Consider the following 57,671-nt stretch of genomic DNA (forward strand, 5'->3'; position numbering starts at 1 on the left):
GGCCACTTCCAGCCGCTGCGCCAGGGAATGGCTCCAGCCAAAGCCCAACCCGCTATCCACCTCCACGGCACTGGTGCGATACAGCCGCGTCCAGGCAAACGGCAGCACGCCCTGCAACTCGCCATCGGTCAGGGTCAGCAGTTCTTCGCCAGTGACCATGGACACCGGGCAGCCATGGGTCGCGGTTTTATCGGCGCTGGCGCTGGCCGCGCCGTTGGGGTTTTTCGCGGAGGAGGGCGCGTCGTCCACCGCCTCATGTTTGATCAAGGCCGTCTTGGGCGCGGATTTTTCCCGTACCAGTGGTACCGGATTGGCGACTTCAATCGCGCCGGCCTTGAGTGGCACGCTGGGCACCGTTTTGATCTGTGTTGCGGGGCTGCCTAGCAATAACGGCTTGAGCGCCTCGGCATGGGGCCCCAACCCGGTTTGTGCAAACGGTCGGGCCAGTTGCTCTAGCCACTGGCGGACGCGCCCCGACTTGACCTTGCCCAGCACCTGAGCGCCCAGGCGCACTGTCACGCCCATGCCGGCGGTGACCCACACCAGCAACAGGTTGATCAGCACTTCGGCGCTGATTTGCCCCAGCAGTTCGTTCAAGTACGGCGGCGGCAGCATGCGCAGCCAACTGACCATCGCCGACAGGTAGATGAACAGCAGCGGCTCGTCGCTGAGCACCAGCAGGCCATTGGCGATGGCCTCCTGGCTCAGTTCCAGCAGGGCATCCAGTTCGGCCTGGGTGAGGTATTGCAGGAGTTTCTCGCTGTTGGGCCCAAGGTCCGCCAGCCATTCATACAATTGCTCGATGTTGTCCCAGAGCTCATGCAGTGCGTCGCCAAATCCACGGGCATAGGCGTGGTCCAGCAGGCGGTAGCGCTGCACAAAGTTGGCTTCGGAGTAGTCCTGCCACAGTGGCTCAAATGTGCTGGTCCAGTCGTTGCGCAACTGGCTTTCCAGCGGTGCAATGAGCGACTGATAAGAGGCATACAACGCCTTGACGTGGTCCGCGCAAACATTGGGGTAGAAGGTGATCCGATACGACTGGTCGCGGGTACAGTCGGTGACTTCAAGAATGCCGCTGGGGCCGATGGTTTTGTAAATGGGTTCGCCCAGCGGGCCACCGTCCTTGGGGACGGTTTGCAGCATCACCGGGGTGTTGCCGATGGGCACAAAGCGTGTGCTTTGGAACAGGTGCACCAGGGTCAACGAGCCACTGGCCTTGCACATCGCGACCGTGCTGCTGGGGGCTTTGGACGAAATGGGCGCCACCAGCGCCACCTCATCGCCCACCTTGAAGACCTGCTCGACCTCCAGCGCCGAGAAGCTCCAGAAACTCTCGGCCCACTGCTCATAGGTATTGATGCATTGCCGGAAGTCGCTGAGGACCGCTTCGACGTCCCGTGTTTTGAAGTCCATGGCCGCCAGGACCATAAAGCCAATGGCGGCATTCAAGAGGTGGTCCCCAGGACGGGGGCATCAATTGGAAAGTACATCGGCGGTCCCTTGCGCTGTGTGATCAGGCGAGGGACTTTGCAGAGGTTTTCAGCGGGTATAAGTAGAGTTTATCTGGCCGCAGGGTGGGATATTTCGGTGGATGGCGTTGGCCAAGCGTTGACCTCGTTGTAGGAGTGGGCTTGCCCGCGATGGCGGCGTGTCAGTCACTGTAGATATTGACTGATCCACCGCTATCGCGGGCAAGCCCGCTCCTACAGGGGGATGGTGGTTTTTAGGGGCGGGTTTGGGGGATTGCTGCCTGCTGCTTGTCCCGGCCCAACACCAAGCTGCACAACGCTGGCAAGAACAGCAGCGTCAACACCGTCCCCACCAAAACCCCACCAATCAGCACATAGGCCAGCGACGACCAGAATACTGACAAGGTCAGCGGAATAAACGCCAACGCCGCGGCCAGTGCGGTCAATATCACCGGCCGTGCGCGGCGTACGGTGGCTTCGACAATCGCTTCGCTGGTCGCCATGCCGTGTTCCTGGTTCTGGCGGATCTGATCGGTGAAGATCAGCGTGTTACGCATCAGGATCCCGCCAATCCCGATCAGCCCCAGGATCGCATTGAAGCCGAACGGCTGGTTGAACAGCAGCAGGGTCGGCACCGCGCCGATCAAGCCCAGCGGCGCGGTGGCGAAGACCATGAACATCACGCCGAACGAGCGCACCTGGAACATGATCACCGTCAGGGTCAGCAGGATCATGATGGGGAATAGCGCCGCGAGGGCCACGTTGGCCTTGGCGCTTTCTTCGACGGGGCCGCCGATGTCCAGGTGATAGCCGGTCGGCAATCGTGCGATCAGCGGTTGCAGGTCTTTGTAGACGGCCATTTCCACATCGGGCGGCTGCACGCCGTCGACGATATCGGCGCGTACTTCGACGGTGCTCGCGCGGTTGCGGCGCTTGAGGATCGGTTCTTCCATCACCGCTTGAAAATGCCCTACCTGAGCCAGGGGCACCGATACCCCGGCGCTGTTGGTCAGGGTCATATTGGCGAGGTTGCCGAGGTCCTCGCGCTGGCTGCCCTGGGCACGGGCTACCACCGATACCGTACGGTTGCCTTCACGCACTTCGGTGATGGGGTTGCCGCTGAGCAGGGCATTGAGTTGGGATTTCACCTCGTCGGGGGTGAAGCCCAGCAGGCGCAGGCGATCCTGGTCCAGCACCAGGCGGTAACCGCTGCTGCGCTCGCCCCAATCGAGGAACGCATCCTTGGTCAGGCGGTTGGCGGCGACCACCTGGCGCACTTCCTCAGACAGGCTGCGCAGCACATTCACGTCCGGGCCAGACACGCGAAACACCACCGGGAAGGGTACCGGCGGGCCGAACAGCAATTGCGTCACCCGTACCCGCGCGGCGGGGAATTCACCGTCGGCGATACGTTCGCGCATGCGCAGTTTCAAGGCGTCCCGGGCATGGGCATCGGCGGTTTGCACGATCAGTTTGGCGAACGCCGGGTCGGGCAATTCGGGGTTGAGCGACAGGAAAAAGCGTGGCGCGCCGCCGCCCACGTAGGTGTCGACCATGCGGGTCTGCGGTTCCTGCAGCAGGGCCTTTTCCAGTTGCGCCGCCACCGCCTCGGTGCTTTTGAAGGCACTGCCCGGCGGCATATACACCTCCAGGATCAGTTCGGAGCGGTCGGAGTTAGGGAAGAACTGCTTCTTCACCACGGCCATGCCCAAGCCGCACAGCACAAACGCCGACACGACCAGGCCGGTCACCAGCCAGCGTCGGCGCACGCAGGTTTGCACCAGGTCGCGCAGTTTCTGGTACCAGCGGCCGGCATAGATTGCGTCGTGGCCGCCGGGCACCGGCTGGATGTGCGGCAGCAGCTTGACCCCCAGGTACGGGGTAAATACCACCGCCACCAACCAGGAGGCGATCAGGGCAAAGCCAACGATCCAGAAAATATTGCCGGCATACTCGCCCGCACCCGAACGGGCAAAACCCACCGGCAGAAAGCCGATGATCGTCACCAGGGTGCCGGTCAGCATGGGGGCGGCGGTGGAACTCCAGGCAAAGGTGGCGGCGTGGATGCGGTCGAAACCTTCTTCGAGCTTCACCACCATCATTTCAATGGCGATGATCGCGTCGTCCACCAAAAGCCCCAGGGAAATAATCAGCGCGCCGAGGGTGATGCGGTCAAATTCGCGGCCGGTCAGCAGCATGATCACAAACACGATGGACAGGGTCAGCGGCACCGCGGCCGCCACCACCAAACCGACGCGAAAGCCCAGGGCCAACAGGCTGATGAGCATCACCACCGCCAGGGCGACGAAGAATTTGAGCATGAATTCATTGACTGCCAGGCTGATGTTTTTCGCCTGGTCGGAGACTTTCGCGAAGTTGACGCCCAGGGGCAGGTCTGCCTGGATCCTGGCTTCCTCGGCCTTGAGGCTCTTGTCCAGGTCCAAGCCGTTCCAGTGTTTTTCCATGATGATGCCGAGCATCAACGCGGGGTCGCCCTGGTGGCGGATGCGGTAGCTGGGCGGGTCTTCATAGCCACGGCTGACGGTGGCGACGTCAGCGATGCGCAGCACTTTGCCGTCCACCGGCAGCGGCACGTTTTCGATCAGCGCCAGGCTGTCGAAGGCGCCGTCGATACGGATATAGGCGCGGGCACCGGCGGTTTCGACAAACCCCGACGGGGCCACGGAGTTTTGCGCAGCGAGGGCGGCGAAGATCTGTTCGGGTTTGATCCCCAGGGTGGCCAGGCGCTCGTAGGAGAACTCGACAAACACCCGCTGCGCTTGTTCGCCGAGGATATTGACCTTCTTCACCCCCGGTAGCCTGAGGAAGTCCTGGCGCATGGCTTCGGCCATCTGCACCTGTTGGCGATGGGGCAGGTGTTCGGCTTCCAGGGCGTACAGGGCGAAGTACACATCGGAATATTCATCGTTGAAGAAGGGCCCGATCACGCCCTTGGGCAGCCTGGCCGCTTCGTCGCTGAGTTTTTTGCGGGTCTGGTAGAACAGGTCCTGGATTTCATGGGGGCGCGTGGACTCGAGAAAGGTCATGCGCATCGACACAAACCCCGGTTGGGCGATGGTTTCCACACGATCGTAGTAGTCCAGTTCCTGCAGGCGCTTTTCCAGGCGGTCGGCCACTTGCTCCTGCATCTCCTGGGCTGTGGCGCCGGGCCAGGCGGCGGTGATGGTCATGACCTTGACCGTGAACAACGGGTCTTCGGCGCGCCCCAGTTTGCCAAAGGAAAAAATCCCGGCGGCGAGTATCGCGAGAATCAGGAACAGCGTGACGGCGCGGTGTTTGACCGCCAGTGCGGAGAGGTTCAGGCCATGCATGCTCAAGGTTCCTGCCGGCGATTGAGGGTCAGTGCCTGGGCGGGCAACAGGCGCACGCTGTCACCCTGGTGCAGCAGATGTGCGCCGAGGGCGACGATCAGTTGGCCGGGGCTGACGCCGCCAGAAAGCAAGGCTTCTTCCTGGCCCAGGCTGGCCACGGTGACCGGGGCGAAGCTGACCTTGTCATCTGCTCCAATCAGCCACACCCCGGTGCCGCTGCCGGCATCCTGCAGGGCGCCGATCGGCACGCGGGTCTGTGGCGGCTGGCCGTTGCCTTGCAGGCGCAAGGTGATGGTGGAACCGAGGGCGAAACGCTCACCCGCACCGTGCAACACATAGCGCGCGCGATAGGTGCGGGTGACGGGATCGGCACTGGCGGACAGTTCACGCAAGGTCGCGTTGACGGCTTGGTCCGGTGCACCGAAGGGCAAGGCCAGGGCTTTTTGCGAGGCGCGGTCGCGCTGGTTTTCCGGCAGGTTGATGACCGCTTCCCGCGCTCCGTCGTGGGCCAGGCGGGCGACGATCTGCCCTTCGGCCACCACCTGCCCGCGCTCTACCCGCACATCGGTGATCACTCCGTCGCCATCGGCCCTGAGCACCGAGTAGGTACGACGGTTTTCGATCTGGCTGGCATCCGACTGGGCGGCGGCAAGCTCCGCTTCGGCGACCCGCAGGTTAGTCGCGGACTGGTCGAAAATCTGCCGTGACACCGCGCCGGTACTGGCCAGGCGCTGGTAGCGGTTTGCGTCATCGCGGCGCTGGCGTAACTGGGCCTGGGCGGCGTTGACGCGGTTTTTCGCCGAACGCAGCGCCAGTTCGAAGTCGCCGATATCCAGCACCAACAAGGTATCGCCCCGGGACACATGCTGGCCGGGATCGACCTTGCGTTCGATCACCTTGCCGCTGACCCGGAAGCCCAGGTCACTTTCAGTACGGGCCGCCACCACGCCGGTATAGGCGTTCTGCTGGCTGGCGGCGGCTTCGACCTTGGCCGCCAGCACCGGGCGCGGCGAGGCGGCGTTGGCGCTGGGGTCGGCCTGGCTGTTGCAGCCGCTGAGCAGGAGCAACAGCATCAGGGGCGGGAAAAGGCTGTGAAGGGGAGGGCGTAGGCTCATTTCAGGCTCCTGGCGGCGCTGGGTCGGTAAAATTACAAGCGTAATATTTTGCCGAATATTACGACCGAAATATAATTTAAGCCAGCCCTTGTTCAGGTTTTGTAGGCGTCGGCTCGCCGGTGATGGTCGTTCAGGATGAGGTCAGATACCTGGCGCTCTGGGGTGTTCTTGCTGGCGTCATCGCTGGCAAGCCAGCTCCTACAAAAGCAAGCGGTCAGGGACGTGGGTGGAGTTGTCACACTTTGTCCAAGTTATTGGGGTGTAGATGATTACGATTCTCTTTTGAGAATAATCCTGAAGGTCTACGCCCATGCTTCCTGCTTTTCGTCTTGCGCCGCTGGCCCTGCTGGTGGCCGGCAGTCTCAACGCTCACGCCAACGAGCCTGCGTCACTGGAACTCAATGAAGTGGTGGTCACCGCTTCCGGCTTTGAACAGAACGTCGAAGACGCACCCGCTTCGGTCACCGTGATCGACGGCGAGGCCTTGCGCCGCAAGTCGTACCGCGACCTGGGCGATGCCGTGCGGGATGTGGAGGGCGTTACGGTCAATGGCGGGGCCAATGAAACCGACATCTCGATCCGTGGCATGCCCGCCGACTACACGCTGATCATGGTGGATGGCAAACGCCAGAGCGCCCGTGAATCGCGGGTCAATGGCAACAGTGGTTATGAGCAGAGTTTTGTACCGCCAGCCGCCGCCATCGAGCGCATTGAAGTGGTGCGCGGGCCAATGTCGTCGCTGTACGGTTCCGACGCCATCGGCGGCGTGATCAACGTGATTACGCGCAAGGTCTCGCCACAATGGGGCGGTTCGATTGGCTATGACTACTCGGCCCGCCAGCACAGCGACCAGGGCAATGCGCGCCAGACCCAGTTCTACCTCAGCGGCCCGCTCAAGGAAGACCTGCTGGGCCTGCAGGTGTGGGGCCGTTACCTCGATCGCCAGGCCGATGATGATATCGAGCAGACCAATGGCTTCAGCAAGGCGGATCACCGCGATCTCACCGCACGACTGGCCTTCACCCCAAGCATCGACCACGACATCCTCCTCGAAGCCGGGGCCACGCGCCTGAAAAACGGTGATGGGATCAGCGCCAACTGGGCCACCCGCGAGCAGGAGAACAACCGCGATCACTGGTCGCTGTCGCACCAGGGTCGCTGGGGCTGGGCCACCTCGGACATCGCCTTTTCCCAGGAAACCTCCACCCGTGAAGGCCGTGCCACGCCAGCCCAAACCGATATTTTCGGACGCAAGCCCGAGGTCAAGAACAGCGTGTTCGACGCCAAGTTGGTAGTGCCCACCACCCATAACGTCAGCACCGTGGGCATGCAGTGGAACGAAAGCCAACTGACCGACTGGAACCAGGGCCTGGGCGATCGCGTGGATTACGAGTTTTCGGTGGTGCAAAAAGCCCTGTTTGCCGAGAACGAATGGTCGGTCACCGACAGCTTCGCCCTGACCACCGGCCTGCGCCTGGATCATCACGAAGAGTACGGTGCCCACGTCAGCCCACGGCTCTACGGAGTGTGGCGCGCCACCGAGCAGTGGACACTCAAGGGTGGTATCGCCCGTGGCTTCAAGGCCCCGGAGATCCGTGCAGTCGTGGCGGACTACGCCTACCTGCGGCGCAACCGTTTTGTGATGTTCGGCAACCCCGACCTCAAGCCAGAGACCAGCACCAACTATGAAGTCTCGGCGCTGTGGAGCAACCGTGATGATCTGTCGGCGGGCGTGACCCTGTTCTACAACGACTTCCAGGACAAGCTGTCCACCGTGACCACCGACCAGCGCTGGAATGGCTACACCATCATGGAGCGGGTCAACGTCGACAAGGCAATCATCCAGGGCGTGGAGCTCAACGGCCAATGGGATATCAACCCCAGCGTGCTGCTCAAGGCCAACTACACCTACACCGATTCCGAACAGAAAACCGGCGCCAACGCCGGCGCGCCCCTGGCCCTGACCCCCAAGCAAAAGGCCAATGTGCGCACCGAATGGAGCATCAACGACCGCGCCCAGGCCTGGGCGTCGCTGAGCTACTACGGCGAGGAAACCGGCAACACCCTCACCAGCGAAAAACCGGCGCCGGGCTACGCCACGGCCGACCTGGGCGGCTCGTTCGATGTGACCGACTCGCTGGTACTGAATGCCTCACTCAACAACCTGGCCAACAAGCGCCTGGATGACGAGACCTACGGCACGGTGAACTACGGCCGCACCTTGTGGATGGGCGCAACGCTCAACTTCTAGGTCAGTTGCAGACGGCCTTTGTGATGGCTAGAGGTCTTGTTGTGGCTATGTGACTTGCTGTGGCGAGGGGGCTTGTCCCCGCTGGGCTGCGTAGCAGCCCCAATAAGCCTCACCCCGGTTTATCTGATAGACCGAGATAGCAGGTTTTGGGGCTGCTACGCAGCCCAGCGGGGGACAAACCCCCTCGCCACATCAAGCCCTACGGCCACATCAATCTAAGCCGCCTGGGGCAGGCGCACCACCGCGCACAGCCCGGCCGGTGGGCGGTTTTCCAGGAGCAGTTCGCCGCCATGGGCCTGGATGCACGAGCGTGCAATCGCCAGGCCCAACCCCAGGCCACCGTCGCTGGCACCCAACTGCACAAACGGCTCGAAGACCTTGTTCAGCCAGTTCTGGGGCAGGCCGCTGCCATGATCGAGAATCTCCACGCACAGCACACCGCTGTCCTCGCGCTTGAGGCTGATACAGGCATCGCCACCGTGTTTGACGGCGTTGTCGATCAGGTTGGTCAGGGCACGCTTGAGGGCCAGCGGGCGGCAATCGAGCAGCAGCGGTGGGGCGCCTTGCCAGGTGACCGGTTGCTGCATGCGCCGGTAGCGTTTGGCCAAGTCATCCAGCAAAGCGCTCAGCGAGGTGCGGCGGGTGGCTTCCTGCACGGCATCGTCGCGCACGAAGTTCAGGGTTTCGCGCACCATGGCGCTCAGTTCGCCGAGGCTGTCGAGCATGTCGTCGCGTTCAGGGCCAGGTTCCAGCAACTCCACCTGCAAGCGCAGTTCGGTGATCGGGGTGTTGAGGTCGTGACTGACCGCCGCCAACATCCGCGTGCGCCCTTCGACATGCCGCGCCAGGTTGGCCTGCATGGTATTGAAGGCGGTGGTCAGGTCGCGGGCTTCCTGGGGGCCGCTCAAGGGCAGCGGCGCGATCCATTCGCCCCGGCTGACCCGTTCGGTGGCCTGGGCCAGGGTCTTGACCGGGCGCACCACCCGCGCGATGAAAAACATCACGATCAGCAGCACTGGCACCGTGGTCACCGGCAGGCTGTAGGCCAGGACGCGGCCCCATTCATAAGCCCCCGCGGGATGCTGCAGCGCGTTCAGGTACTGGCCGTCCGGCAGGGCGATGCTGCTGCGCAAACGCAACGGCGCCCAGCCGGCGGGGCTGAACACGTGGGTGCGGGCATTGGCGCCGCTCACCCGCTCCAACTGCATGCCGATGCTCACGTCTGGCGGCAGTTGCAGTTGCTGGCGCAATTCGTTGGCCAGGCGGCGCTCTTCGGGGCGCAGTTCAAACGGCTCGACTTCGGCGGTGGGGGCGACCCAGAAACGGGCGCCTTCGTTGCTCATGGCGGCCATCAAGTGCGCGGGTTCTTCGCCGCGCAGGTCGACGGCCGCGTGGTGCGCGATCACCAGGCGTTCCAGGCTGAAACTGCGCGATAGCGGGTGGATCAGGCTGCCGGTGCGTTGCAGGAACAGCATCGCGATGGCGTTGGAGGCCAGCAGCGCCAACAGCAGCAACAGGCTCAATTGCTGCACCAGCGTGCGCGGCCATAGGCGGCGCAAACGGTTCAAGAGACGCACGGGGTCACATCAGCCGCCAGCAGGTAGCCGCCACCCCAGATGGTGCGCAACAGGTCCACGGCTTCGGTGTCGTGGGCCAGTTTGCGGCGCAGGCGGCTGACCTGGCGGTCGATGGCGCGGTCGCTGACATCGCTGTCGGCGGCGGCGGTCAGGTCGATCAGGCGCTCGCGGGGCAACAGGGTATTGGGGTGGTTGAGGAACACTTGCAGCAACCGACTTTCGGCGGTGCTCAGTTGGACGGGGGGGCAGCCTTCGCGGGTCAGCACTGCGCTGATGGTGCTGAAGTTCCAGCCGGCGAAGCCATAGGTGCGGCTGGTCGGTGCCAGGGGGGCATGGGTGCGGCCCTGGCGGCGCAGCACGCTGTTGAGGCGTGCCACCAGTTCCCGGGGTTCGAAGGGCTTGGTGATGTAGTCATCGGCACCCAGGTCCAGGCCCCGGATGCGGTCGGCGGCGGCATCGCGGGCGGTCAACAGGATCACCGGGGTGTTGCTGCGCCGATGCAATTGGTTGCACAACTCGAAACCGTCGCCATCGGGCAGCAGCACATCCAGCACGATCACGTCGAAGGCCTGGGTCTTGAGCAATTGCCACATGCCCGCTGCATCTTCAGCGGTGCGCACTTCGAAGCTGTGGCGACGCAAATAGATGGCCAGCGGCTCGCGGATCTTGCGGTGGTCGTCCACCACCAGGACGCGCGGCGCTGCCGGCGCAGGAGCAAATGGCATGGTGGCCCTCGGGGAGTTGAGCGGGAGAGCGGGGATATTACTACGAGTCATTATCATTCACTCGCTTTATGCGCCACAGCTCCAGAGTCGTCCCATGTATGGAACGATGCGAGCCAAATCCGCGATCTACCGCCTTATTGGTATTGGATTTAAGGTGTATGCACATTGGAGGACCATCATGAAAAACATCATCGGTATCTACACCAGCCCACGTGGCCATTGGGTTGGCGACGGTTTCCCGGTTCGCACGCTGTTTTCCTACGACACCATGGGCAAGCACATCAGCCCGTTCCTGCTGCTGGACCACGCCGGCCCGGCCGATTTCACCCCCACCACCCAGCGACGTGGCGTGGGCCAGCATCCCCATCGCGGCTTTGAAACCGTGACGATCGTTTACGAAGGTGAAGTCGAGCACCGCGATTCAACCGGTGCAGGCGGCACCATCGGCCCCGGCGACGTGCAGTGGATGACGGCAGCCAAGGGCATCCTGCATGAGGAGTTCCATTCCCAAGCCTTCGCCAAACGAGGTGGGGCCCTGGAAATGGTGCAGCTGTGGGTCAACCTGCCGGCCAAGGACAAAATGAGCGACGCCGGCTACCAGACCATCCTCGACGGCGATATCCCCGCGTTGCCCCTGGCCAACGGCGCCGGCAGCCTGCGCCTGATCGCCGGTGAGTTCGACGGCCACACAGGCCCGGCGCGCACCTTTACGCCGATCGATGTGTGGGATCTGCGCCTCAATGGCGGCAAGGCCGTGACCTTTGACCTGCACGCCGGGCGCAATACCGCGCTGGTGGTGCTCAAAGGCACCGTGCAAGTCAACGGCGGTGAACTGGCACGCGAAGGGCAACTGGTGCTGTTCGAGCGTGATGGCGAGCAGATCAGCCTGGAGTCCAATGCTGACGCCATGGTGCTGTTGCTCAGTGGTGAACCCATCGACGAGCCCATCGTCGGTCACGGCCCGTTCGTGATGAACACCGAGCAAGAGATCCACCAGGCCTTTGCCGACTTCCAGTCCGGCCAATTCGGCCAACTGCACGGCGCCGCCAGCTGATTGGCGGCGCCCTATACCCGCCAACTGCATTTCGTGCGATCTTCAGGGCATTCGCCCTGGAGTCGCCTGGATGCTGTCTTTTATCTCCGATCACCCGATGCTGTGCGCCCTGGCGCTGATCATTATCGATATCTTCGTCTGGCGTATGTTTTCGGCCAGCCCCGGCAACTGGAAACTGATCGCACGCCTGGGGATTTTCGCTGTGTTCAGCGCCGTGCTGTTCAACGACGGCATGAACCCCATGCAACTGGCACCCTATGCCGACAACACCCCGCTGCACCTGGCCGCCACGGCATTGCAGATCGGCTGGTGGTTGTTCGCCGCGCGCACCCTGACGGTCTTGCTCGGGGCCTTGATGATGCAACGGGTCGGCCATACCGGGCGGTTGCTGCAAGACCTGATGGGCGCAGTGATCTTCCTGATCGCGATCATCGCGGCCATGGCCTACGTGCTCGACCTGCCAGTCAAGGGCGTGCTGGCGACGTCCGGCGCGGTGGCGATCATCGTCGGCCTGGCCTTGCAAAGCACCTTGAGCGACGTGTTCTCCGGGATCGTGCTCAACACCACCAAGCCCTACCAGCTGGATGACTGGATCTCCATCGACGGCACCGAAGGCCGGGTGACGGATATCGACTGGCGCGCCACGCGCCTGCAAACCTCCCAGGGCAGCATGGCGGTGATCCCCAATTCGTTGGCGGCCAAGGCCAAGATCATCAACTTCTCGCGCCCGGCCGATATGTTCGGCCTGGCGGTGAGCCTGCAAGTCAGCCCCCATGCGCGCCCACAAACAGTGCTCGAAGCCTTGGAGCGTGCCATGCAGGGCTGCCGGCAATTGCTGGCCAAGCCGGCGCCAAGCGTGGCGTTCAAGACCTCCACGGGCGGCGGCGTGGAATATGAAATCAGCGGTTTTGTGCCTGCCATGGGCCTTAAACGCGAGGTGCGCAATCAGCTTTATGACCTGGCCTACCGGCATTTGCAGGCGGCTGGCGTCAGCCTGCTGTCGAGCGCCGAAAGCCCCACCTCGCCGACCACCTCGCCGGCGCGGGCGCTGCTGGAAAGCTCCAACATTTTCTCGACCCTGCGCCAGGAAGAGAAGGAAACGTTCAGCCAGAACATGACCCTGCACACCTTCCGCGCCGGCGAGATGATCCTGCCGACGGGGGAGGTCAGCGATCATCTGTTTATCATCGAGTCCGGGGTGGTTTCGGTGATGCTGGCCAAGGCCGGGCACACGTTCGAAGGCGGGCGCATGGGCCCCGGTGAAGTGATCGGCGAAGCCGGGATCCTCGGTGAGCAAGGCGTGCCGGCGGACTTTGTGGCGAAGACCTACTGCACCCTCTACCGCATCGAAAAGGAATACCTCAAACCGTGCCTGGATGCGCGCCACGATATCAGCGAAGCGATGCAAAACCTCCTGGATTTCCGCCTGCATGCCGCCCAGCACCTGACCCAGGATGCGCCCATCGTGCCGGTGAAAAAGGGCTTCCTGCATTGGCTGCGCAGCCGGGCCTGACTTGCCTGGCATTGGCTACCTGTTCTTCGCCCGGATTGGCTATTTGTGCAGGGCAGTGGGGTGATTAAGCTGGGCACCAATCCCCACTGTCCTGGAGTAACACCATGTCTGCCCGTATCGATTTCTACACCGCTTCCCCTGACGCGATGAAAGCCATGCTTGCCCTGGAAGCGGCCGTCGGCAAATTGTCCATCGAACTGCCCCTGCTGGAGCTGGTGCGCCTGCGCGTATCGCAGATCAACGGCTGCGCCTTTTGCCTGGACATGCACACCGCCGATGCACGCAAGGGCGGCGAGACCGAGCGCCGCCTGTACACCGTCTCGGCCTGGCGTGAAACACCATTCTTCACCCCGCGCGAACGTGCCGCCCTGGCCTGGGCCGAAAGCCTCACGCTGATCAGCCAGACCCACGCCTCGGACGAAGATTACGCGTTGCTCAATGACCAATTCAGCCCGGCCGAACAGGTTGACCTGAGCGTGGCCATCGCCACCATCAACAGCTGGAACCGGCTGGCGGTGGGCTTTCGCAAGATGCCTAAGTAACGCCATATAGCGGGACTTGCCATTGTGGCGAGCGGGCTTGCCCCGCGCTGGGCTGCGAAGCAGCCCCAAAACCAGCGGTTACGGAGTATCTGATACACCGCATTCGGCTTACTGGGGCTGCTTCGCAGCCCAGCGCGGCGATGCGGCGTTCCGACAAGCCCGCTCGCCACGACAGCCCGTTACTTGGGGCGGGGTCAGAAGTTGACGGAGGCGCTCAAGCGCGCCGTCAATGGCGCGCCCAGGAACAGATAGTCATCGCCCATGTATTCGCCCGCGTCACGCCAGTAGCGCTTGTCGAACAGGTTGTCGACGCTCAGGCGCAACACCGTTTCATACCCCTCGACCTTGGTGGTGTAGCGGCTGCCAATGTTGACCAGCGCATAATCCCCCACCTCTACATTGCCGGTGCGGCTGGCGTTTTTGCTGGCGCTGTATTGCACGCCGCCGAGTACCGCCAGGCCGTTGACCCAAGGCAGGGCGTAGTCGGCGTATACGCTGGCGCGCAGCTTGGGCACGTTGATCGTCTGGTGACCTTCATACTGCGGCGTGCCGCTGCCGTTCACCCGTGCGCGAATCGCTGCCACGCTGGTGGCGATCTGCAGACGCTCGGTGGCCCAGCCATTGGCCGACAGCTCCAGGCCGGTGTTTTTCTGCTGGCCCTGCTGCACGTAGGTGAAATCACCGGCGCTATCAGGTTTGGCGTACTGGTAGGCCTGGCGTGTCTGGAACACGGCGGCGGCGAAGCTGATGCGGCGCCAGTCGTATTTCACCCCGGCTTCGATCTGCCGGGAGACGGTCGGCGCGAGGATTTCCCCATCATTGCTCGCGTACCACGGTGCCTCGCCGCCCAGCGACAAGCCTTTGCTGTAGCTGGTGTACAGCGACAGATTGGCCATCGGCTTGTAGATCAGCGCAGCGTTGGGCAGGAACTCGTACTGCTGGGTGTGACGCTCTTGCACGCCATTTTGATCGAAAGACTTTTCATCCAGGCGCACTTCACGGCCACCGAGCACGGTTTGCCATTGCTCGTTGAAACTGATGCGGTCGGTGACGAACAGCCCGTACTGGCGGCTGTCGAGGCGCCGGTGACTGTCCTTCAGGGGCTCGTCGGTGGGCTTGAAGGTTTCCGGGTCCTGATCGATATTGCCGCTGCCGATGTACTCGTTGACTGACTTGCGCTTGTCGATCACCCGGCGGAACGCGCTGGTGCCGAAGGTCAGTTCATGGCCTATCCCCGCAGTGTCGAACAGCCCGGTCATTGCCGCCTGGATTTCATCATTGCGTCGGGTGTCGTCGGGGCTGCGATAGTCAGCAATATCGTAGTTGCCTTCCGGGCTGAAGTAGTTCGGCACTTTGACGCCAGCGCAACTCGGGGAGCCGTAGCAACCCCACGCAAACGAACTGTAGTCATCAATCACCACCTTGCTGCGGGCCGCGCTGACGCTACCTTTCCACTGGTCGCTGAAGCGGTACTCGAACTTGCCGTTAAGGTTCAGCGAGTCGATGCCCACCTGTTTGGAGCCGCTCTGATGGCCGAGCAGTTTTTTCGGCGAGGCGTCATGGGGCACTTCGGTGCCGCCAAGCAGTTGGTAGCCGGGCACCGAGCGCTGCTGCTTGTCCTGGTATTCGGCATCCAGTTGCAGCACGGCGTCGGGGCTGATGTTCCAGTCGAAGGCCAGGGACACAAAATCCCGCTGGCCATTGGCGTGTTCGACATAAGAGTTGAGGTCTTCATGGGCGACGTTGGCGCGCAAGCCAAATTGCTGCTCGCTGCCAAACCAGCCGCCGACATCGGTAGCGATGTAGCCGCTGCCGCGATCATCGGTGGACACCGTGACCGAACGCACGTCTTCCGGGCGCTTGGTCACGTAGTTGATCACGCCGCTGGGTTCGGCAATCCCGCTTTGCAGGCCCGCCAGGCCTTTGAGCAATTCCACCCGCTGTTTGTTTTCCAGGGCGACGTTCTGCTCGCCGGTGACGGTGCGGCCGTTGATCTTGTAGCTGCTGGCGGCATTCAGGGAAAAACCCCGGACCACGAAGTTTTCGTAGTAGCCGATCGGCGCGTAGCTTTCGCCCACCGAGGCGTCGTTGCGCAGCACTTCACTGAGCAGGCGTGCCTGCTGGTCCTTGATCAACGCGGCATTGATCACGGTGATCGAGGCCGGGGTGTCGAGCAGCGGCGCTTCATCGAAGCCGCCGACCGACGCGCTTTGTGCGCGATAACCGGACTCATCCTGGCCCTGAATGTTCAGCGCTGGCAGTTCAAGCTCAGCCGCCAGGCTGTTGCCGATACCGCCGCTGAGCAGCAGGCCGAGGGCCAAATGTGAAGTGACTTCGGGGCGAAAACGCAAAACCATGGGGGCAAGGCCTTAAAGCGCGGGGCGGGGGCGCATAAGCTAGGCATAACTGCGCGCCTTTACAAGTACTGGCCGTGGCGCGTCGGCTTGAGACGTTGCGTCTCAAGCCCCACGCCAGTTCATCCGGGCCTCGACAGCGCGACCCCGCACCTGCGATAGACAAGGCTTCGCTTATCGTTGCAGGAGATCGTCATGGGTATCGCTGGAAAAGTTGCACTGGTGACCGGCGCCGGGCAGGGCATTGGCCGGGCCATCGCCCTGCGCCTGGCGCGGGACGGGGCGGATATCGCCCTGGTCGACATCAATAGCGCCAAGCTCGAAGCCGTGGCAGCCGAGGTCGTGGCACTTGGACGCAAAGCCTCGGTGTTTACCGCCGACGTGTCCAAGCGTGAACAGGTCGGCGCGGCGGTCGACCATGCGCACCAGACCCTCGGTGGCTTCGACATCATCGTCAACAACGCTGGAGTGGCGCAGATCGATTCGCTGCTGGATGTGACCCCGGAACAGGTTGAACGCACCCTGGGCATCAACGTGCAGGGCGTGTTGTGGGGCATCCAGGCCGCCGGCAATAAGTTCAAGGCGCTCAAACAGAAGGGCAAGATCATCAATGCCTGCTCGATCGCCGGGCATGAAGGCTTTGCACTGCTGGGCGTGTACTCGGCGACCAAGTTTGCCGTGCGCGCCCTGACCCAGGCGGCGGCCAAGGAACTGGCCAGCGCCGGGGTGACGGTCAATGCCTATTGCCCGGGTGTGGTGGGCACCGATATGTGGGTCGAGATCGACAAGCGCATGGCCGAGATTACCGGTGCGCCAGTGGGAGAAACGTACAAGAAGTACGTGGATGGCATCGCGCTGGGCCGTGCAGAAACGCCGGAGGACGTGGCAGGCCTGGTGGCATACCTGGCCGGCCCGGATTCGGACTACATGACCGGCCAGGCACCGTTGATCGACGGCGGCCTTGTATACCGCTAAACCCAAGCCCGACCCGGTAAAAATGTGGGAGCGGGCTTGCCCGCGATAGCGGCGGGTCAGTCAAAGATGCATTTACTGTCACTCCGCCATCGCGGGCAAGCCCGCTCCCACATTTGGATTGCAGGGTTTCAGGGGTGTTTACCGGGCATATCGATGCCCAGTTGCTTGACCCGGCGGTACAGGGTCGCGCGGGAAATCCCCAGCGCCTGCGCCGCCGGCAACGGCTTCCAGCGATGGCGCACCAGCGCATCGAGCAGCACCTGCCGCTCTGGGCTCGCACTGTGCTCGACCTCGGCCTCCACCCGCTCGCCGCGCACTTCGACCGGCAAATCCGCCAGTTGGATCGTCCCGCCTTCGCACACCGCACAGGCATACGCCAGCACATGGTGCAGTTGCCGCACGTTGCCTGGCCATGCATAGCCCAGCAGTGCTTCAAGCGCCGCCTGGCCGATTCCCACCGTGATCCCGCTGTTGCGTGCTTCCTGCTCCAACAACCGGTTGATCAAGCCCAGTTTGTCGGTGCGCTCGCGCAGCGGCGGCAGGGTGACGCGGGCGCAGCCCAGGCGAAAGTACAGGTCTTCACGAAAACGCCCGTCATTGACCAGGGTCGCGAGGTCGCGGTGGCTGGCGCAGATCACCTGGATATCCACCGCGCGGGTTTTCGCCGCGCCCAGCGGGGCTACTTCACCTTCGGCCATCACCCGCAGCAAGCGCGTCTGCAGGGCCAGGGGCATATCGCCGATTTCATCGAGGAACAACGTGCCGCCGTGGGCCTGTTGCAACAGCCCGGTCATGCCCTTGCTGGAGGCCCCGGTAAAGGCTCCGGCGACGTAGCCGAACAGCTCGCTTTCAATCAGGTTTTCCGGGATCGCCGCACAGTTCACCGCCACGAATGGCCCGTCGCGGCGCGCACTGCGGGCGTGCAGTTGGCGGGCGAAGACTTCCTTGCCGGCGCCGGTTTCGCCTTGCACCAGCACCGGCAGGTTGCGGTCCTTGACCCGCACGGCCAGGCGCAGGTGTTCTTCCACCCGTGGGTCGACCTGGGCATGGGGCAGCGCCCGCGCAGGTTGGCGCCGCGGGGTGTTGACGCGCACATGCAGCACGCCAGTTTCTCCCAGCCACTGCAGTTGCTGGACCGATTGATCGGTCACCGCGCGCAACGCATCGAGGTCGAACACCTCGCCGATATGTACCGGCACCTGGCCAAAACGCCGGCGCAACGCCTGGCGTGCCTTGCTGTTCAAGGCTTGCAGGCGACCGTCCTGGTCCCAGGCCAGCAGCAGGTCGGGTTGGCTGTCCACATAACCCGGTGTGCTGTGGGCCTGGAGCACCCAGTGGCGGGCGGCGCTGTGCATGAAGAAGGCGTTTTCGATGGCCTGGGCGCTCTGCGCCACCATCTGGCGCACCAGGTGCTGGCTGCGTCGGTCATCCGGCGATTGCAGCGCCGAAGCGTCCATTACCCCCAGCAGGTTGCCCTGGGGGTCGAAGATCGGCGCGGCGGAGCAGGTCAGGTTGATAAAGGCGGCGCGGAAGTGATCGCGCTTGTGCACGGTCACCGCCGCTTGGCTGGTCAACACCGTGGCCACGCCGCAGGTGCCTTCTTCGGCTTCCGACCAGCAGGTGCCCAGGTACAGGCCGGCCTTGCGGCAGTCGCTGCGGATCGCGGCATCGACCCGGTGGTCGATGGTCTGGCCCTGGGCGTCGGTGAGCATCACGCAGTAGTCGGCATGGCGCACGCGGTGGTGCAGTTGGCTGACTTGCTCGCTGGCAATACGCATGAACAGCTCGGCGCGCTCGCGGCATTCCTTGAGCAACGGTTCGGTGAGGATCCGTGGGCCCTGCAGCGAGCCGGGGTCCAGGTGGTGTTGCTCCATGGAACGGCGCCATGAATCGAAAATCAGCGACGGCACTGGCGCCTGGGGCAGGCGCTCGGCATTGCGGACCACGCGACTGACACAGTCGACATGCTCCCTGGAGTTCGCGGCGAGCATAAGGCCTCCGGTTCTCGATCTTTGTTGTTATGCCCGCCATTAAGCGCCCAGGGGCGCAAGGGGACAAGGGCGGCCTGACCAACTGCCCGCCGTGAGACGCAACGTCTCATCCTGCCTGAGACGCAGCCTGCACGCTGCTATGCGTCGTCTCATTGTGCGGTGGCATGCCGCAGCGGCACAACCGCACGGCACTGCTCTGGATCAAGGCTTTGCCAGGTTTTGCCGCGCCTTGGCACAGGCTGTGCTGAACAGGTTGCAGCTGGCCGCAGCCAGCCTTTTGTGTGTCGAGACAACCTGGAGAACAACAAGATGTCCACTCACCTGTCCACTGATCAACTGCTGCATGCCTATACCGTGATGCGCACCATCCGTGATTTTGAAGAACGCCTGCACGTGGAATTCGCCACCGGCGAGATCCCCGGCTTCGTGCACCTGTATGCCGGCCAGGAGGCTTGCGCCGCCGGGGTCATGGCCCATCTCAACGATGAAGATTGCATCGCCTCCAACCACCGTGGCCACGGCCACTGCATCGCCAAGGGCGTGGATGTGTTCGGCATGATGGCCGAGATCTACGGCAAGAAAACCGGGGTCTGTGGCGGCAAGGGTGGCTCCATGCACATTGCCGACCAGGAGAAGGGCATGCTCGGCGCCAACGGCATTGTCGGTGCCGGCGCACCGTTGGCGGCCGGCGCGGCGTTGGCGTCCAAGCTCAAGGGCAGCCAGGGCGTGGCCGTGGCGTTTTTTGGCGACGGCGGTTCCAACGAGGGCGCGGTATTCGAGGCGATGAACCTGGCCGCGATCATGAAGTTGCCGTGCCTGTTTGTCGCCGAGAACAACGGCTACGCGGAAGCGACCGGTTCCGGCTGGTCGGTGGCGTGCAAGGACATTGCCGAGCGCGCCGTGGGTTTTGGCATGCCGGGGGTGATCGTCGATGGCAATGACTTCTTTGCCGTCCACGCAGCGTTGGGCGTGGCGGTGCAGCGGGCGCGCCAGGGCGAGGGGCCGACCCTGGTCGAGGTCAAGCTGCACCGCTTCTACGGCCACTTTGAAGGCGACGCGCAAACCTATCGCGGCCGCGATGAAGTGAAAAACCTGCGCGAAACCCAGGACTGCCTGGCGCTGTTTCGCCAGCGCTGCAGCGCCGAAGGCTGGCTGGACGCGGCGCAGTTCGAGCGTATCGACGGGGAAGTCGCGCAGTTGATCGACGACGCCGTGCGCCTGGCCAAGTCCGATCCCAAGCCCCAGGCCGCCGACCTGCTCAGCGATGTCTACGTCGCCTACCGCTAATAACAACAAGACCCGGAGAGAATTTTATGGCTCGCAAAATCAGTTATCAGCAGGCAATCAACGAAGCCCTGGCCCAGGAAATGCGCCGCGACAAGAGCGTTTTTATCATCGGCCAGGACGTGTCCGGCGGCACCGGCGCCCCGGGTGAGCAGGATGCCTGGGGCGGTGTGCTGGGGGTGACCAAGGGCCTGTACCCGGAGTTTCCCGAGCGCGTGCTGGATGCGCCGCTGTCTGAAGTCGGTTACGTGGGCATGGCCGTTGGCGCCGCCACCCGGGGCATGCGCCCGGTGTGCGAGTTGATGTTCGTCGACTTTATCGGCTGCTGCCTTGACCAGTTGCTCAACCAGGCCGCCAAGTTCCGCTACATGTTCGGCGGCAAGACCACCACGCCCCTGGTTGTGCGCGCCATGTACGGCGCCGGCCTGCGTGCCGCGGCCCAGCATTCGCAGATGCTCACCTCGATGTGGACGCACATCCCTGGCCTGAAGGTGGTGTGCCCGGCCACGCCCTATGACGCCAAGGGCATGCTGATCCAGGCGATCCGCGACAACGACCCGGTGATCTTCCTCGAACACAAGATGCTCTACAGCCTGCAAGGCGAAGTGCCGGAGGAGCTGTACACCGTGCCATTTGGCGAGGCCAACTTTGTACGCGAAGGCAACGACGTGACCCTGGTGACCTACGGGCGCATGCTGCATATCGCCCTGGAAGCCGCGGCCAACCTGGCGCGCCAGGGTATCGACTGCGAGGTGCTGGACCTGCGCACCACCAGCCCACTGGATGAAGACAGCATCCTTGAAAGCGTGGAGAAAACCGGGCGCCTGGTGGTGATCGACGAGTCCAACCCGCGCTGCTCCATCGCCACGGACATCAGCGCCCTGGTGGCCCAGCGTGGTTTTTCGTTTCTGCGCGCGCCGATCGAGATGGTCACCGCGCCGCATACCCCGGTGCCGTTTTCCGATGCCCTGGAAGACCTGTACATCCCCAATGCGGCGAAGATCGAGGCCGCTGTGCGCAAGATCGCTGACAAGAGGACTGCGGCATGATCCATACCTTGACCATGCCCAAGTGGGGCTTGTCGATGACCGAAGGCCGGGTCGATGTCTGGCTCAAGCAGCCGGGCGACCGGGTGGAGAAGGGCGAGGAAGTGCTCGACGTGGAGACCGACAAAATCTCCAGCAGCGTCGAGGCGCCGTTCAGTGGCGTGCTGCGCCGGGTGCTGGCGCAGAGCGATGAGACATTGGCGGTCGGCGCGTTGCTGGGCATTGTGGTAGAAGGCGAAGCCACGGAGGCAGAGATCGATGCGGTGATCGACAGCTTCAATGCCGGCTTTGTCTCCAGCAGCGCCGAGGCGCAGGCGTCGGGGCCGAGCGCGCAGAAGGTCGAGCTGGATGGGCGCCTGCTGCGTTATCTCGACCTCGGCGAGGGCGGCACGCCGCTGGTGCTGATCCATGGTTTTGGTGGCGACTTGAACAACTGGCTGTTCAACCATCCGGCCCTGGCCGCCGAGCGCCGGGTGATTGCCCTGGACCTGCCGGGGCATGGCGAATCGGGCAAGCACTTGCACAATGGCGATGCCGAGGAATTGAGCCAGGCGGTGCTGGCGTTGCTCGATCACCTCAACCTCGAACGCGTGCACCTGGCTGGGCACTCCATGGGCGGGCTGGTTTCGCTGACGGTGGCGAGCCAGGCGCCGGAGCGCGTAGCGTCCGTGGTGCTGATCGCCAGCGCCGGCCTGGGCGCGGATATCAACGGCGATTACCTGCAGGGATTCACCGAGGCCAATAACCGCAACGCGCTCAAGCCGCAGTTGGTGCAACTGTTCAGTGACCCGGCATTGGTCACGCGGCAGATGCTTGAAGACATGCTCAAGTTCAAACGGTTGGAAGGAGTGGATCAGGCGCTGCGCCAACTCAATGCCAAGCTGTTCGATGGTGGGCGGCAGATGCTGGATTTGCGCGCGGTGGTAGGGCAGCAGCCGAGCATGGTGATCTGGGGCAGTGACGATGCCATCATCCCGGTGCGGCATGCCCAGGGGTTGCAGGCCCAGGTGGAGGTCTTGCCGGGGCAGGGGCATATGGTGCAGTTGGAGGCGGCGGAGCAAGTGAATCAGTTGCTGAGTCTCTTCCTCAAATCTCAAGCCTGATAGCAATCAAATGTGTGAGCGGGCTTGCTCGCGAATACGGTGGGTCAGTCAGACATTCATTGCCTGACTCACCGCTTTCGCGAGCAAGCCCGCTCCCACAGGGTTGACCGTTTATCAACCATGACGCTTGAGGGTTTCGCTGGGCAGTTCCTTGAACAGCGCCCGGTAGCTATTGGAAAACCGCCCCAGGTGCCAGAACGACCAATTCATCGCCACCTCGGCCACCGTGGTGGTGGCTGAACTCAACAACTCGCGCCGCGCGCCGTTCAATCGGCGCAGGCGCAGCCATTGTGCCGGGCTCATCCCGGTGTAGGTCTTGAAGCCCTGCTGCAACTGCCGCAGCGGCACACCGGCAATCTGCGCCAGTTGCAGCAGGTTGACCGTTTCATCCGGCGCATCTGCCGCCCACTCGCCAATGCGTGCCATCAACTGGCGTTCTGCGCCGCGTCGCTGCAATGAGTGGCGGTCCAGGCAGACACAGGCGTTGTCGAGAATAAACAGGCAATCGTCCAGCAGTTGCCGGGTGAGGGCGTCGCGGCTGATCGGGTCGACCGCACAGGCCAGGCGCGTCAGGGTGCCACTGAGCCAGCGACTGAACAGCGCGTTTTGCTGGCAGGTCAACGGGGCCATGAACAAACTTTCGAGGCTGGCCACATCCAGGCCATGGCGCTGCACAAATTGCGGGCCGAACACCACCGCCACTTCACGGTAGTTTTCCGGGGTGATCCAGGTATTGCGGCTTTCGCCATTGAGCAGATACAGCGCGTTGTCGCTGCCGTCGAAACAGAAGGCGAGTGAGCCCGGGGGCGCGTTGAAGTGCTGCTCGACACGGGTATTCATGCACTCTTCGTACACCTGCACACCCTGCAGGTCGAGGTAGCGCACCTGCCCGGCAAAATGCCCTGGGGACATCTGTTGGTACTGCTGCACCCAACCGGGTGTTGCACTGCATTGAGCGGCCACATCACCGGTGGTGAAGGCCTGTACGCGCAAAGCTGTTGCCTGTGTCATGGGTGATCCGTGCGCACTCTATTGGTGCGTTGTGGTTCGTGCAAAGTGGATAGATGCCCTTCGAAGGCTGGCCCAAGATAGACCTCAATGCGCCGGGAGTACAACTGGGCGCCGCATCCAACCCATGCCGAGGTCTTTATGAATGCCCCTTTCGATCAGCTGTCCACCTGGCTGAAAGAACACAAGATTACCGAAGTCGAATGCGTGATCAGCGACCTGACGGGCATTGCCCGCGGCAAGATCGCGCCCACCAACAAGTTCCTGCATGAGCGCGGCATGCGCCTGCCGGAAAGTGTGTTGCTGCAAACGGTAACCGGGGACTTTGTCGACGACGATATCTATTACGACCTGCTGGACCCGGCCGATATCGACATGATCTGCCGCCCGGTGGCCAACGCCACCTACGTGGTGCCGTGGGCCATCGAACCCACCGCCATCGTGATCCACGACACCTTCGATAAACAGGGCAACCCCATCGAACTGTCGCCGCGCAACGTGCTGAAAAAGGTCCTGCAGCTGTATACGGACCAGGGCTGGCAGCCCATTGTCGCGCCGGAAATGGAATTTTACCTGACCCAGCGCTGCGAAGACCCGGACCTGCCGCTGAAAACCCCGGTGGGCCGTTCCGGGCGTGCCGAGACCGGGCGCCAGTCGTTCTCCATCGACGCGGCCAACGAGTTCGACCCGCTGTTTGAAGATGTCTATGACTGGTGCGAAGCCCAGGGCCTGGACCTCGATACGCTGATCCACGAAGACGGCCCGGCGCAGATGGAAATCAACTTCCGCCACGGCGACGCCCTCGACCTGGCCGACCAGATCACCGTGTTCAAGCGCACCCTGCGCGAAGCGGCGCTCAAGCACAATGTGGCCGCGACCTTTATGGCCAAGCCTGTGGCCGACGAGCCGGGCAGCGCCATGCACCTGCACCAGAGCGTGGTGGATATCGCCACCGGCCAACCGGTGTTTGTCGACGCTTGCGGGCAGATGAGCCAGCTGTTCTTGCAGCACATTGGCGGGCTGCAGAAATACATCCCGATGCTGCTGCCGATGTTCGCGCCCAACGTCAACTCGTTCCGCCGCTTCCTGCCCGACACCTCGGCGCCGGTCAACGTGGAGTGGGGCGAAGAAAACCGCACCGTCGGCCTGCGCGTGCCGACCTCCAGCCCCGACGCGATGCGCGTCGAAAACCGCCTGCCGGGGGCCGATGCCAACCCCTACCTGGCCATCGCCGCCAGCCTGCTGTGCGGCTACCTGGGAATGATCGAAAAGATTCAGCCAAGCGCGCCGGTGGAAGGCCGCGCTTATGAACGCCGCAACCTGCGCCTGCCAATCACCATCGAAGATGCCCTGGCGCGCATGGAAGCCTGCGACACGGTCAAGCAGTACCTGGGGGACAAGTTTGTGCGGGGGTACGTCGCGGTGAAACGTGCCGAGCATGAGAATTTCAAACGGGTGATCAGCTCCTGGGAGCGTGAGTTCCTGCTGCTGAGTGTCTGACTCCACCACCAACCATAAAAAAGGTGTCGATATGCGTCTCGTCAAACAGCTTCTCCCGTTGGCCCTGGCCGCAGTGTTCAGCAACGCCAGCCACGCCGCACCGACGGTCAGTGTCTACAACTGGACCGATTACATCGGCGAGACCACCCTGGCCGACTTCCAGGCCAAGACCGGGATCAAGGTGGTCTACGACGTGTTCGACTCCAATGAAACCCTGGAGGGCAAGCTGCTGGCGGGGCGTACCGGGTATGACGTGGTGGTGCCGTCCAATCACTTTTTGGGGCGCCAGGTAAAGGCCGGGGCGTTCCTCAAGCTGGACCGCGCGCAATTGCCCGACTACCCGAACCTGGACCCCAAGCTACTCAAGCTGCTGGAGCAGAACGACCCCGGCAATGCGCATGCGGTGCCGTACCTGTGGGGCACCAATGGCATCGGCTACAACGTCGACAAGGTCAAGCAGGTGCTGGGCATCGACCACATCGACTCTTGGGCAGTGATGTTCGAGCCCGAGAACCTGAGGAAGCTGCAGCAATGCGGCGTGGCGTTCCTGGATTCGGCGGATGAAGCGTTCCCGGCGATCCTCAACTACCTGGGCATGGACCCGCGCAGCGAGAAGGTCGGCGACTATGAAAAGGCCGAGGCCAAGTTGCTGACCCTGCGCCCGTACATCACCTATTTCCATTCATCCAAGTACATCTCGGACCTGGCCAATGGTGATATCTGCGTGGCCTTCGGCTACTCCGGTGATGTGTTCCAGGCGGCCAACCGCGCCAAGGAAGCCAAGAACGGGGTGAACATCGCCTATTCGATCCCCAAGGAGGGCAGCAACCTGTGGTTCGACCTGCTGGCGATTCCCGCAGACGCCACCAACCCGAAAGAGGCCCACGCGTTTATCAACTACCTGCTGGACCCCGAGGTCATTGCCAAGGTCAGCACCTATGTCGGCTACGCCAATCCCAACCTGGCGGCGAAGGCCTTCATGGCACCGGAACTGGTGAATAATCCCGAGGTGTACCCGCCCCAGGAGGTGCTCGACAAACTGTACATTTCCACCACTCCCAGCCCGGCCATCATGCGTGTGATGACCCGCGCCTGGAGCAAAGTGAAGTCCAACCGATGAACCAGTCCCAAGACCACGCCCGCTCCTATTACCTGGCTTCGGCCAATGCCATGCCCCAACGCCCAGCGCTGGCCGAGGACTTGAGTGCCGATGTGTGTGTGATCGGCGGCGGCTTTACCGGCGTCAACACCGCCATCGAACTGGCCCAGCGCGGCCTTTCGGTGATCCTCCTGGAAGCCCGGCGTATTGGTTGGGGCGCCAGTGGGCGCAATGGTGGGCAGTTGATCCGGGGGATCGGCCATGATGTCTCGGGCTTTGCCCGGCATGTGGGCGAGGAAGGCGTGCGATACCTGCAACGGGCCGGGATCGATTCGGTGGCGTTGGTGGGTGAGCGTATCCGTGAGCATGGAATCGACTGCGACCTGCGCTGGGGCTTTTGTGAGTTGGCCAATACGCCGGCGCAATTTGCCGCGTTCAAGGGCGAGCAGCAAAGCCTGGCTGCTCTGGGTTATAAGCCTGAAACCCGGCTGGTGGCGGCGCAGGATATGGCGCAGGTGGTCGGCTCTGAGCGGTACGCCGGTGGTTTGGTGGACATGGGCTCGGGCCACTTGCATCCGCTCAACCTGGTGTTGGGCGAGGCCCGCGTGGCCGAGGCGCTGGGCGTGCGGATTTTCGAGCAGAGCCCAGCGCTGCAACTGAGCCATGGCGACACCGTGCAGGTGCGCTGCGCCAGCGGCACTGTGCGGGCTGCCAGCCTGGTATTGGCGTGCAATGCACACCTCGAGGAACTGGAGCCACGCCTGAGCGGCAAGGTGCTGCCGGCCGGCAGCTATATCATCGCTACCGAGCCGTTGCCGGCCGCGCTTGCCGATGAACTGATCCCGCAGAACCTGGCGCTGTGCGACCAGAAAGTCGGCCTGGACTATTACCGGCTCTCGGCGGACCGTCGGTTGCTGTTCGGAGGTGCCTGTCATTACTCAGGGCGCGACCCGGTGGATATCGCCGCTTATATGCGCCCGAAAATGCTCAAGGTGTTTCCACAGTTGGCCACTACCGCCATCGAGTTCCAATGGGGCGGCAAGATTGGTATTACCGCCAATCGCTTTCCCCAGGTCGGTCGGTTGCAACAGTACCCCAACGTGTTTTACGCCCAGGGCTATTCGGGGCATGGGCTTAATGTCACCCACTGGTGCGCGCGGCTGCTGGCCGAAGCGATCCATACCGGCCACAGCCAGGGCCTGGAGACCTTCAGCCGGGTGCCACATATGACGTTCCCGGGCGGCAAGGCCTTGCGCTCGCCTTTACTGGCGCTGGGCATGTTGTGGTACCGGCTGCGGGAAATGCTGGGCTAGGGCTTGTGAGCGGGAGGGCGGTTTAAAACACAGCATGATCGGATCCAATACGCTATAAACCCTCGGTCGCTGTGTAAATCCGAGGCCCCGCTTTTCATGCAGAACCCTTTGCAACGCCCGCTGTGGCAGGTCTACCTGTTCTTCCTTGCGCCGATGGTGCTGTCCAACTTCCTGCAGAGTTTTTCCGGCACCCTCAACGGTATCTATGTTGGGCAGATGCTCGGCACCCAGGCGCTGGCGGCGGTGTCGGGGATGTTTCCCATCGTGTTCTTTTTTATCGCCCTGGTGATCGGCCTCGGGGCGGGCGCTTCGGTGCTGATCGGCCAGGCCTGGGGCGCGGGCGAAACGGCGTTGGTCAAGGTCATCACCGGCGCGACCCTGACCCTGGGCGCGTTGATCGGGCTGATCGCTGCTGTGCTCGGCAGCCTGTTCGCGCGTCCGGCGATGCAAGCTTTGGGCACGCCGTTGGATGTACTGGACGACGCGGTCGGCTATGCCCAGGTGATGATGCTGATCATGCCGTTGTTGCTGGTGTTCATTCTCTACACCCAGCTGCTGCGGGGCGTGAGCGATACGGTGTCACCGCTGCTGGCGCTGATCGTTTCGACGGTGGTTGGCCTGTTGCTGACCCCGGCCCTGATCCGCGGCTGGCTCGGGCTGCCGCCCATGGGGATCCAGAGCGCGGCCTATGCCGGCCTGGCGGCGAATGCCGTGGCCATGTTGTTTCTGGTGCTGCGCCTGCGCCACAAAAACCATGTGATGGCGCCGGACCGCCTATTGCTGGCGGCCTTGCGCCTGGACCGGGCGATCCTCGGCAAGGTCCTGCGCATCGGCCTGCCCACGGGCTTGCAGATGGTGGTGCTGTCGTTGTCGGAGCTGGTGATCCTGGCACTGGTCAATGGCCACGGCTCCCAGGCCACAGCGGCGTATGGCGCGGTCACGCAGATCGTCAACTACGTGCAATTTCCGGCGCTGTCGATTGCCATCACCGCCTCGATCCTCGGCGCCCAGGCCATCGGCGCCGGGCGCCTGGAACGCATCGGGCCGATCCTGCGCACGGGGCTTGCGATCAACCTGTGCCTGACCGGTGGCCTGATCCTGCTCGGCTACGCCTTGTCCCACTGGCTCCTGGGCCTGTTCATCACCGATGACCAGGCGCGGGTCCAGGCCGAACACCTGCTGCACATCATGCTCTGGAGCATTCTGGTGTTTGGCTTCCAGGCGGTGATAGGCGGGATCATGCGCGCCAGCGGCGTGGTCCTGATGCCGGTGGCGATCTCGATCTTCTGTGTGTTGGGCGTGGAGCTGCCGGTGGCGTATCTGCTCAATGCACGCTTCGGCCTGGAAGGGGTGTGGATGGCGTTCCCGGTGACCTATTTGGTGATGCTTGGTTTGCAGACCGCGTATTACCGGTTGGTGTGGCGGCATAAGCAGATTAAGCGGTTGGTCTAGAAGCTGGATTGGCGACGGCAAGCAATTGCTCTGCTTAATAGGAAGCATTACTATTCACGCCCCGCCTATCCAGTGCACCCCCGATGACTCCCCAGCCGCCCCGCAGACCAGGCTTTTTCGCGTACTACGAAGAGTTGGTCGGGACCTGGACGCGTCGCCTGCGCAATCGCCAACAGGCCGAGGATCTGGCCCATGACACGTTTGTGCGGGTCTTGGAGTCCAAGTCGGCGCTGGTCGAGCAGCCGCGTGCCTATTTGCACCAGACGGCGCGCAATATTGCGGTGGATGCCTATCGCCGTGCAGATCGGCACGACGCGGTGGCGTTGCAGGCCTTTGAACCGAGTGCGTCGCACAGTGGCGACCCGGAGCATTTCATGCACGCCGTGCAGTTGGCGGACTCCATCGAGCGGGCCCTGGCTGAATTGCCCCTCAATTGCCGCAAGATTTTCATCTGGCAAAAGATCGAGGGCCTGACCCAGCAGGAAATCGCCGAGCGCCTGGGGCTTTCTAAAAACATGGTGGAAAAGTATATGATCCGCACCCTGCGGCATCTGCGTGACCGCCTGGACGCGCTGGCCCCATGACCAATGCCCGCTTTGAAACAGGATCTTCCATGATGGATACCCGTGAGTGTGCCTGTGGCAGCGCAACGGTGCGTGACGAGGCGGCGCAGTGGTTCGTGCGTTTGCAGGACCCACCCTTGAGCGTTGAGGACCAGCATCTTTTTGACGCCTGGCGTGGGGAGCATCCTGCGCACCAGTATGAATTCGAGGTGCTGCAAGGGCTGTGGAGCGTCGCCGACCTGCTGCCCAGGCACCGTTTGCAGGCTCTGGTCGAGACGCCTGTACCGCGCAAGCGCCGTGCGCTGGTGCGCTATGCCATGGCAGCGAGCGTGCTGGCGGTGGCCGTGGGCCTGGGGTTGTTCAGCGGCCTGGACCATCCGGCGGTGTACGACGCACAGTTCAGCACGGTGTTGGGTGAGCGTCGCCAGGTGGCGTTGCCCGACGGCTCGCTGATGGACCTCAATAGCCGCAGCGTGGTGGCGGTGCACTACGAAAAGGGCCAGCGTGGGATTGAGCTCAAGCAAGGCGAAGCGCTGTTCAGCGTCGAGCACGACAGCAGCCGACCGTTCGTGGTGCAGGCTGGGGCAGGGCAGGTGACGGTCACCGGTACCCGGTTTGATGTGCGCCGCGACGATGACCAGACCCGCGTGGTGGTCGAGGCCGGAACGGTCAAGGTGCAAGGGCATGCCGCGCAGCCGGTGGTCACACTGACGGCGGGCCTGGGTACATCGATCGACAATCAGGGCGCGGTCGCGGCGGCCCACCCGGTCAACGCCCAGGCCCTGCTGGCTTGGCAGACCGGCAAGCTGGTGTTCAACGACGCCAGCCTGGCCGAGGTGGCGCGGGAAGTCTCGCGCTACCGCGAAAAACCCTTGCGGGTCAACACTGCGGCCAGCGAGTTGCGCCTGACCAGCGTGTTCAAGTCCAACGACACCGATGCCTTGCTCAAGGCGTTGCCGCACATCCTGCCGGTGGCCCTGCGCACGTTGCCTGACGGTAGCCAGGAAATAATTTCACGCTAGGTTCAGGTTTTTTTCGAGTTCTTCGTCTTCTTGTCCAACTGCAACTGGTTTGCATTAACCGACGCGCTCTCTTGGCATCACTGGACTAGGTACGACGTGAAAACACTCGCTGCGAACAACAATAAAACCTCCCGTTGGGCCCCCCTTGCCCTGGCCTTGGCAGTCACTGCCGCCATGCCTGCGGCCTACGCCGACGAGGCCATTCATATCAAGGCCCAGCCCCTGGGCGCGGCGCTGAGCCAATTGGGCCAGCAAACGTCGCTGCAAGTGTTTTTCAGCCCGCAGATGGTGGCCGGCAAACACGCCCAGGCCGTCGACGGCAACCTGTCGCCGGAACAGGCCCTGCGCCAGCTGCTGCAAGGCAGTGGCCTGGACTATCAGATCGACTCGGGCTCGGTGACGTTGCATCCAGCCTCCACGGGCACCGGTGAAGCCGGTTCACCCCTGGAATTGGGCGCCACCGCGATCAAGGTCGTGGGCGATTGGCTGGGCGACGCCAATGCCGAAGTGGTGCAGAACCATCCCGGCGCGCGTACCGTAATCCGCCGCGAAGCTATGGTGGAGCAGGGCGCAATGAACGTCGGCGACGTGCTGCGCCGGGTTCCCGGGGTGCAGGTGCAGGAAGCCAACGGCACCGGCGGCAGCGATATTTCCCTCAACGTCGGCGTACGCGGCCTGACGTCCCGCCTGTCGCCGCGTTCCACCGTGCTGATTGACGGGATTCCCGCGGCGTTCGCCCCCTACGGCCAGCCGCAGTTGTCGATGGCGCCGATTTCCGCCGGCAACCTGGAGAGCATCGATGTAGTACGCGGCGCCGGTTCCGTGCGTTATGGACCGCAGAACGTTGGCGGTGTGATCAACTTCGTGACCCGCGCGATCCCCGAGACCTTTTCCGGCGAAGTCGGCACCACCCTGCAAACCTCTTCCCATGGCGGCTGGAAGCATGTCGACAATGCCTTTATCGGGGGGACCGCAGACAACGGCATCGGCATGGCGCTCTTGTATTCCGGGGTCAATGGCAACGGTTATCGCGACAGCAACAACGGTAACGACATCGACGATGTGATCCTCAAGACCCACTGGGCACCGACCGATCAGGATGACTTCACACTCAACTTCCATTACTACGACGCCCGGGCCGATATGCCGGGAGGCCTGACCCAGCAGCAGTTCGACGCCAATCCTTATCAGTCGGTGCGCGACTGGGACAACTTCAGCGGCCGGCGCAAGGATGTGTCGTTCAAGTACATCCGCCAGGTTGACGACCGTACCCAGGCGGAAGTGCTGACGTACTACTCCGACAGCTTTCGTGGCAGCAACATCGCCAGCCGTGACCAGCAGACCCTCGGTTCGTTTCCTCGCACCTACTACACCTTTGGCATCGAGCCACGGGTGTCCCATGTGTTTGACCTGGGCCCGACCAGCCAGGAAGTCAGCGTCGGCTACCGCTACCTGAAAGAAGGCATGCACGAGCAGGCCAGCACTCTGAGACTGGTCAACAACGTCCCCACCCCGGTCGGTCAAAATGACGGCCACGTTTATCAGGACCGTACCGGTGGCACCGAGGCCAACGCGTTCTACATTGACGACAAAATCGACGTCGGCAAATGGACGATCACCCCAGGTATCCGCTTTGAGAGCATCCGCACCGAATGGCACGACCGCCCGGTAGTGGGCTTGAACGGCACGCGTACCCAGGAGAAGCACCGCGAGATCAAGAACAACGAACCGCTGCCGGCCCTGAGCGTGATGTACCACGTCTCCGATGCCTGGAAACTGTTTGCCAACTACGAAACGTCCTTCGGCAGCCTGCAGTATTTCCAATTGGGCCAGGGCGGTAACGGCGACCAGACAGCCAATGGCCTGCAACCGGAAAAGGCCAAGACCTACGAGGTCGGCACCCGCTACAACGATGAGGTCTGGGGTGGCGAAGTCACGCTGTTCTATATCGACTTCTCCGATGAGCTGCAGTACGTCAGCAATGACGTGGGTTGGACCAACCTCGGCGCCACCAAACACACGGGTATCGAAACCTCGGCCCACTACGATCTGTCCAATCTCGACCCACGCCTGGAGGGCTTGAGCGCCAACGCCGGCTTCACCTACACCAGGGCGACTGCCGAGGGCGATGTGGCGTTCAAGGGCCGTGACCTGCCGTTGTATTCGCGCCAGGTGGCGACCCTGGGGCTGCGATACGCGGTCAATCACTGGACCCACAACCTGGACGCCTACGCTCAGTCCGGCCAGCGCGCACCCGGCACCACCAGCACCTATATCACCCAGCCGACCGCTGACGGCCAGTACGGTGATATTCCGGGATATGTGTCGGTCAACGTGCGCAGTGGCTATGACTTTGGCGCCCAACTGTCGAACCTGAAACTGGGCGTGGGGGTAAAAAACCTGTTCGACCAGCAGCACTACACCCGTTCCAGCGACAACAACGCCGGGATTTACCTGGGTGAGCCGCGTACGTTCTTTGTGCAGGCGAGCGTGGGCTTCTGATCAGGTGACGGCTGCGTCGCCGCGCCTCGAACGAGCCGCGGCGATGTGCCTGCTGATCCAAGACGGCTGCTGACGCACTTCAGCGTTTTTCCTTGTACCGCCGCGTATAAACCTGACGATTCTTCTGTGCAGCTTGAAGAGGTGAGGGTTGCATTTCCTACCTTTTTTATGCGGCTTTCATCGCTTTCAGGAACCGAACTCCGTAGGCCTGCCACACACCATCAACCCACCGTGCACGGGTGCCTTGTGATAACTGCGTTGTCGAGGTGCTTGGGTGCGTGAGGTGGACCGTGTCAACAAGTCGTACTGGAGAACATTTATGTCGGTACCTGCGTTCAATCAGCCAGTTGTCAATCTACCCACTGACGACACACGTCAAGGGGCCCCTCAAGGGGCCAGCGCCAAAGAGGCAAAGGCTCCGGTTATCGGGTCGCCTTCCAGTGGCCCGAGTTTCAGCGCGCCTGTGGCTAAGTCGGGCCCGGTGTTCGCCGGGGCACCACCGTTGGCGCCTGCCGCTGCGGTGGCCCGCGACCAGGGGGCCAGCCAGGCTTCCACATGGCAGAACGACTCATCTCGGGGAGTTTTCGGCCGTTTGAAAGGGTTTTTCTTCCCCGCCAGGCCGCCCCATTGCGGGCACATGCCGCACAGGCCTCAGCCGGGCCATGGGCATCCACCGCACATGTCCCATCCGGGTCACGGGCATCTGCCGCACAGGCCCCATCCGGGCCACGGGCATCCGCCGCAAAGGCCTCATCCGATCCATGGAGGCCCGCCGCCAAGGCCGTTTCCCCAGCAGCCCGATCCGCACTATTCAAAGCGCAGCCATGAGCAGTTGGCCCAACAGCTGCTGGATAAATTCCAGGCATTCACGGACCCGAGAAACCCGGGCTACGTGACGCGGCAAAGTTTGAGCAACATGGCGGCAAGACCGTTGACGGGCAATCCGGGCATGGATCAGAACATCAGGCTGGCCAGGGAAATCCTGAAGCGGCCGGAGCTCATGGGCGCCCTGGACCTCGACGGGCGCACGGGCGTGCAGGACAACCGGTTCAGCTGGCAGAACATCAACGATGTTGTACGTTCCAGCAATCCGTTGAAGTTCCAGGATGACAAGCAACTGGCCAGTGCGATGCTGGAGAACTTCAACAAGTTGAAGGGCGGGTTCTGGAGCCAGACCATCAAGGTCGCTGATCTGCGTGCCCTGGCCCAGCGTCCTCTGACAGGCAACCCGCAGAGGGATCAACTCATCCTCCTGGCGAAAGAAGTCGTCAGCCGGTCGAGCCTCTTGCAACAAATGGACAACATCGCAGGCCATCACTACGACGGCCGGATTAGCCGACAAACGCTACGTCAACTGATGTCCTAGTCAACCATCGGTACTGCGCAGGTGTTCCAACAGCGGGAAAGGTCGCAGGCTCTGCGCGGCTTTTACCGGTGCGCCTGTGCCGTATCAATCGGCAGGAACTGTTTTGGGCTGTTTGCCACATAACGTGTATTCGACGGCCTTTATGACGCCGACGGTTTCACTCAAAGAGAGGGTGTTGACATGACTTCAACGTCACTTGGAACTCAAACTCCCGGTCTGCCGCAATCCCTTCTTGCACCCACCCGTGACAATGGCGAGCAGGGTCGACGCTTCGGTGCCCAGGCTCAGCACAAGCCTGTCGAAGAGGGGGCTGAAGCCCTGCGAGAAACGTTCTTTCCCAGGCAGTACACATTCAAGGCACCGGCGGCGGATGATTTCGCCAAAGGCCTGCTTCCCCATTGTGCCCCCCATACCTCTGCTGCCCCGATGCCGGAAATGGCGGGCACGACAACCGGATTGATCAGTGCATTGAAGGTCTTGCTGGGTGTTTCCAGATAGGTCGCGTTGGGGTGTCGAAAGACGGACTGAGGCTGCCCCAGGTCCTGCCAGTTGTTTACATGCAGTCATCGAAATTGATCGGCCGCCCCGGAACCATTGTGGATGCCAGGCCACATACTTTGCGTTTGTTGGAGCGCCACTATTGCAGTGACAAGGGTGGTAGCCGGTCTGAGTAGGTGTCTAGAAAAGGTGGATATGAAACATGGCAATTGACGGTGGGGTACCTCTCCTGCGGCCCGGTAGTACGAGCCGCCATGATGCGATACCGGATGACGCACAACAAAAAGCTCATGCTGCTTCAAGCGAAACCACACCCCGTGGCTGGCAGGATGATAATCAGCCGTTGCCCAGTACGATTCGTTCTTCGGGTTTCCGGCGTCCCCTGCGCTGGGCCACGCCCGACGAGATCACGCTGCATCATCAGGAGCTGAGAAACACGCCGTTGGGGCGCGCAACCGATGTAAACCCCTTTACCCAACTGCCTGATAGCCAGCTAGTGACGGCGCTGGGTGAGCATTTTTCCGTGCTGGAAAGATTTCATGAAAAATGAAGGATTGAAACTGTCGGCGCTGCGGCAAATCGCCAGTGAAAAAATGACCGACACACCCGCACGCAACAACGCCATCCTGCTGGCCAGGGCACTTGTCCAGCGCCCGCGGTTGATCGACGCGATTGTCGATGAGCGAGGGGTCATCACGCGGCAAAGCCTGTCAAAGGCCGTGCAGGCAGTGTTCGGCAACAGCGACCCCAATGCCTTCAGCTCGGACCCTTTTCACGCCAAGACCAATGTCGAGCTGGTGCAGGCATTCCGGGATGCATTTGATGAACTTCGGGACAGGTCCCGGGACCGCATGAACTTTTTTGAGCAGGTCGGCTTCGTCCAGATCGAGAGGCTTGTCTCAATCAGCAAGGACCCGGACGAAACGGACACCCAAGGCACGGTTATCCGGGACCCCGCCACGGGTCTGCCGAAAAAGATGTACAGCGAACAGCTGGTGTACATGTCAAAAAACCTGGTGGACCGTCCCAGGCTATTGAACTCACTGGCGCGCATTCATTCTGGCTGGCGACGCATTTATGGCAGTCGCTACCAGAAGGAGTGGTTGAGCAGCAAAGACCTCGACGGCTGGCTGGAAAACAACAAGAGCCAGTAGCCCCCCGGACTCATGACACCCGCAGGATTTTCCCGCTGATCGCCACGCCCAGCAGGAGCACGGCGATCAACACAAAGGCGACGCTCAAGCTGCTGCCATGGGCGATAAAGCCGATCAGCGCCGGGCCCGCAAGAATGCCCGCATAACCCAGGGTGGTGATGGCAGGCACCGCAATGTGCTCCGGCATGACCGTTTGCTTACCGACAGCGGTGTACAGCACCGGCACGATATTCGAACAGCCGGCGCCAACCAGCGCATAGCCCAGCAGTGCGGTTTCCCACGCCGGGAGCAGCGTGGCCAGGAGCATGCCGGCGGTGGCCAGCAAGCCACCGATCACGATCACCCGTTTGGCCCCCAGGCGACGAACAATTGCATCGCCGGTCAGGCGCCCGATGGTCATGGTCAAGGCAAACGCCGCATAGCCCAGGCCCGCATAGGCCTCGTCGAGGCCGCGTTCGTCACTGAGGAACACAGCGCTCCAGTCGAGCACGGCACCTTCAGCCAGGAACACGATAAAACACAGGCAACCGATAAACAGCACCACGCCGTGGGGGATGGCGAAGGCGGGGCCGGAACTTTCACTGCCGTAGGGCAGCAAATGGGGGGCCGCCTTGAGCAGTGCGGCCAGCGTAATCACGATCACCACCAGGGTCGCCGACAGCGGTGACAGGCCCAGGCCGAGCAAGGCGCTGACGCCCGCCGCCCCCACGATGCCGCCCAGGCTGAACAGCCCATGGAAGCCCGACATCATCGTCTTGCCACTGGCCCGTTCTACGATCACGGCTTGCAGGTTGACGGTGGAGTCCACCGTGCCAAGGCCGGCACCAAACAGAAACAACCCCGCCATCAGCAACGGTATCGAGCTGACGGTAGCCAGCATCGGCAAAGCCACGCAGAGGAGAATGGTCCCGGCGCTGAGCACGCGTCGGCAACCAAAGCGTGACGCCAGCGCGCCCGCTACCGGCATGGCGATGATGGACCCCACCCCCAGGCACAGCAGCAACAGGCCCAGCGTACCTTCGTTGAGTTGGGCACGGGCCTTGGCGTAGGGTACCAGCGGTGCCCAGGCCGCGATGCCAAAGCCGGCAATGAAAAACGCGATGCGGGTCGACATTTGTTCCAGACGTCCTGGAATCACAGGCGCTGGAGTGGGGATGGCAGTCATGAAGGTCCTTGATTTTGCGTTCAGCGAACGATGTCCGGCGCGACATCCTTGCACATCAGGCCGTATCGAGCGAGCCAGGTTCCCGTGGCCCCTGCGAACTTTTTTTTTACAACATGGAACACTTTGCCGGTGAGCGCCACATAGAGGCTACCGGGCTCGCTTGAGGTGGCCTGGATGGTGCGTAATCCCTGGGAGTGGCGGTGAACCCCAGGCTGCTTGCAGAGGATTACCACCTTCCAGGCCACTTTGGCGGGTGGTATCCGGGGCCGATATTCCCCACAATCACCCGGCGCTTTTCCCATGCCGAGGTGGATGACCCCATGACCCTGTTCTACGACGCCCGCGGCAATATCTACGGTGTGGCCAGCCCGGCCCTGTTACGCAGCCGGGGCATTGCCGTGCCCGATAGCGCCGCCCTGGCCGCCAGCACTCGCCAGGCGTGGGCGGCGTCGGCGATAGCGTCCGAATGCGGCTGGGGCACGTCGCCGCGTCCAGCCCAGGCCAAGGCCTATCGCTGCGATGGTTTGCTGGTCGGGCCGTTTCAGGCATTGCCACCGTATGACCTGCTGATCATCAACACCGATGGCTCCCTGGCCGAGCGCAGCGGCAATGGCTTGACGATTTTTGCCCAGGCCCTGACGGACGCGGGGCTGATGACTGGGGCCTGTGAGCTGCGGGTGCACCATGACAAACCGGATGCCCCCTCAACGGTGGCGACGTGGGTTGAGCCGGCGGTCCACCAGCAGGTTGCGGGGTTCTGGTTGACGTTGGGCCAGCCAGCATTCGGGCCCCAGGCAGTGGGGGCCGTGGGGTTGCCGAGCTACGAGCCCGCCCATGTGAGTGCGCTGGCTGCGATCAACCCGCAATGGGCACGCAGTGAGTTTGTGCGTATCGGCAACCCCCATTGTGTGACCTTGGTCGAGCACGCATCGGCCTTGCCGGACAATCGGCAAATGCATCAGCCGGGGTTGTTCGCGCCCTTGAAAGCGATTGCCTTTGCCCCGCCGGCAGGTGATGGCCGGCCTTGTGCTGCCGGGATCAACCTGCAGTGGGCCGCGCGCGATTCTGCCAATCGGGTGATCGCCCGGGTATTTGAGCGCGGCGAAGGCCCCACGGCATCCTCCGGGACCAGTGCCAGCGCGGTGGCCTGTGCAGCATGGCGCGCGGGGTGGGTCGAGGCGGGGGAGGTTGCGGTGGTGATGCCGGGTGGCACGGCGCCGGTACGTTTGCATGTTCAGGCCGGGACGTTGCTCAGTGTCAGTCTGTTCGGGGCCGCAACGCTTCAAGGCTGAGGACGCAAGTATTCGGTAGCTTAAATAAGTGTCAGTTGTTTCCTTATTGTTTAGTTATCGCCTGATGTATTACGTAAGTGATTTCTTGTTATTAATGCATGATTTGTTTTGCGGATTTCTCATTTTGTAAAAGAGACTTCCACCTTGTTCGTACGAAACTTCTTTTTTATTTTCAAAGTGCCGAATGTTCGCGGATCTCGCTAATCTTTAGAGCGTTCAGGCACTTTCTTTGGCCGCGCGATTGAGCTTGGCGGGGGAGAGTATTTCAATCAGATAGCGGACGGCGGGTAACAACGGATGGTTAATGCGCTTGTTTCGTCACGTTTCAAATTTATCCTGCAAAGTGTGGAAAATGACTTTCAAGTCCTGGCATTCAAAGGCCGCGAAGCCCTTGACCAGCCCTACTTCATCGAGGTGCAGTTGGTCAGCGAAAACCCTGGCCTTGATCTGGAAACATTGCTGCACCAGCCGGCCTACCTGGGCTTCGGCGAGGAGGGCGCAGGCCTGCATGGGCAGGTGTATGCAGTCGGCCGTGATGACCCCGGGGCCCGGCTCACCCGTTATCGTCTGACCCTGGCACCGCGCCTGGCGTGGCTGGAACACCGCCGTGACCTGTGCATCTTTCAACAACGCAGCGTGCCGCAGATCATTGCGGCCGTACTCGAACGCCACGGTATCCTGGCCGACGCGTATGCCTTCGAATTGGGTCCGGTGGTCTATCCGCCACGTACATTCTGTGTGCAATACGCAGAAACCGACCTGCACTTTATCCAGCGACTGTGTGAAGAAGAGGGAATTCACTACCACTTTCGCCACAGCCCGCACGCCCATGTGCTGGTATTTGGTGATGACCAGACGGTGTTTCGCCGCTTGCCTGTGCAGCGTTATCGCCCGGCCAGCACCGAGGCGCGGGGCATCCAGCGCTTCGATGTGCGCCTGGCCACCCGCAGCCGCCAGGTCGTGCGTCGTGATCATGACTTCGAGCACCCTGCGCGGCGCCTGCAAGCGCAAGCCGGGGCGCCATCGGTGCTACCGCTTGAGGACTATCACTACCCCGCAGGTTTTACGGGGCAGGCACGCGGCGTGCAACTGGCGCGTCGCAGCCTGGAGCGCCATCAGCGTGACCATCACCGGGCCTTGGGCAAGAGTGATCAACCGGCGTTATGCAGTGGCCATTTCCTGCCGTTGAGCGATCACCCGCAGCCCTCCTGCAATGACTTGTGGCTACTGACTTCAGTGCGTCACGAGGGGTATCAACCACAGGTGCTGGAAGAGGCGATGCCGGGCAGTGAAGTGTTCCAGGGATATCGCAACCGCTTCAACGCCACACCCTGGCGCGCGGTCCACCGCCCGGCGCTCAAGCACCCCAAACCGACGATCACTGGTAGCCAGACGGCCACCGTGACGGGGCCGGTGGGCGAGGAGGTGCACTGTGATGCCTATGGTCGGGTGAAGGTGCGGTTTCACTGGGATCGGTTGGACAAGACGAGTGATAAAAGCAGTTGCTGGGTGCGAGTGGCCTCCGGGTGGGCTGGTGACGGCTTTGGCGCGATCATGACGCCCCGGGTCGGCATGGAGGTGCTGGTGACGTTCCTGGACGGCGATCCTGATCGGCCTTTGATCAATGGCTGCCTGCCCAATGCGCGGCATCTGCCCCCTTATCCGTTACCGCAACACAAGACCCGCAGTGTATTGCGCAGCCGCAGTTCCCCCGGTGGCGCGGGCGCCAACGAACTGCACCTGGAGGACCACCTGGGCAAGGAGCTCATTTACCTGCGGGCCCAACGGGACCTGCAGCAACAGGTGGGGCATGACTGCCACCTGGACGTCGGGGGCGAGCGGCGTGAAACCATTCGCGGCCTGAGCACGGCGTACCTGGAAAGCGAGGAACACCGCGACGTTCGCGGCAATCGCAAAGTCCTGATCGGGGCCGGCGATCACCTGCAGGTAAAGGGCGACAGCCAGGCCTACATCGGCCAGGCCCTGGTGATCGAGGCGGGGCAACAGATCCATCTCAAGGCGGGCGCCAGCCTGGTGATCGACGCGGGTGCGCAGTTGAGTTTCAAGGCGGGAGGCGAACACCTGCTGATCCAGGCCGGCGGAATTTTCAGCAGTCGCCCCATCACCCAGGGTGGCTTGCCAGGGGTCGCACGCTCGGCCAACCCCGTGGGCCCGGGCGATAACCCATCATCGCCTCCGCGCGCCGCGGGTGTTCCCTCTATTTCAGTTATCCAGGGCGAAATCATGCACAGGGCGAGGCAACTGGATGCGGATTTTTGCCCAGTGTGCGAGCGCTGCCGCGAAGGTATGTGTGACATTCGCGGGAGGGTCGCGTGATGTCGCCCGGCCAATGGATGGCCCAACAGCAGCAGGCAGGGCGCCGCTTGTGTCTGGTCCTCGAGGGAAGCAGCGATGCGCGCTTGCCGTTGATAGCGTCCCGCAACCTGGCGCAATGTCTTAGCGTGTACGGTGGCAGCGCAGTGGCGGCGCTGGCGGCTGCAGGGCCGGTGATCCTGCTGGTGGAGCAACTCGGTGAACCCGCGCTGGTGAGCTTGCTGGAGCACCCGCAGGCGAACTGGGGCTGGCTGGGCAGCTTGCCCGACACAGACTTGGGTGGCGTTATCGAGCATTGGCACGCGCGGATGCTGGTGGGGCCGCCGGGCAAGCAGGCCCTGTACCGGTTCCACGACAACCGCACCTTGGCGCGAGCGCTTGCCTGCTTGCCGGTAGCGCAACGGCCAGCCTATCTCGGGCCGCTGATCAGTGTGTGCTACTGGTATGAAGACCAATGGTGCAGTGCCAGCAACCCTGCGCCCGGCCATTACCCGGTACCTGATCCCGCCCCATGGCTCAGCATTCCCAACCCCCAGGCCTCGGCCATTCTGCACGCCAATATTCTGCGCTACCTGCTGGCTGAGCACAGTGAAGATCTCGCGGCATTGGCTGAATTCCAGGACCCGAGGGTATGGCTGGCCCAGGTACTGGAACAGGCCCGCACCTGGCAATGGCGCGGGGCGCAACAACTGGAGTTCTTGGTGGTACGCCGGTTGGAGGAAGCGACGGGGGCCAGTGTGATCCGTTGGCAGCCGTTGGCGGGTGAGGCGCCGGGAGATCACTTTGCACGGGTGTTGGCGCAGTGGCACACCTTGAGGGAAAAACATGAGTAGGCGGGCGTGCGGTGCGTTACTGGTCGTGGGCATGGCGTGGTTGGCGGGATGCGCAAGTGTGCCCGCAGAGCGTTTTACCTTGCAGGTAGACCTGCCGGCCAATTTTCGATTCAAAAGCGCGGCCAACTACAGCCCCGCCGCAGGCGAAAGCTGCACCTTGCCAGTACGCCGAGGCAAGAGGCCAGAGCGCAAGGTCTTCAGCGTTGCGTATAACACCGCAGCCAGCCGCGTGACCCAGGACCTACCGCTGACTGAAACGGTAGAAGGTTGCCCGTTGGTGTTGCGCAGTGTGGAGTTTGATTTTTACGCACGGTGGGGAACGCGGGACACGGATATCGGGGGGGATATTGCGGCGATCTACATTCAGGACCGGGCAGGAGGGGAGACGCCTGGGTTGGAGACGTTGGAGTTGAAAGGGCGATGTCAGTGGTTGTTTCGTACCCTCGGAACACAGCATGCCATCAGGAAAATTCTTAAATGCAATTCACTGGACAACGAAGGGCAACTACAGAAGACACGGGCAGGTGGCGTAGTACTACACGATCAACTCCCCGGAAATACACTTAACTTGGTGATGGAAGTTTCGGACGAAGAGAGGCCTTATATGGGGAGTACCTGGATCCGTTTCCCTCACGGGTGGAAGCGTTGTCTGGGGAAAAACATGGACGATCAATATGGTTTTTGCGCGAAAGATGCTCCCCCTTTCAGGTCTTTCAAGATGCCTGACGGGCGTGAATGCAATGTTTACCCAACCTGCACTGAATAAGGATATTCAGCTATGGCTATCGAAGAATGGAAGGCACCGTTTTTCAGCGAAAAAATGCCGGCTTGCCCGTTACGTGGATGTTGGCTGAGTTTTTCCCTGGTTGATGAAACCGGCAATGGGAAAGCCTATGGAGGGCTTACCTATTCGGTCCTGGATAGTAACGGACAGCGGCACATTGGGCGCTTGGACGGTGATGGCTATGTGAAGCTGGCCAACCAATACAGAGGCCCATTGGTTCTGACTTTCGAGGCGGTTCATGAGTCATCTGGAGCTGATTATCACGGAGTATTGCAAGCGCGAGATCACTACCCCTTACCTATCACCGAGCTTCAATTTCGAGCTGAACATACTCGATTTGTGCGCAATGACGGCCTGCGGGTCGAGCAAAATCCGGCCCAGGAGCAAGCGAATCGTTTCTACCAAGTCGAAGTCCGCGACCTCGTCCGCCATGCCGCCCATTTGCCGCCTCCGGCGCCCCGGCATTTCGCCCCCCGACGCCATGCCCTGAAAATGATGGCCGACCTTGGATTCGGCCCACCGCAGCCTGCATTGTCGGGTGTGGTGCTATTCCCCAACCAGCACAGCGTACTGGAGGTCCGGCCGTTGCGGGCGTTGCGCCCGATGCTGTCCACCGAGGATGGGTTCTGCGCCCTGAACCTGTACCAACTGGCATTGATGGCGACCTTGAGCTACTGCCCATTTGGCCAGGAGCCGGCCGCCCAACCACAAGATGAGGTCCGTTTTCCCGTGGACCCAAGCATTGGCCATCTGTTTGCCGAAAAACTCTCGGGGTATGAGCAAGCCTGGAGGGTCGACGCTGGGCAAGTACAACGGTTTTACCCGCTGTATGAAGAGGTCGCCTATTCCCGGCGTTTCGAGATCCTGCCCTTCGATCCCCAGTTGTATCCGCAAAACAGCCCGAAGCTCGCGGGCGAGCAGGAGCATCCGGCGAACCTGCATTTTTTCGATGATGAAGAGCTGGGTACTGATACCCAGGCCTTTATCAGTCATCACGATGAGATCGTGCTGATTTCTGTACGGGGTACGGCCAGTGCCGCTGATGGCCTGCGTGATGCAAACGCCCACCAGGTGCCGTTCGCGGAGGGCATCGGCAAGGCCCATGAAGGTTTTTATCAGGCCTATCGAGCCATGCGCGACTTCGTGCTGCGCTACCTCGATCAGTTCTACAGCGGCCAACGTATCGTGATCTGCGGCCATAGCCTGGGAGGGGCAATCGCCCTGCTGCTGGCAGAGGGACTGCGCCGGGTCAAAGATGCCGACTACAACGTGCTCCTCTACACCTACGGTGCGCCGCGTGCCGCTGACGCGGAATTTATCAGAGGCGCGGCAGACCTGGTCCATCACCGTATCGTCAACCACAATGACCCGGTTCCCAGCGTGCCGGCACCCTGGATGAACACCACGGCCAAACTCTGGGTTCCCGGCGCGGTGACGATGTTCAGCGCCCCCGCGCCCGGAGGCCTGCTGTTTGCGGCGGGCCTGGTACGCGTCGGTGGCAATCCTTACTGGCACCACGGCGAGCAACAACACTTCATGCCGATCCTGCTCCCGGACGGAACGCATTCATCGGTGCTGTGGAAGCCCGGGTGTGAGTCGCTGGAGGAGGCGGGATGCAATCGCGCCTTGTACCTGAGCGGCGATATGCCCGAGCGCGATAACCTGCTCAAGCAGCTGTTCCAGGCCAGCCAGCATTTTATGGTCAGCAGCTACGTGCCGGCAGCCTGGGCCACCTTGCGTCGTTGGCAACAGACCCTGGATAACCGCGGCGCCCTCGTGACGTCGCGGGAGTACGCACTGATCGACGACGCCTTGGGCACCATGGGCCGCCAATTGCAGGACAAACAGTTGGAACTGCACCGTCGCCGACCAGCGAACGGGCGTAGCCATGAGCACTACGACGGCTTGGCTGCTGAAATAGACCGCTTGCAAATCAGTCGCCAGCGCCTGGAAAGTTTGCGCTGGCGCCGCCTGCAAGCCCGTGATGTCTATGGCAGCCATGCTCAGGGTGCAAACTTGCCAGCCAGCCTCAAACGCTGGTTCAGCCACCGGGAAAACCGTGAGCTATCGCAAGTGGCAAGCATCCCGCCGGCCTTGCATGACGAGCATGGCAAAGGCCAGCCGTTGGACCTCGACTCGATCGTTTAGCCCAGGGTTTTACAAAAAAGCCACCTGCGCCAGCTGGCGCTTCATCAACACCTTGCCGTTGCGGATCGAATACAGCGCCAGGCCCTGGCTGCGAATGACCTCGTAGTCGCTGTCGGCCGAGAGAATCAGCAGGTTGGCCGGCCGCCCCGGTTCCAGGCCGTAGCGATCGCCCAGGGCCATGGCTTTGGCGCTGTTGTCGGTGACAAGGTCCAGGGCCCTTTGCAGGTTGCTGTAGCCGAGCATATGGCAGATATGCAGCCCGGCTTCGAGCACCCGCAGAATATTGCCGTTGCCCAGTGGGTACCAGGGATCGACGATGGAGTCCTGGCCGAAGCACACGTTCATGCCGGCCTCCAACAGTTCGTTGACCCGGGTTACGCCCCGGCGTTTCGGGAAGTTGTCGAAGCGGCCCTGCAAGTGAATGCTTTCGGTGGGGCAGGAAACAAAGCTGATGCCAGAGTGCCCCAACAGCCGGAACAGTTTTGCGCAGTAGGCATTGTCGTAGGAGCCCATGGCCGTGGTGTGGCTGGCGGTGACCCGGCTGCCCATGTCGCGACTGCGGGCCTCTTCGGCCAGCACTTCGAGAAAGCGCGAGTGCGGGTCGTCGGTTTCATCGCAATGCACGTCGACCAGGCAGCCCGTGCGTTCGGCCAGGTCCATGAGGAACTTGACCGAGCTGACCCCTTGGTCGCGGGTGTATTCGAAATGGGGAATGCCGCCCACCACATCGGCGCCGAGGCGAATGGCTTCTTCCATCAATTCACGGCCATTGCGGTAGGACTCGATGCCTTCCTGGGGAAATGCCACGATCTGCAGGTCGATCAGGTGTGAGCTCTCCTGGCGCACTTCGAGCATGGCCTTGAGCGCCGTCAACTGCGGGTCGGTGACGTCCACGTGGGTGCGTACATGCTGGATACCATGGGCCGCCAGGGCCTGGATGGTTTGTTTGGCGCGGGTCTTGGTGTCTTCATGGGTGATGGTGGCCTTGCGTTCGCCCCAGCACTCGATCCCTTCAAACAGCGTCCCGCTCATATTCCAGCGCGGCTCGCCGGCAGTGAGGGTGGCATCAAGGTGGATATGCGGTTCGACAAAAGGTGGTACCACCAGGTTACCCGCAGCATCCAGGTCGTCCGGGCCCATGGGCGGCGTGGCAGTTTGAGGCGTAATACTGGCGATCCGGCCATGTTCCAGGTGCAGATCATGCAGGCCTTCACGGTTGCGCAGGCGGGCGTTGATGATATGCATGGGCAAGTTCCTCTTGGGCAAAAAGCAATCAGGCAGACAGCCGCCAGATCATCAGCGCGACGCCGATGTCCAGACGGTCATTGGGATTGTCCAGCGACAGCCCGCACAGGGCCTCGATACGTTGGACGCGGTGGGTCAGGGTGTTGCGGTGGACCGCCAACCGCTGGGACGCAGCCACAAGGTTACCATTGTCCAGGAACCAGGCTTGCAGGGTCGGCATCAGGCTGGGGCCGTGGCGCTGGTCATGGCGCAGCAGCGGCCCCAGGCGTTCATGGAGGAACTGCTCGAGCAGCCCGCGATCGCGTACCGCGCTCAGTAGCTTCAGCAGCCCTAGCTCATCGTAGACACAGACGCCGGCATGCTCGCCAAAGCGCCGGGCAACCACCAGCGCCTGGCGAGCTTCGTCCAGGCCCTGGGCGAGGCCGGCGGGCGGATGTTTTGCCGCGCTCAAGCCGATGCATAGCTTCAGCGGGGCCAGGCGCAGGTTCAACGGCCTCAGCCAATTTGCCAGGCGTTGCCGGTGATCTTCGGTGGCCGGCAGCAGCAAGGTCCATTGCCCAGCCCTGCCAAGTACGGGCAGGGGTGAGGGATGCTCGGCGGCGAACTGGCGCAATCGGCGGGTAATGCCTTCGTGTTGGCGAGCGAGTTGGGCTTCGGCCTCCCCAGCCACGGTTTGCGCAAATAACGCGTCGCCACCCTCCAGTTGTAACTGCGCCACTTGCCAGTGTCCGGCCAATGGCATGCCCAGTTGGCTGGTGCGATGCAACAGCAGGTCGAGGGATTGGTAGTCCCCCGCCAACAGGCGTTCCAGCACCTCATGCCGTGAACGCCCCAACTGCTCGGACTCGATCAGCGCCGAGCCGATGGCCTGGGTCACCAGGACCATTTTCAGCGAGTACGGTTGTTCGATCAGCGGCATCCCGGCGGCGTCGGCGGCTTGCAGCAACCCAGGGGCAATCCCCTGGATGTAATCCGCACCGGTCAGGATCACCAGGCCGGCGACACGCCGCGCGCAGGCTTCATCCAGCAGGCGCAGGAGATTGGCCTCATCACGCGGGTGGTTGATACCGGTGATGAACACCAGTTCGCCGCCCAGCACCCAGTCTGCAATGCCGCTGTTCTCGGCCACATAAGGCCAGCGCACGCCATTGTCCAGGCCTGCGCTACCGGCTCGCAGGGTCATGGACTCCAGCCCGGGCAGGGCCAGCACATCCGCCACGGTCAGGCTCATGCCTGGGCGTCAGCCAAGGGCACCCGCACCCGCAGGACCGCGGTGAGCAAGATGTAGGTGGCGGCCGCGGCGATAATTCCCACCAGCGGCGCGACCCATGGCGAACTGAACGCCAGCACCGTACCCACCCCATAGGCAATCAGCCCCGGCCAATTGAACGCGGGCAAACGCACCTCCGCCAGCCGAGGGTACTGACCGCGATAGCGATAGAAGAAATCGGCCATGATCACCCCGCCAATCGGTGGAATCACGGTGCCCAGCAAAATCAGATAGGGCACCAGCATGTCGTACATCCCCAGCAAGGCGAGCAGGGTGCCGATCACGGCGCCGACCAGGGTCACAGTCTTGCGGCGTTTGGTACGCAGCAGGTTGCAGCCGGCGACGGCGAAGTTGTAGATGGTGTTGTCCTGGGTGCTCCAGATATTGAGCAGCAACATGGCCATTGCAGCCATGGCGAAACCTTGCAGCAGCAACACCTCCACCACATCCGGCTGTTGATAGACGATAGCGCCGTAGGCCCCAATCAGCACCATCAGGCCGTTGCCGATAAAAAAGCCGATCAGGCTGGCCAGGACTGCCACCTTGGCCGAGCGGGAAAAGCGCGTCCAGTTGGTAGCCTGGGTTGCGCCACTGACAAAGGTGCCGAATACCAGAGTAATGGCCGTGGACAAATCCAACTCACCGCTGGGTACCACGGCAAGCAAGCCTTCCAGCCCCCCGATGTGCACCGTGGCCACCCACATCGACAGCAACAGCAGCAGGCCCATGGCCGGGACTGCGATGTAAGAGAGGATTTCCAGGCCGCGATAGCCCACGTAGGCCGTGGCGCAGAACACCAGGCCGAACAGCACCATCAGTGCCATCACGCTGCCCTGGCCCAGCTCGAAATACTTACCCAGTACCACGGCCGCCGTGGCGGTGCCCCAGGCGTACCAGCCAATCTGGGTGAAACCCAGGATCAGGTCACTCAACTTGCTACCCACTTCGCCAAAGCAGAACCGCCCCATCAGCACCGAGTTCAAGCCGCTCTTGAAGGCGATGTAACCCAGGCCTGCGGCGTAGATACCCAACAGCAGGTTACCCAGGGCCACGACACCGAGCATCTGGGTAAAACTGAAGGCCACCCCCAGTTTGCCGCCGGCGAACATGGTCGCGGTAAAAAAGGTGAAGCCCAGCAACACCATGGCCGTGGAGCCAAGGCCCTTGCGTGCATGCATGGGTACTTCGCTGAGAGGGTAATCGTTGCCCGGTTCGTGCTGCGTCATGTGCCGTTCCCCTGTGAGTGACCCAGGGCCCGTTGCAGCCGGCGTGCCAACTGCCGGGCAGTGACGGCTGCACGGTGGACACTGTGCAGGTTGCACACTATTCAGGGGGCGGGCGGGGCAGATAGAGGGGATTGCTTGTTGGTTATGCCCAGTCAGGCGCGATAGCGGTGCAGCGGTGATACAAATTGGATCACCGTGCCGGGGTGTCAGTCGAACAGGGTCTGGGTGATTTCGCCGCGGTGAAAGGCGAAGGCTGCTTCAAGATCACTCTCGATGGTGCGGCCGCGTGACAGGGGCGGCAGTTCGTCGAGGCGGAAGAAGCCGACGTCGGTGGTTTCAAAGCCCGCCGTGGGGGCGGCCTGGTCGGTGCGCTCGCAGAGAAAGTACAACTTATAGAAGTCACGCACGTCGGGCCGGTACAGGCCCTTGGCTTTGTGGGTCACGCTGTACAGCGTGCGTGCGGTGACGCTTAAGCCAGCTTCTTCGCGAAGCTCCTTGACGATGTTTTCTGCAGCCGACAATCCGATATCGGCATAACCCCCCGGTAATGCCCAACAGCCATCCGTTGCTTCGCGTACCAGCAGGATCCGCTCGTCTTCAATCAGCGCGCCACGCACATCGATCATCGGTGTTGAATAGCGCTGCGCGAAGTCCGAGACCAGGCCGGTAATGCGCTCCAGAGGCACTTGTCCCAACTGCGCAAGCATACTGTGGGCAATATGGGCGATCTCTTCCAGGCGTTCGCGCTCGAAGTCATCAGTGCAAAAGTGCAGCCCGGTGGATGCCAATGCCTGCAGGCGCTTGGCCTGGGCCAGCCAGGTGGATTCCATGGTGTGGTTCCTTGAGTTGCGGCGAAGTCTGGTTTTAATCGCTGTGATCCTCGAACGCAAACCCTTACGCCGAGGGTGCCTCAAAAATCGCCTCGATCGGCCGTTCAAACAGCCTGGCTATTTTGAAGGCCAACGGCAGGCTGGGGTCGTAGCGGCCCGTTTCGATGGCGTTGACGGTCTGGCGCGACACTTCAAGTTGTGCCGCCAGATCCGCCTGGGACCAGCCTCGGTCGGTACGCAATTGGCGCATCAGGTTGTTCATCGATAACGCCTTGCGCCGATCACCGTGGCTACTGCCCAGATACCGCCCATGACGGGCCATACAAAAAACATCGACAGGCGGGGCAGGCCGGCGGTTTCCAGGAAGCCATAGCTGAAGGTGATCAGCGCCGTGCAGATAAATGCAATGCCCAGGGCCTCCAATTGAATCTTGCGGCCCATCTCATCCATTCGCCCCAATTGGCGGATCGCCGCCAAGGCCATGGCGACGAGGGGAATGACCGGGACCAGGGCGAGGGAGATTTTCCCAGCGCCCTCGGGGGCGTCGGCCAGAAAGTGGGTACTGACAAGCACGGCAACCACATAGGCGGCCAGGGCGATGAAGAATTCCACAAAATAGCGTTTGATTGGCATGCGCGCGTTCCGTAAGTAAAGGGAGCTTTACACTAGGAGGGCAAATGTCGAGTGTCAAGCTCGCTTTACATTTTGCAGGCTCGATCCTGCAATCAATTCCAGGATTTACTCACCGCGATAAATACAGCCACTGGTGCAGGTCTCGTGGATACGAATGGCGCTGAGTTCCGGCAGCAAGGGCTTCAACTCGTTCCAGATCCACTTGGCCAGCACTTCGCTGGTCGGGTTCTCCAGGCCGGGGATGTCGTTGAGGTAGTTGTGGTCGAGGCGCTCATAGAGCGGCTTGAAAATCGCCTTGATCTCCGAAAAGTCACGGATCCAGCCGGTATGCGGGTCAAGGTCGCCGCTCAGATGGATGGCCACCTTGAAGGAGTGACCATGCAGGCGCCCGCACTTATGGCCTTCGGGGACGTGAGGCAAGCGGTGGGCGGACTCGAATGTGAACTCTTTGAAAATTTCCACGGTATGACCTGTAAGGCAGGAGTTTCTAGGGCGGTGTGCGGTTGTCAGTGTCGGGTGGGCGCTTGATGGGCCCAGGCGACCGACTTGGCGCGCATTCTAACCTGTTTTAAGGGCCGACCTGGTGGCGTGTATCAAGCGTGGTTATTCCTGGGACCACAACGTTGTACTGACCTTGACCCCGTCCCCACACGGCAGTGAGTACTGCGACCCTCGCCGCTGCAACTCTGCGAGTGCACGGGCACACTGCACCTGGCCTTGGGCCGCCGCGTTATCAATGCTGATGTTGCCGGTGGTTTCAGACACAAGGTCGCCGTTTTTCTCGACCCGGATCAATGGCCGCTCGGGCTTGATTTCAAACCGGCTTTTCGTCGGCTCGATGTTCAGTGCCAGGTCGGCAGGGGCGGCGGGCAGTTGATCTTCGGTAACACCATACCGCTTGAGCAGCGAGAGATTGGGCAAGTCTTGTGCGCTTGTTGGGCCCACTGCCAGGAGCAGGAACAAACCAAGGCCATACATTATTCGGCGCTCAGAACCCATGATTGTATCTTTCCATGGTTGATTCTTGATGGGCTGGATTGAAGAACAACTTGTTGTTATCGCAACCGCGTTTAGGGCATGGAGTGTCCAACCAGAAAGAAGAGCCGTAGCGGTTGCCGAACTGCGTGCCTGGTTCATAAACCTTGAACGAGGACGGGTTGAAACTACCGGCGCTGCAGCCGCTGGTAATCAGGGCAACAGTAAAGAGGCCCAGGAGCTTTATGGGGTTCATAGGGGGTAATCCGTTTTAAGTTGATCAGTGTTCTACAGCGCTGCCCAGGAGCCTGGCAGCATGGTCCAAGGCCTAGGCCTCTTCACTCTCGAATTCCAGCAAGTCGCCGGGCTGGCAATCCAGAGCGATACATAGCTTGTTCAGGGTTTCGAGTTTAAAACCTTTGATTTTTCCGTTTTTCAATAGCGATAGATTGGCTTCCGTAATCCCAATGGCTTCTGCAAGCTGATTGGAGCGGATCTTTTTCTTCGCCATCATGACGTCCAAACGAATAATGATCGTCATGGTTTATATGATGCTTTTGTTTTCATCGTTAATAGCCTTGGACTCAGCCACTATTAATGAGAACGCACACAGAAATATGCCTTGGATGATTTCATAGATCGCGGTGGATGAAATACCAATGTCGATGCTGATGGCGCGCTCTCCGGAAGGCATGTCTATCGCCAGGGCCAAACCCTGGAGGGTGTAAATCACAGGTGCCAACAGTGGGCTGATAATAAAAAGAAGTCCCATCCACCACAGCATCTTTATATTTGATTCGATCCAGATCTGTCCTTTGGAAAGACGCATGAAAAAAATGCCGGTCAGTAACAGCGCAACCACCATCAGGTCGGCAGGCAGCATATCCAATACCAGAAGCAGGCCGGTTGCCAGGGACGATGGCTGATAGTCCGGGGCCAACAGCAAAGGCATCTGGCTGCCATAGGTGCTCAGGTGACTGGCCAGGATATTCGAATAGTCGAAGATCCAGAGCAATGGGGTACAGCCGAACTCGACAAGTGCCACGGCCCACGCCAGCAACGCGGCAAAGGCTCCGATGGAGCGCAGGCGGCTGTTGGTGGAGACGGAATCCAGATTGTTGTCCATGTGTCGTTCCAAACGCAGTTGATGGGGCGAATAATCCATGAATAATTATCGAATTACAATAATTTTTTCCAAAAAAATTAATGGCGCCCTCTGCATCCTTAAACGTTCGGGGGTAGCAATAAAAGCGAGTCACAGGGCAATCAGGCGCTCACCCAATCGGTCGTTATCGGCCAGTTCTAGGAACTCATCACCCAGCCTCTGGCTTTCACTCATTGCGGTTTGCCAGTACTGATTGCGTCGGGCGTCATCCCCCAAAAAGCGTTTGAAGTCGCTGCGATCTGGCAATTTGCCGTAGGGCAGGCGAGCCAGGTACTCCCGTGAGGGCGCCAATAGCAACACATCCTGCAAACCCTGGGGGTTGCTGCGCCGCCACGGCAGGCCCTTATCGAACCAGCCGGGGATGACCCGGTCGGTGAAGTGCGGGTACAGCACGATGTCATCGCCGTGGTAGGGCAGGTCGAGGTGGTAGTCCAGCAGGCCGCCATCGCGATAGGTGCCGGCACCGGCGCCCGGCAGGTCGCGCACGCCTTGCATGACCATGGGGATCGAGCCGGACGCCAGCAGTGCCTGGCGCAGGTTGCCCAGTTCCAGGTCGAGGAAGCGCGAAGGGAAATCCTTGAGCGGGTGCAATGGCGGCGCCTGGCGCGGGTCGTGGATGATCAGTCGTTCAAAATGCCGGGACAGCCGCGCACGGCCACGCAGGTTGTCGGCGATTACCGAGGACAGGCCCAGGCCCAGGCGGCCACGGTGATCGTCGGCCAGCAGGCCATGGCTTTTGACGACCACGATATTCAGGCGATAGTGCGGGTTATCCAGCAGCGTCGCATCGCGCCCGGCCAACAGGTCATCGAGCATGCGCTGGCAGCTCTGGCTGACTTCGGCCATGGTCACGCCCTTGGCAAAGCGTTGCTCGTTGTACAAGCGACCAAGGTCGAGCAGGCCTTGTACAGGGTCTGGCAGGCAGGCGCTGGCAAAGCGCCAGGAACCGATGGAGGCACCGATCAGCGAGCGCTCGCGGGGCGCGCGCGCCAGCCAGTCACCGAACAGCGCCAGGTCCAGGCCCTGTATGCCCAAGGCCTTGGGGCCCCCGGCTGCGCCGGGCAAAATTCCTACGTCGGCAGGCTGCAGGCCTTGTTCGCGAATGCGTGCAAAGGCGCGCTGGCCAGCCTTGAGCGTCAGGGCTGGAAACTTGATGTGGATGGCGGTCATACCGATCTCTGTGCAGGCGAGCAGGGCAGTATAGGAAATCTTCCCGGGGGCCTGGCAAGGTGTTGTGGGACAATTGCCATGGTGGCAATTCAGTTTCAGTTAAGTTGCGATCCGTACTGTAGGGAGCGTAGGCAAAACATCCTGAAATGGAGAATCATCATGAAATACCTCACAGCCGTTATCGCCGCCAGTATCATCGCCCTCACCACCGGCCTGGCCCAGGCCCGGGACCTGGGACCGGATGAAGCGCTGAAACTGCGTGACGCTGGTACCATCCTGTCGTTCGAGAAGCTCAACGCTGCCGCCCTGGCCAAACATCCCGGTGGCACTGTGCATGAGACCGAGTTGGAGCAGGAGTACGGCAAATACATTTACCAGGTTGACCTGCGCGATGCCCAGGGCGTCGAGTGGGACGTGGAATTGGACGCTGTCACCGGGCAAGTTCTCAAGGATCATCAGGATACGTAATGAAGGTAAATCTACGCACCGGCAGTCGACTGGCGCTGGTGCTCCTGGCCTTTTGCTCGGTGGTGGCTGCCCGAGACCTCAATCAGGACGAAGCCCTGGCGCTGCGCCAGCAAGGGGTGATCCTGTCCCTTGAGCAACTGCTGCAGCAGGCCATGGCGCGGCATCCCGGGTCCCGGTTGCTGGAGGCCGAGCTTGAGAGCAAGCACGACCGCTACGTCTATGAAGTAGAGCTGGTGACCACCGATGGCGTGGTTCGGGAAATTAAACTGGACGCGACCACGGGCGCGCTGCTTAAAGACGAGGAAGATGACTGATGCGCCTGCTTCTGGTGGAAGACCATGTGCCCCTGGCCGATGAATTGCTGGCCGGGCTCAAAGCCCAGGGGTACGCCGTGGATTGGCTGGCGGACGGTCGTGACGCGGTGTATCAGGGGCGCAGCGAGCCGTATGACCTGATCATCCTCGATCTGGGCTTGCCCGGGCTGCCGGGGCTTGAGGTGTTGAGCCAATGGCGCGCCGCCGCCCTGGCGACCCCGGTGTTGATCCTCACCGCCCGTGACTCCTGGGCCGAACGCATCGAAGGGCTCAAGGCCGGAGCCGACGATTACCTGAGCAAACCGTTTCACCCCGAAGAGTTGTACCTGCGCATCCAGGCGTTGTTGCGCCGCTCCCATGGCCAGGCCAACCAGCCGACGCTGCAGGCCGCCGGCCTGCATCTGGATGAAGGCCGCCAGTGTGTGATGCGCGACGGTGCCGAGGTGCAACTGACCGCTGCCGAGTTCCGTCTGCTGCGCTACTTCATGCTGCATCCCGAGCAGATCCTGTCCAAAAGCCACCTGGCCGAGCACTTGTACGATGGTGAAACCGAGCGCGACTCCAACGTCCTCGAAGTGCACGTCAATCATCTGCGCCGCAAGCTGGGGCGTAGCGTGATTGAAACCCGGCGCGGCCAGGGTTATCGCTTTGGCGCCAGCCCCACGTGAGGTCGATCCAGCGGCGTTTGAGCCTGGGGCTGATCAGCGTGATGGTGATCGTCGGCCTGGTGCTGGCGCAAACCAGCCTGTGGCTGTTTGAAATGGGTTTGCAGCGCTACCTGGAGTCGGGCCTGCGCAACGACAGTGAAAACCTGCTGGTGGCCCTGGTGCGTGGCCCCGGTGGCGTGCAACTGGATGAACAGCGCTTGTCGCCGGCCTATCAGCGGCCGTTCTCCGGGCATTATTTTCGTATCGACTTCAGCGACAACCACTGGCGCTCCCGCTCCCTGTGGGACCAGGAACTGCCGCAGCTGCCCCAGGCCGGCCTGCAGGGCAATCTGCAGTTGGGCCCGGAAGGCCAGCAATTGCTGATACTGCGCTCGGACTACAAACGGTTTGGCCAGGCGATTTCCATCAGCGTGGCCCAGGACTACACACCGGTGCGCGAGAGTTTTCGCCTGATGCGCCAGGTCGGCCTGGTCCTGGGGATGGCGGCGTTGCTGCTGATCCTGCTGCTGCAACGGGTCACTGTGCGTCGGGCCCTGCGCCCGCTGGAGACCGCCCGCGAGCAGATCGCGCAGTTGCAGCAAGGCCAGCGCTCGCAACTGGACACCCAGGTGCCGGTGGAACTGGAGCCGCTGGTGGCACAGATCAATCACCTGCTGGCCCATACCGAAGACAGCCTCAAACGCTCGCGCAACGCCCTGGGCAACCTCGGCCACGCCTTGAAGACGCCCCTGGCAGTGCTGTTGAGTGTGGCGTCCAGCGAGCAGCTCAAGGACCAGCCGCAATTGGCCAAGTTGTTGCGCGAGCAGTTGCAGCAGGTGCAGCAACGGCTCAACCGCGAACTCAACCGCGCGCGCCTGGCCGGTGAAACCCTGCCCGGCGCACTGTTCGACTGCGACAGCGAGCTGCCAGGCCTGCTGGCGACCCTGAACATGATCCACGGCGAGCACCTGGACCTGAGCTACCACGTACGCCCCGGCCTGCAGTTGCCTTGGGACCGTGAAGACCTGCTGGAGCTGCTGGGCAACCTGCTGGACAACGCCTGCAAATGGGCGGATGCCGAGGTGCGCGTGAGCATTGACGAGGCGCCCCATAGTTTTCAGCTGCGGGTCGAGGATGACGGGCCGGGGATTCCCGAGGCTCAGCGTAGCCAGGTGTTCAGCCGAGGCACTCGACTGGATGAGCAGACCGATGGCCATGGCCTGGGGTTAGGGATCGTGCGGGATATCGTTGAGGTGTGGGGTGGCACTTTGCAGTTGCATGAGAGTGAGTTCGGCGGCCTCAAGGTGCTGATCGAGTTACCCCGACGCCAGGGCTGATGGCACTTTGTTTTCGATTTGTAGGGATTTGCAACAAGGCTTTTCCTTGTAACGCCTGGCCGCAACCATTTCGCTTATAACAGCCACCTGGCTGACCATGCCGAGCGTTTTTTTCGCTCAAGGCATGGTGTCTGTCAGAGCACTTGCCAGCCGGGCACTCGCTTGCTCGGTACCTAATAAGAAAGATAAAAGGTGACTCCCATGCGAATGACCAAGCGTTTCAGTGTGTTTGCTGCTGCCGCAGCCTTTGCCACAAGTACTGCAGCACTCGCCGCCCCCACATTTATCAACGTGCTGACGGGGGGTACCAGCGGCGTGTATTACCCGATCGGCGTGGGCCTGTCGCAGCTCTACAGCAATGGCATCGAAGGGTCGAAGACCTCGGTGCAGGCCACCAAAGCGTCGGTAGAAAACCTCAACCTGCTACAAGCCGGTCGCGGCGAGCTGGCCTTTGCCCTGGGTGACTCGGTAGCCGATGCGTGGAATGGAGTCGAAGAGGCCGGCTTCAAAGCCCCGTTGCAAAAACTGCGGGCGATTGCCGGCACCTATCCGAACTACATCCAGATCGTTGCCAGCCAGGAGTCCGGCATCACCACCCTGGCCGACCTGAAAAACAAGCGCATCTCCGTCGGCGCGCCGAAATCCGGCACCGAGCTTAACGCCCGCGCGATCTTCAAGGCGGCTGGCCTGAGCTATGAAGACCTGGGCAAGGTCGAGTTCCTGCCTTACGCCGAGTCGGTCGAATTGATCAAGAACCGCCAGTTGGACGCCACCTTGCAGTCTTCGGGCCTGGGCATGGCGGCGATCCGTGACCTGGCCGCAACGATGCCGGTCACCTTCGTTGCCATTCCCCCAGAGGTCATCGCCAAGATCGACAACGCGGCCTACCAGGCCGGCACGATCCCGGCAGGCACCTACGACGGTCAGGCCAGCGATGTACCCACAGTGGCCATCACCAACCTCCTGGTCAGCCATGACGGTGTGCCCGATGACGTGGCCTACCAGATGACCAAACTCATGTTCGACAACCTCGATCGCCTGGGCAATGCCCACTCGGCCGCCAAGGATATCCAGTTGGAAGGCGCGGCCAAGGGCCTGCCGATCCCGCTGCATCCGGGCGCCGAGCGCTTCTATACGGAGGCAGGCGTCCTGTAGGCGGCAGGTGGGTGCTGTGTGCAGCACCCACCGCTGCGCGCACTTGCCTGGGTTGCGAATAAAACCTTCGTACATCGCGCATCGGGTTTTGTTGGTCTATCGACGTTGTAACGTGGGAGTACCCGCATGAGTGAGCAAGACCAAAGCCTCGCCGCCAATCCCAGGGATTGGCCCCGAGCACTGTTTTATGTCGCGCTGTTGTTTTCCGTGTTCCAAATCATCACCGCAGCCTTCCATCCGGTCTCCAGCCAGATTCTGCGGGCCGTGCACGTGGGTTTTTTGCTACTGGTGGTATTTCTGTGCTTTCCGGCGCGGGGCAAGGCCCAGCCCTGGCAACCGCTGGCCTGGCTATTGGGGCTGGCCGGGATGGCCACGGCGTTCTACCAGTGGTATTTCGAAGCCGCGCTGATTCAACGCTCCGGCGACCTGAGCGGCAGCGACATGGTCGTCGGCCTGGTGCTGATCGTGCTGGTGTTCGAAGCAGCGCGGCGGGTGATGGGGATTGCCTTGCCGCTGATCTGTGCGCTGTTCCTGGCTTACGGCCTGTTTGGCCAGTACCTGCCGGGCGAGCTGATGCACCGCGGCTATGCCATCGACCAGATCGTCAACCAACTGGCCTTTGGCACCGAGGGGCTGTACGGCACGCCGACCTATGTCTCGGCCACGTACATCTTCCTGTTTATCCTGTTCGGCGCGTTCCTCGAACAAGCCGGGATGATCAAACTGTTCACCGACTTCGCCATGGGCCTGTTCGGCCATAAGCTCGGTGGCCCGGCGAAGGTGTCGGTGGTGTCGTCGGCGCTGATGGGCACCATCACCGGTTCGGGGGTGGCGAATGTGGTGACCACCGGCCAATTCACCATCCCGTTGAT

At 62.0% G+C, this 57,671-nt stretch carries 51 protein-coding genes (1 of these 51 running past the window's edge); 30 read left to right on the forward strand and 21 right to left on the reverse strand.

The genetic code is table 11. The annotated features are described in order from the left end of the window. The 3 genes from BHC62_RS16410 to BHC62_RS16420 form a co-directional block, all read right to left on the reverse strand. Positions 1–1,413, reverse strand: a 1,413-nt coding sequence (locus tag BHC62_RS16410) for a DUF6531 domain-containing protein (protein ID WP_256324371.1), incomplete at its 3' end; no start/stop codon positions are given. A gap of 310 nt (positions 1,414–1,723) precedes the next feature. Continuing rightward, on the reverse strand, positions 1,724–4,801 hold the full coding sequence (locus tag BHC62_RS16415) for an efflux RND transporter permease subunit (protein ID WP_070995527.1): 3,078 nt from the start codon (positions 4,799–4,801) through the stop codon (positions 1,724–1,726). 2 nt (positions 4,802–4,803) lie between these two features. After that, on the reverse strand, positions 4,804–5,916 hold the full coding sequence (locus BHC62_RS16420; RefSeq protein ID WP_070995528.1) for an efflux RND transporter periplasmic adaptor subunit: 1,113 nt from the start codon (positions 5,914–5,916) through the stop codon (positions 4,804–4,806). A gap of 310 nt (positions 5,917–6,226) precedes the next feature. Between BHC62_RS16420 and BHC62_RS16425 the strand changes: the two genes are divergently transcribed. Further along, entirely contained in the window at positions 6,227–8,167 is a 1,941-nt protein-coding gene (locus BHC62_RS16425; protein WP_070995529.1) for a TonB-dependent receptor domain-containing protein, read from the forward strand. A 215-nt stretch (positions 8,168–8,382) separates the two neighbouring features. On the opposite strand, the gene BHC62_RS16430 is transcribed toward BHC62_RS16425, so the two are convergent. Beyond that, entirely contained in the window at positions 8,383–9,702 is a 1,320-nt protein-coding gene (locus BHC62_RS16430) for an ATP-binding protein (protein ID WP_070995568.1), read from the reverse strand. Positions 9,703–9,731: 29 nt separating this feature from the next. Further along, a complete protein-coding gene (locus BHC62_RS16435) occupies positions 9,732–10,469 on the reverse strand; it encodes a response regulator transcription factor (RefSeq protein ID WP_070995530.1) in 738 nt (245 codons plus the stop codon). A gap of 178 nt (positions 10,470–10,647) precedes the next feature. Here BHC62_RS16435 and BHC62_RS16440 point away from each other — a divergent pair, with 178 nt between their 5' ends. From BHC62_RS16440 to BHC62_RS16450, 3 genes are all read left to right on the forward strand, one after another. Further along, positions 10,648–11,523, forward strand: a complete 876-nt coding sequence (locus BHC62_RS16440; protein WP_070995531.1) for a pirin family protein — start codon at positions 10,648–10,650, stop codon at positions 11,521–11,523. 70 nt (positions 11,524–11,593) lie between these two features. Then, the gene (locus BHC62_RS16445; protein WP_070995532.1) at positions 11,594–13,036 is read left to right on the forward strand and encodes a mechanosensitive ion channel domain-containing protein; all 1,443 of its coding nucleotides are present in this window, start codon (positions 11,594–11,596) and stop codon (positions 13,034–13,036) included. 104 nt (positions 13,037–13,140) lie between these two features. Continuing rightward, the gene (locus tag BHC62_RS16450; RefSeq protein WP_070995533.1) at positions 13,141–13,578 is read left to right on the forward strand and encodes a carboxymuconolactone decarboxylase family protein; all 438 of its coding nucleotides are present in this window, start codon (positions 13,141–13,143) and stop codon (positions 13,576–13,578) included. Positions 13,579–13,772: 194 nt separating this feature from the next. Here BHC62_RS16450 and BHC62_RS16455 read toward each other — a convergent pair whose 3' ends face one another. After that, on the reverse strand, positions 13,773–15,935 hold the full coding sequence (locus tag BHC62_RS16455; RefSeq protein ID WP_070995534.1) for a TonB-dependent siderophore receptor: 2,163 nt from the start codon (positions 15,933–15,935) through the stop codon (positions 13,773–13,775). Between the two features lie 192 nt (positions 15,936–16,127). On the opposite strand from BHC62_RS16455, the gene BHC62_RS16460 reads away from it, so the two are divergent. Beyond that, complete coding sequence (locus BHC62_RS16460; RefSeq protein ID WP_070995535.1) at positions 16,128–16,907, forward strand: acetoin reductase; 780 nt, start codon at positions 16,128–16,130, stop codon at positions 16,905–16,907. Between the two features lie 128 nt (positions 16,908–17,035). Here the strand turns inward: BHC62_RS16460 and BHC62_RS16465 are convergent, their stop codons facing one another. Continuing rightward, positions 17,036–18,898: a sigma-54-dependent Fis family transcriptional regulator gene (locus BHC62_RS16465; RefSeq protein WP_070995536.1), complete on the reverse strand. Its 1,863-nt coding sequence runs from the start codon at positions 18,896–18,898 to the stop codon at positions 17,036–17,038. A gap of 309 nt (positions 18,899–19,207) precedes the next feature. Here BHC62_RS16465 and BHC62_RS16470 point away from each other — a divergent pair, with 309 nt between their 5' ends. The 3 genes from BHC62_RS16470 to BHC62_RS16480 are packed head-to-tail and all read left to right on the forward strand — an operon-like array spanning position 19,208 to position 22,331. Further along, on the forward strand, positions 19,208–20,185 hold the full coding sequence (locus tag BHC62_RS16470) for a thiamine pyrophosphate-dependent dehydrogenase E1 component subunit alpha (protein WP_070995537.1): 978 nt from the start codon (positions 19,208–19,210) through the stop codon (positions 20,183–20,185). Positions 20,186–20,211: 26 nt separating this feature from the next. After that, a complete protein-coding gene (locus tag BHC62_RS16475) occupies positions 20,212–21,231 on the forward strand; it encodes an alpha-ketoacid dehydrogenase subunit beta (RefSeq protein ID WP_070995538.1) in 1,020 nt (339 codons plus the stop codon). Continuing rightward, the gene (locus BHC62_RS16480; RefSeq protein WP_070995539.1) at positions 21,228–22,331 is read left to right on the forward strand and encodes an acetoin dehydrogenase dihydrolipoyllysine-residue acetyltransferase subunit; all 1,104 of its coding nucleotides are present in this window, start codon (positions 21,228–21,230) and stop codon (positions 22,329–22,331) included. The genes BHC62_RS16475 and BHC62_RS16480 overlap by 4 nt, the downstream gene beginning before the upstream one ends. A gap of 114 nt (positions 22,332–22,445) precedes the next feature. Here BHC62_RS16480 and BHC62_RS16485 read toward each other — a convergent pair whose 3' ends face one another. Beyond that, positions 22,446–23,342, reverse strand: coding sequence for a helix-turn-helix domain-containing protein (locus BHC62_RS16485; protein ID WP_029296700.1), 897 nt, complete (start codon positions 23,340–23,342; stop codon positions 22,446–22,448). A 138-nt stretch (positions 23,343–23,480) separates the two neighbouring features. On the opposite strand from BHC62_RS16485, the gene BHC62_RS16490 reads away from it, so the two are divergent. The 11 genes from BHC62_RS16490 (at position 23,481) to BHC62_RS16535 (ending at position 35,808) form a co-directional block, all read left to right on the forward strand. Next, a complete protein-coding gene (locus BHC62_RS16490) occupies positions 23,481–24,839 on the forward strand; it encodes a glutamine synthetase family protein (RefSeq protein WP_029296698.1) in 1,359 nt (452 codons plus the stop codon). A 31-nt stretch (positions 24,840–24,870) separates the two neighbouring features. Next, positions 24,871–25,959, forward strand: coding sequence for a polyamine ABC transporter substrate-binding protein (locus BHC62_RS16495; protein ID WP_070995540.1), 1,089 nt, complete (start codon positions 24,871–24,873; stop codon positions 25,957–25,959). Further along, on the forward strand, positions 25,956–27,251 hold the full coding sequence (locus tag BHC62_RS16500; protein WP_070995541.1) for an FAD-binding oxidoreductase: 1,296 nt from the start codon (positions 25,956–25,958) through the stop codon (positions 27,249–27,251). Before BHC62_RS16495 ends, BHC62_RS16500 begins: the two co-directional genes overlap by 4 nt. 96 nt (positions 27,252–27,347) lie before the next feature. After that, positions 27,348–28,703, forward strand: a complete 1,356-nt coding sequence (locus BHC62_RS16505) for an MATE family efflux transporter (protein WP_029296693.1) — start codon at positions 27,348–27,350, stop codon at positions 28,701–28,703. 83 nt (positions 28,704–28,786) lie between these two features. Beyond that, entirely contained in the window at positions 28,787–29,287 is a 501-nt protein-coding gene (locus tag BHC62_RS16510) for a sigma-70 family RNA polymerase sigma factor (RefSeq protein WP_029296689.1), read from the forward strand. 32 nt (positions 29,288–29,319) lie between these two features. Further along, positions 29,320–30,288: a FecR family protein gene (locus BHC62_RS16515; protein WP_070995569.1), complete on the forward strand. Its 969-nt coding sequence runs from the start codon at positions 29,320–29,322 to the stop codon at positions 30,286–30,288. Between the two features lie 96 nt (positions 30,289–30,384). After that, on the forward strand, positions 30,385–32,790 hold the full coding sequence (locus tag BHC62_RS16520; RefSeq protein ID WP_070995542.1) for a TonB-dependent receptor: 2,406 nt from the start codon (positions 30,385–30,387) through the stop codon (positions 32,788–32,790). Positions 32,791–33,469: 679 nt separating this feature from the next. Beyond that, positions 33,470–34,156, forward strand: coding sequence for a hypothetical protein (locus tag BHC62_RS16525; RefSeq protein WP_256324369.1), 687 nt, complete (start codon positions 33,470–33,472; stop codon positions 34,154–34,156). Between the two features lie 180 nt (positions 34,157–34,336). Beyond that, entirely contained in the window at positions 34,337–34,654 is a 318-nt protein-coding gene (locus BHC62_RS28990) for a hypothetical protein (protein ID WP_224791148.1), read from the forward strand. Between the two features lie 202 nt (positions 34,655–34,856). After that, positions 34,857–35,204: a hypothetical protein gene (locus BHC62_RS28185; RefSeq protein ID WP_143007543.1), complete on the forward strand. Its 348-nt coding sequence runs from the start codon at positions 34,857–34,859 to the stop codon at positions 35,202–35,204. Further along, on the forward strand, positions 35,194–35,808 hold the full coding sequence (locus BHC62_RS16535) for a type III secretion effector protein (RefSeq protein WP_070995545.1): 615 nt from the start codon (positions 35,194–35,196) through the stop codon (positions 35,806–35,808). The genes BHC62_RS28185 and BHC62_RS16535 overlap by 11 nt, the downstream gene beginning before the upstream one ends. Positions 35,809–35,818: 10 nt before the next feature. Here the strand turns inward: BHC62_RS16535 and BHC62_RS16540 are convergent, their stop codons facing one another. After that, on the reverse strand, positions 35,819–36,973 hold the full coding sequence (locus BHC62_RS16540; protein ID WP_029296682.1) for an MFS transporter: 1,155 nt from the start codon (positions 36,971–36,973) through the stop codon (positions 35,819–35,821). Positions 36,974–37,293: 320 nt separating this feature from the next. On the opposite strand from BHC62_RS16540, the gene BHC62_RS16550 reads away from it, so the two are divergent. The 5 genes from BHC62_RS16550 (at position 37,294) to BHC62_RS16570 (ending at position 44,364) form a co-directional block, all read left to right on the forward strand. Beyond that, positions 37,294–38,265 (forward strand): diaminopimelate epimerase, encoded by a 972-nt coding sequence (locus BHC62_RS16550; protein ID WP_070995546.1) that lies wholly within the window; start codon positions 37,294–37,296, stop codon positions 38,263–38,265. A 297-nt stretch (positions 38,266–38,562) separates the two neighbouring features. Beyond that, complete coding sequence (locus BHC62_RS16555; protein ID WP_070995547.1) at positions 38,563–40,602, forward strand: type VI secretion system tip protein VgrG; 2,040 nt, start codon at positions 38,563–38,565, stop codon at positions 40,600–40,602. After that, positions 40,602–41,432: a DUF4123 domain-containing protein gene (locus tag BHC62_RS16560; protein WP_070995548.1), complete on the forward strand. Its 831-nt coding sequence runs from the start codon at positions 40,602–40,604 to the stop codon at positions 41,430–41,432. Before BHC62_RS16555 ends, BHC62_RS16560 begins: the two co-directional genes overlap by 1 nt. Positions 41,433–41,463: 31 nt before the next feature. Next, positions 41,464–42,198, forward strand: a complete 735-nt coding sequence (locus BHC62_RS16565) for a hypothetical protein (protein WP_256324370.1) — start codon at positions 41,464–41,466, stop codon at positions 42,196–42,198. A gap of 12 nt (positions 42,199–42,210) precedes the next feature. Then, complete coding sequence (locus BHC62_RS16570) at positions 42,211–44,364, forward strand: lipase family protein (RefSeq protein WP_070995550.1); 2,154 nt, start codon at positions 42,211–42,213, stop codon at positions 44,362–44,364. Between the two features lie 9 nt (positions 44,365–44,373). Here BHC62_RS16570 and codA read toward each other — a convergent pair whose 3' ends face one another. From codA to BHC62_RS16630, 12 genes are all read right to left on the reverse strand, one after another. Then, complete coding sequence (codA, locus tag BHC62_RS16575) at positions 44,374–45,609, reverse strand: cytosine deaminase (RefSeq protein ID WP_070995551.1); 1,236 nt, start codon at positions 45,607–45,609, stop codon at positions 44,374–44,376. 28 nt (positions 45,610–45,637) lie between these two features. Next, the gene (locus BHC62_RS16580; RefSeq protein WP_070995552.1) at positions 45,638–46,840 is read right to left on the reverse strand and encodes a PucR family transcriptional regulator; all 1,203 of its coding nucleotides are present in this window, start codon (positions 46,838–46,840) and stop codon (positions 45,638–45,640) included. Then, positions 46,837–48,105, reverse strand: a complete 1,269-nt coding sequence (gene codB / locus BHC62_RS16585; RefSeq protein WP_070995553.1) for a cytosine permease — start codon at positions 48,103–48,105, stop codon at positions 46,837–46,839. The genes BHC62_RS16580 and codB overlap by 4 nt, the downstream gene beginning before the upstream one ends. A 206-nt stretch (positions 48,106–48,311) precedes the next feature. Then, entirely contained in the window at positions 48,312–48,935 is a 624-nt protein-coding gene (locus tag BHC62_RS16590) for an NUDIX hydrolase (protein ID WP_029296670.1), read from the reverse strand. A gap of 64 nt (positions 48,936–48,999) precedes the next feature. Continuing rightward, positions 49,000–49,197, reverse strand: a complete 198-nt coding sequence (locus BHC62_RS16595) for a helix-turn-helix transcriptional regulator (RefSeq protein WP_029296669.1) — start codon at positions 49,195–49,197, stop codon at positions 49,000–49,002. Then, on the reverse strand, positions 49,194–49,568 hold the full coding sequence (locus BHC62_RS16600; protein WP_070995554.1) for a hypothetical protein: 375 nt from the start codon (positions 49,566–49,568) through the stop codon (positions 49,194–49,196). The genes BHC62_RS16595 and BHC62_RS16600 overlap by 4 nt, the downstream gene beginning before the upstream one ends. Before the next feature lie 105 nt (positions 49,569–49,673). Further along, on the reverse strand, positions 49,674–50,030 hold the full coding sequence (gene queD / locus BHC62_RS16605) for a 6-carboxytetrahydropterin synthase QueD (protein WP_003190259.1): 357 nt from the start codon (positions 50,028–50,030) through the stop codon (positions 49,674–49,676). A 141-nt stretch (positions 50,031–50,171) separates the two neighbouring features. Next, positions 50,172–50,489: a hypothetical protein gene (locus BHC62_RS16610; protein ID WP_175581909.1), complete on the reverse strand. Its 318-nt coding sequence runs from the start codon at positions 50,487–50,489 to the stop codon at positions 50,172–50,174. Positions 50,490–50,556: 67 nt separating this feature from the next. After that, positions 50,557–50,799, reverse strand: coding sequence for a hypothetical protein (locus BHC62_RS16615; RefSeq protein ID WP_070995556.1), 243 nt, complete (start codon positions 50,797–50,799; stop codon positions 50,557–50,559). A 72-nt stretch (positions 50,800–50,871) separates the two neighbouring features. Continuing rightward, complete coding sequence (locus BHC62_RS16620; protein ID WP_029296656.1) at positions 50,872–51,084, reverse strand: helix-turn-helix transcriptional regulator; 213 nt, start codon at positions 51,082–51,084, stop codon at positions 50,872–50,874. 3 nt (positions 51,085–51,087) lie between these two features. Further along, positions 51,088–51,669, reverse strand: coding sequence for a hypothetical protein (locus BHC62_RS16625; protein WP_029296654.1), 582 nt, complete (start codon positions 51,667–51,669; stop codon positions 51,088–51,090). 129 nt (positions 51,670–51,798) lie between these two features. Further along, positions 51,799–52,878: a hypothetical protein gene (locus tag BHC62_RS16630; protein WP_070995557.1), complete on the reverse strand. Its 1,080-nt coding sequence runs from the start codon at positions 52,876–52,878 to the stop codon at positions 51,799–51,801. Between the two features lie 159 nt (positions 52,879–53,037). On the opposite strand from BHC62_RS16630, the gene BHC62_RS16635 reads away from it, so the two are divergent. The 6 genes from BHC62_RS16635 to BHC62_RS16660 form a co-directional block, all read left to right on the forward strand. Next, entirely contained in the window at positions 53,038–53,346 is a 309-nt protein-coding gene (locus BHC62_RS16635) for a PepSY domain-containing protein (protein ID WP_029296650.1), read from the forward strand. Continuing rightward, a complete protein-coding gene (locus BHC62_RS16640; protein WP_029296649.1) occupies positions 53,346–53,660 on the forward strand; it encodes a PepSY domain-containing protein in 315 nt (104 codons plus the stop codon). Before BHC62_RS16635 ends, BHC62_RS16640 begins: the two co-directional genes overlap by 1 nt. Then, complete coding sequence (locus BHC62_RS16645) at positions 53,660–54,328, forward strand: response regulator transcription factor (protein ID WP_029296647.1); 669 nt, start codon at positions 53,660–53,662, stop codon at positions 54,326–54,328. Before BHC62_RS16640 ends, BHC62_RS16645 begins: the two co-directional genes overlap by 1 nt. Next, a complete protein-coding gene (locus tag BHC62_RS16650; protein ID WP_070995558.1) occupies positions 54,325–55,644 on the forward strand; it encodes a sensor histidine kinase in 1,320 nt (439 codons plus the stop codon). Before BHC62_RS16645 ends, BHC62_RS16650 begins: the two co-directional genes overlap by 4 nt. A 201-nt stretch (positions 55,645–55,845) precedes the next feature. Next, positions 55,846–56,799, forward strand: coding sequence for a TAXI family TRAP transporter solute-binding subunit (locus BHC62_RS16655; RefSeq protein WP_070995559.1), 954 nt, complete (start codon positions 55,846–55,848; stop codon positions 56,797–56,799). Between the two features lie 126 nt (positions 56,800–56,925). Continuing rightward, positions 56,926–57,671: the 5' portion of a TRAP transporter permease gene (locus tag BHC62_RS16660; protein ID WP_070995560.1), read on the forward strand. 1,282 nt of this gene lie beyond the right edge of the window; 746 of the gene's 2,028 nt are visible here — the first part of the coding sequence; it begins with the start codon at positions 56,926–56,928; its stop codon lies beyond the right edge, outside the window.

It is taken from the genome of Pseudomonas sp. 06C 126 (assembly GCF_001855215.1).
GTDB lineage: Bacteria > Pseudomonadota > Gammaproteobacteria > Pseudomonadales > Pseudomonadaceae > Aquipseudomonas > Aquipseudomonas proteolytica.

What these genes read in the sequence shown, in the direction of transcription:
- BHC62_RS16425 (WP_070995529.1), top strand. Translation starts at nt 6,227, where the DNA reads ATGCTTCCTGCTTTTCGTCTTGCGCCGCTGGCCCTGCTGGTGGCCGGC.
- BHC62_RS16460 (WP_070995535.1), top strand. Translation starts at nt 16,128, where the DNA reads ATGGGTATCGCTGGAAAAGTTGCACTGGTGACCGGCGCCGGGCAGGGC.
- BHC62_RS16640 (WP_029296649.1), top strand. Translation starts at nt 53,346, where the DNA reads ATGAAGGTAAATCTACGCACCGGCAGTCGACTGGCGCTGGTGCTCCTG.
- BHC62_RS16580 (WP_070995552.1), bottom strand. Translation starts at nt 46,840, where the DNA reads ATGAGCCTGACCGTGGCGGATGTGCTGGCCCTGCCCGGGCTGGAGTCC.
- BHC62_RS16505 (WP_029296693.1), top strand. Translation starts at nt 27,348, where the DNA reads ATGCAGAACCCTTTGCAACGCCCGCTGTGGCAGGTCTACCTGTTCTTC.
- BHC62_RS28185 (WP_143007543.1), top strand. Translation starts at nt 34,857, where the DNA reads ATGGCAATTGACGGTGGGGTACCTCTCCTGCGGCCCGGTAGTACGAGC.
- BHC62_RS16555 (WP_070995547.1), top strand. Translation starts at nt 38,563, where the DNA reads ATGGTTAATGCGCTTGTTTCGTCACGTTTCAAATTTATCCTGCAAAGT.
- BHC62_RS16490 (WP_029296698.1), top strand. Translation starts at nt 23,481, where the DNA reads ATGAATGCCCCTTTCGATCAGCTGTCCACCTGGCTGAAAGAACACAAG.
- codB (WP_070995553.1), bottom strand. Translation starts at nt 48,105, where the DNA reads ATGACGCAGCACGAACCGGGCAACGATTACCCTCTCAGCGAAGTACCC.
- BHC62_RS16420 (WP_070995528.1), bottom strand. Translation starts at nt 5,916, where the DNA reads ATGAGCCTACGCCCTCCCCTTCACAGCCTTTTCCCGCCCCTGATGCTG.
- BHC62_RS16450 (WP_070995533.1), top strand. Translation starts at nt 13,141, where the DNA reads ATGTCTGCCCGTATCGATTTCTACACCGCTTCCCCTGACGCGATGAAA.
- BHC62_RS16480 (WP_070995539.1), top strand. Translation starts at nt 21,228, where the DNA reads ATGATCCATACCTTGACCATGCCCAAGTGGGGCTTGTCGATGACCGAA.
- BHC62_RS16635 (WP_029296650.1), top strand. Translation starts at nt 53,038, where the DNA reads ATGAAATACCTCACAGCCGTTATCGCCGCCAGTATCATCGCCCTCACC.
- BHC62_RS16570 (WP_070995550.1), top strand. Translation starts at nt 42,211, where the DNA reads ATGGCTATCGAAGAATGGAAGGCACCGTTTTTCAGCGAAAAAATGCCG.
- BHC62_RS16645 (WP_029296647.1), top strand. Translation starts at nt 53,660, where the DNA reads ATGCGCCTGCTTCTGGTGGAAGACCATGTGCCCCTGGCCGATGAATTG.
- BHC62_RS16415 (WP_070995527.1), bottom strand. Translation starts at nt 4,801, where the DNA reads ATGCATGGCCTGAACCTCTCCGCACTGGCGGTCAAACACCGCGCCGTC.
- BHC62_RS16550 (WP_070995546.1), top strand. Translation starts at nt 37,294, where the DNA reads ATGACCCTGTTCTACGACGCCCGCGGCAATATCTACGGTGTGGCCAGC.
- BHC62_RS16445 (WP_070995532.1), top strand. Translation starts at nt 11,594, where the DNA reads ATGCTGTCTTTTATCTCCGATCACCCGATGCTGTGCGCCCTGGCGCTG.
- BHC62_RS16435 (WP_070995530.1), bottom strand. Translation starts at nt 10,469, where the DNA reads ATGCCATTTGCTCCTGCGCCGGCAGCGCCGCGCGTCCTGGTGGTGGAC.
- BHC62_RS16525 (WP_256324369.1), top strand. Translation starts at nt 33,470, where the DNA reads ATGTCCCATCCGGGTCACGGGCATCTGCCGCACAGGCCCCATCCGGGC.
- BHC62_RS16590 (WP_029296670.1), bottom strand. Translation starts at nt 48,935, where the DNA reads ATGGAATCCACCTGGCTGGCCCAGGCCAAGCGCCTGCAGGCATTGGCA.
- BHC62_RS16600 (WP_070995554.1), bottom strand. Translation starts at nt 49,568, where the DNA reads ATGCCAATCAAACGCTATTTTGTGGAATTCTTCATCGCCCTGGCCGCC.
- codA (WP_070995551.1), bottom strand. Translation starts at nt 45,609, where the DNA reads ATGCATATCATCAACGCCCGCCTGCGCAACCGTGAAGGCCTGCATGAT.
- BHC62_RS16535 (WP_070995545.1), top strand. Translation starts at nt 35,194, where the DNA reads ATGAAAAATGAAGGATTGAAACTGTCGGCGCTGCGGCAAATCGCCAGT.
- BHC62_RS16440 (WP_070995531.1), top strand. Translation starts at nt 10,648, where the DNA reads ATGAAAAACATCATCGGTATCTACACCAGCCCACGTGGCCATTGGGTT.
- BHC62_RS16655 (WP_070995559.1), top strand. Translation starts at nt 55,846, where the DNA reads ATGCGAATGACCAAGCGTTTCAGTGTGTTTGCTGCTGCCGCAGCCTTT.
- BHC62_RS16500 (WP_070995541.1), top strand. Translation starts at nt 25,956, where the DNA reads ATGAACCAGTCCCAAGACCACGCCCGCTCCTATTACCTGGCTTCGGCC.
- BHC62_RS16595 (WP_029296669.1), bottom strand. Translation starts at nt 49,197, where the DNA reads ATGAACAACCTGATGCGCCAATTGCGTACCGACCGAGGCTGGTCCCAG.
- BHC62_RS16495 (WP_070995540.1), top strand. Translation starts at nt 24,871, where the DNA reads ATGCGTCTCGTCAAACAGCTTCTCCCGTTGGCCCTGGCCGCAGTGTTC.
- BHC62_RS16560 (WP_070995548.1), top strand. Translation starts at nt 40,602, where the DNA reads ATGTCGCCCGGCCAATGGATGGCCCAACAGCAGCAGGCAGGGCGCCGC.
- BHC62_RS16540 (WP_029296682.1), bottom strand. Translation starts at nt 36,973, where the DNA reads ATGACTGCCATCCCCACTCCAGCGCCTGTGATTCCAGGACGTCTGGAA.
- BHC62_RS16620 (WP_029296656.1), bottom strand. Translation starts at nt 51,084, where the DNA reads ATGACGATCATTATTCGTTTGGACGTCATGATGGCGAAGAAAAAGATC.
- BHC62_RS16565 (WP_256324370.1), top strand. Translation starts at nt 41,464, where the DNA reads ATGGCGTGGTTGGCGGGATGCGCAAGTGTGCCCGCAGAGCGTTTTACC.
- BHC62_RS28990 (WP_224791148.1), top strand. Translation starts at nt 34,337, where the DNA reads ATGACTTCAACGTCACTTGGAACTCAAACTCCCGGTCTGCCGCAATCC.
- BHC62_RS16455 (WP_070995534.1), bottom strand. Translation starts at nt 15,935, where the DNA reads ATGGTTTTGCGTTTTCGCCCCGAAGTCACTTCACATTTGGCCCTCGGC.
- BHC62_RS16465 (WP_070995536.1), bottom strand. Translation starts at nt 18,898, where the DNA reads ATGCTCGCCGCGAACTCCAGGGAGCATGTCGACTGTGTCAGTCGCGTG.
- BHC62_RS16630 (WP_070995557.1), bottom strand. Translation starts at nt 52,878, where the DNA reads ATGACCGCCATCCACATCAAGTTTCCAGCCCTGACGCTCAAGGCTGGC.
- BHC62_RS16485 (WP_029296700.1), bottom strand. Translation starts at nt 23,342, where the DNA reads ATGACACAGGCAACAGCTTTGCGCGTACAGGCCTTCACCACCGGTGAT.
- BHC62_RS16615 (WP_070995556.1), bottom strand. Translation starts at nt 50,799, where the DNA reads ATGAACCCCATAAAGCTCCTGGGCCTCTTTACTGTTGCCCTGATTACC.
- BHC62_RS16470 (WP_070995537.1), top strand. Translation starts at nt 19,208, where the DNA reads ATGTCCACTCACCTGTCCACTGATCAACTGCTGCATGCCTATACCGTG.
- BHC62_RS16625 (WP_029296654.1), bottom strand. Translation starts at nt 51,669, where the DNA reads ATGGACAACAATCTGGATTCCGTCTCCACCAACAGCCGCCTGCGCTCC.
- BHC62_RS16515 (WP_070995569.1), top strand. Translation starts at nt 29,320, where the DNA reads ATGGATACCCGTGAGTGTGCCTGTGGCAGCGCAACGGTGCGTGACGAG.
- BHC62_RS16510 (WP_029296689.1), top strand. Translation starts at nt 28,787, where the DNA reads ATGACTCCCCAGCCGCCCCGCAGACCAGGCTTTTTCGCGTACTACGAA.
- BHC62_RS16475 (WP_070995538.1), top strand. Translation starts at nt 20,212, where the DNA reads ATGGCTCGCAAAATCAGTTATCAGCAGGCAATCAACGAAGCCCTGGCC.